The sequence below is a fragment of the Brevibacterium sp. Mu109 genome, assembly GCF_900169375.1.
GTDB classification, from domain to species: domain Bacteria; phylum Actinomycetota; class Actinomycetes; order Actinomycetales; family Brevibacteriaceae; genus Brevibacterium; species Brevibacterium yomogidense_A.
This window is the reverse complement of sequence record NZ_FXZF01000015.1, coordinates 1-57,551: the sequence shown is the minus strand read 5'-3', so window position 1 is coordinate 57,551 and position 57,551 is coordinate 1. Positions and strand designations below refer to the sequence as shown.

Below are 57,551 nucleotides of genomic sequence, written 5' to 3'. Positions count from 1 at the left end.
GTCGATGACGATACGGCGCTCGCGGAGATGATCGGAATCGTCCTCAAGAGTGAGGGCTTCGAACCGGAGTTCTGCGCAACGGGCGACGGCGCCATCGAGGCGTTCCGCGCGATGCGGCCCGACCTCGTCCTGCTTGACCTCATGCTGCCCGGGAAGGACGGCCTGGAGGTCTGCCGTGAGATCCGTGCCGAAGCCGGCACGCCCATCATCATGCTCACGGCGAAGTCCGATACCGTCGACGTCGTCGCGGGGCTCGAGGCGGGGGCCGACGACTACGTCCCCAAGCCCTTCAAGCCGAAGGAGCTCATCGCCCGCGTCCGCGCCCGCCTGCGCCTGACGGAGCCCGCGGCCCCGGAGGTCCTCCAGGTCGCCGATGTGACGATCGACGTCGCCGGGCACCAGGTCACCCGAGCCGGCGAGCCGATCTCGCTGACACCGCTCGAGTTCGATCTGCTCGTCGCGCTCGCGCGCAAGCCGTGGCAGGTGTTCTCGCGCGAGATCCTCCTCGAAGAGGTGTGGGGATACCGCCACGCAGCGGACACGAGGCTCGTCAACGTGCACGTCCAGCGGCTGCGGTCGAAGATCGAGAAGGACCCGGAGAACCCGGAGATCGTCGTGACGGTCCGCGGCGTCGGCTACAAGGCGGGACAATCGGCGTGAGTCCCGACTGGAGTGCGCTCGGATGAGCCGGGCCCCGGCGGTCGCGGGGGTCCTCGCTGCGACCGGCCGCGGCATCGCGGACCTCACGCGCTGGCTCGTCTCGCTCTTCTCGCGGTCCCTGCAGGTCCGCATCGTCGTGCTCACGGTCGTGCTCACGCTGGTGGCCATCTTCGGCGTCGGCACCTACATGACGCAGGTGATCGCCCGCGGACTGTTCGAGTCGAAGCTGTCCGTCGTCTCCGACCAGACGAACACCTACGTCGCACAGATCGAGTCCGTGGCATCCGAGGAGGATCTGGGGGAGGCGCTCACGGTCCAGCTCCAGAGCATGTTCTCGCGCTCGCCGTCACCGCTGCGGTCGATCAGCCTCGAACCGCGCGATGCGAACAGCAGCGTGCTGCCGGTCACCGTGCTCGACACCGTGCAGGGCTCCCCCCGCGTCGAGGAGCTGCCGGAGGACTTCCGACAGCAGGTCTCGGATTCCGTCGCGGATCAGCAGCGCTACACCTCGATCAACCTCGCGGAGAGCGGTGAGATACCAGGACTGGTGGTCGCGCAGCCGCTGTCGGTGCCCGGCGCCGGTCAGTTCGACCTCTATGTCATCGCCGACCTGTCGGAGGAGCAGGCGACGCTCGACTTCGTGACCCGCGCCGCCGCCGTCGCCGGCGTCGTGCTCGTCGTGCTCGTGGGTGCGGTCGGTCTGCTCGTGTCCCGACTCGTGGTGACCCCTGTGAGGACGGGTTCCGAGGTCGCCCGCGAGATCGCCGACGGGGACCTGGACCGCCGCATGCCGGTGACCGGTCGCGACGAGCTGTCCCAGCTGGCGCAGAGCTTCAACGACATGGCGGACAGCATGCAGGAGCAGATCCTGCGGATGGAGCGGCTGTCCGTCCTCCAGCGGCAGTTCGTCTCCGACGTGTCGCACGAGCTGCGCACACCGCTGACGACGATCCACATCGCCTCCGACATGCTGTACGAGTCGCGCGACGAGTTCGATGCGTCGGCCCGACGCAGTGCAGAGCTGCTGAACTCCCAGGTCGACCGGTTCGAGCAGCTGCTGGGCGACCTGCTGGAGATCTCCCGCTACGACGCCGGCGCCGCCGAGCTCGTCGTGCATCCGCACGATCTGCGGGAGATCGTCACCGGTGTCGTCGAGACGGTGATGGTCGTGGCGGACCGGTCGGGATCGCAGGTCCGGGTGCATGCGCCCACGGCTCCCGTGATGGCCGAGCTCGACCGCGTCAGGATCACCCGCGTCGTGAGGAACCTCGTGGTCAACGCCATCGAGCACGGCGACGGGCGCCCGATCGACGTGCACCTCGGATCGAACGCAGAGGCTGCGGCGGTGAGCGTCCGCGACCACGGGATCGGCATGAGCACCGAGCACGTCGAGCACGTCTTCGACAGGTTCTGGCGTGCCGATCCATCCCGCAAGCGCACTCTGGGGGGATCCGGCCTGGGGTTGGCGATCGCGCTCGAGGACGCGCACCTGCACGGCGGCTGGCTGCAGGCGTGGGGCGAGCTGGGGGAGGGGTCGTGCTTCCGACTCACGATCCCGCGTCGCGACGGCCAGGCGATCACGACCTCGCCGCTGCCGCTCCCGCCTGCGGACGCCGCGCCCCGCGCCGCGCTCGTGGCAGGGCCGACGAGCTCCGACGGGTCGGTGCGCATCCAGACCGGCAGCATCCCGATCGTCGTCGAGGCGAGTGCGGATGAGCAGGGAGAGGGAGCACGAACGGGGGACGAGCACGATGTGTGAGAAGCGGGGGCCGCTGGCAGCACTGGTGGCGACGCTGCTCGTCCTGAGCGGCTGCGCGTCGATTCCGAGCTCCGGCGAATCGGGCGTGATCGACGTCCAGGACCGTCCGGAGCGGGTCCAGTCGGAGGTCGAGCCCGAGGGCCCTGTCGAGGGCGCCGACCCGAACACCATCGTCCGCGGGTTCCTGGCGGCCGGTGCGGGCTACTCCGACGACTTCGCGGTGGCGCGGTCGTTCCTCACGGACGACTTCGCGAATGAGTGGGACCCGCAGTCGAACGTGGTCATCATGCCGCCGGGCGACGACTTCGACACGGTCACGGCAGAGGTGTCCTCAGACCAGCAGAGCATCTCCATGAGCGTCCCCGTCGCCGCGTCGCTCGACAGCCAGCGCGTCTACCGCGAGGAGCGCGGCGGCTCCGAGGCCGACCGCGAGTTCTCGCTGCGGCAGGTGAACGGCGAATGGCGGATCTCCTCCGCTCCCCAGGGGCTGGTCCTCACCTCCTCGTCGTTCACGACCGTCTACGATTCCTACCCGCTGTACTTCTACGCGCCAGGCTTCGACTACCTCGTCGCCGACCCCCGGTGGTTCGTGCGGTCCCCGGCGGCCGCGACCGAGGTGATGACGGAGCTCCTCGCCGGCCCCGCCGATTACCTGGGCGGGTCGGTCATCTCCGCTCTGCCCGACGGGACCCGGCTCGAGCCGCACTCCGTCACGGTGTCCGGGGGCATCGCCCAGGTCGGACTCGACGAGACGGCGCAGGGACTCGACGAGGAGACGGATGCCCGCATCCTCGGCCAGGTGTCCGCAACGCTTCGCGGCCTGTCCTCGACGAACGCGATCGAGGTGACGACGCCGGCGGGCAGCCTGGACGCCCCGCCCGGCGACAGCGCGCCCATCGGCGTGCCGATCGATGCGCGCCCGGTGCTGATCGCGGACGGAACCCTGGCCCGTCTGGACGAGACGCGGGTCGAGCCCATCCCGGACCTCCCGGAACTGGGCGACGACCCCACCGACCCCGCCGTCTCGATCGACGATTCGACCTTCGCGTACCTCGCGGACGAGGGCCGCGAGCTGCACCGCATCCTTCCCGGCGGTGACGGCGACGCGATCGTCCTGACCGATGACGACGGTCTCACCGGCCCGAGCTTCGACCGCTACGGGGGCGTCTGGACGGCCTCCCGTGAGCAGGGGGACTCCGGTCACGTCACCGTGGTCCTCGCATCGGGCGACGCCGTCGACGTCTCCGTCCAGTGGTTGGCGAATCGCACCGTGGAGGCGCTGCGGGTGTCCCGCGACGGGACCCAGATCGCGGTGCTGTCCCGGAACGGGACCGGCGCACCTAGCATCGACGTGATCGGCATCAACCGCACCGCCGAGGGCATTCCCACCGGTGTCGTCCCGTCTGCGCCGCTTCGGGTGGGCGCGGGCTTCGAGAACATCGTGGACCTGTCCTGGGCGGGGTCCGCGCAGCTGGCGGTCCTCGCGGCGGACGCAGCCGGTGAGGAGCCGCAGCCCTACCTGGCTCCGGTCTCCGGTCCCGCCCAGTCGCTGGGCGACGTGCGGGGCGGATCCTCGATCACCGCGAGCTCCGATGCGCGCTCGATCCGGGTGAGCACCGAGGACGGCGAGCTGTTCTCCTTTGGAGCGGACACCTGGCAGAAGGTCGTCGACCTCGTCGTCCACGATCCCGCCTACCCGGGCTGATCGTGGACGGGGCACCGCGTCGACCGCGGTTCGTCCGCAGACTTGGGGCCGTCGGTCACGAACTGCTCGACCTCGCCCTGCCGCGGACCTGTGCGGGCTGCGGGGTGGAGACCGTGAGTCTCTGCGGCCCGTGCCTCACGCACCTGGCGCCTGCGACGCGCACGGTCGTGCCGCGCTACGGGCTGCTGCCCGTCGCCGGGGCGGGGGAGTACACCGGCACGCTGCGCAGCGTCATCGTCGCGCTCAAGGCGCGGCGGCGGACGGACGTCGTCCCGGTGGTCGGCATCCTGCTGGCGGCGGCGATCGCGCATGCCCTCGAGGAGTCCGGCTACGCGGGCGGCGACGTGGCCGTCGTCCCCGTCCCGGCCTCGGCGGCGGCGCTGCGCGAGCGCGGACGCGACCTCGTCGGCGACCTCACGGCCCACGCCTGCGGACTGCTCGCCGAGGACGGGCTGGACATCCGGCCGGCGCACGTGCTGACGGTCGTGCGCCACCGCGACCAGGTGGGGTCCGGCGCGCGGGAGAGGCGGCGCAACGTCGCCGGCACGCACGCGCCGCGCCGCGACCGGGGTGGTGGCGGAGGATGGGAGCGGGTGAGGTCCGCCGCGCACGTGGTGATCGTGGACGACGTGCTCACGACCGGGTCGACACTCGCGGAGGCGACGAGGGCCCTGAACGAAGGGGGAGCGCAGGCGGTGGTGTGCGCGGTCATCGCGGTGACCGAGGACGGGCGCGCCGGGCACGACGAGGGGGCTGCCGGCTCCGTCTGAGACGTATGACGCGCCAGTGTGATCTGGACTTCATTCGGCGTTCACGATGGTGTTCAATGGAGTGTACCCATCCACCGAATGGGTACGGAGCGATCCGTGAAGCGATTCGCCAAGGAGAGACACCATGAACGTCGTAGTGAAGGGCCGCCACCAGGCCGTTTCGGACAGCTTTCAGGCCCACGCCGCGGAAAAGGTCTCAAAGGTCGAACAGCTCTCTCCCCGTGCGCAGGCCGTCGAGGTCCAGCTCAGGCACGAGAACACGAAGAACCGCGAAGAAGAGCAGCGCGTCGAGATCACCGTCTTCCAGAAGGGCCCGGTGCTCCGTGCGGAAGCCGCAGCGGATGACAAGTACGCGGCACTCGACCTCGCATGGGCCAAGCTGCTCGAGCGACTGCGCCGGACGAAGGACCGGAACAAGGTCGCGCGGTCCGGGCACCGCCGCAAGAGCTCCACGGGTGAAGCACTCGCAGCGATGCCGGTCATCGATCCGCTCGTCCCGGAGGACGGCTCTGTCGCAGAGCCCCACGACGGATCCGCGAACGGGGTCCCGGACGCGTCCGACCAGACGAACGGCCGCATCAGGGCCGAAGGCGATTCGCCGGTCGTCCTGCGTGAGAAGCGCTTCCCGGCGCAGCCGATCGGCATCGAGGAGGCCCTGAACCGCATGGAGATGGTCGGGCACGACTTCTACCTCTTCATCGACGAGGAGAATGAGCAGCCGTCCGTCGTGTACCGCCGGAAGGGCTGGAGCTACGGCGTCATCGCCCTGGACGAGACGATGTCTCCCGACAGCGCAGAGGTCCCGTCCTGACGACGACCACGAGGGGTCGCACGCCGACCCTGTCGACGGAGGCGGCGAAGCGCATCGCGCTCGCCGCCTCCGGCTTCGACCGGCCGCGTCCCCGGGCCCCGCACGCGGGCCACCTGCGCCGGGTGTTCGATCGGCTGTCCGTGGTCCAGATCGATTCAGTCCAGGCGGTCACCCGGTCCCACTACCTCCCCTTCTTCTCCCGCCTGGGCCCCTATCCGCGCTCACGTCTCGACTCCCTTCTCCATGAGGCGCCGCGCATGGGCGTCGAGTACTGGGCGCACGAAGCGGCCTACGTGGCGCCTGCGACGGTGCACGCGTTCCACCGCCGCCGGGCGGAGTGGTTCATCCGGGACTACGGGCAGCGGGATCCCGAGCACGGAGCGGACTTCGTCGCACTCATGGAGGCGCTCGTCGTCGAGCTGGCGGAGGGGCCCGGCACCGCGCGCGCACTGGCGGACCGCGTGCCGCACTCGCTGCCCGAGCACGACCGGGATCACTGGGGATGGAACCCGTCGCGCACGAAGTCCGCGCTCGAGGCGCTGTTCCGCGCGGGGAGGATCGCGTGCTCGGGGAGGACGCCCCAGTTCGAGCGCGTCTACGCGCTGTCCGCTCACACGCACCCGGAGCTCCCCGCCCCCGACCTGGTGTGGGGGACGGCGGATGATCCGGACCTGGGCATCCGGCCGGGACCGGGGCGGATCCGCCCCGGGGTGACGGGGCTCGAGGACGATGCCGTGTCGCTCGTGCGACTGGCCGGACCGGCTCTGGGGATCGGCACCGTCGACTGCTTCGCGGACTACTTCCGCCTGCCCCAGGCGACGACGCGCCGGGCCATCGAGGCGCTCACGCAGTCGGGCGAGCTCCAGGAGGTGTCCGTCGACGGGGTCCGCGCCTGGCGCTGGCACGAGGCGGTCGCGCCGCGGGCCGTGCGGGCGACGGCGCTGCTGGCGCCCTTCGATCCGCTGGTCTTCAACCGCCGGCGCATCCGCTGGCTGTTCGGCTTCGACTACCGCATCGAGATCTACACCCCTGCCGACTGGCGGAGGTACGGCTACTACGTCATGCCGTTCCTCCACGACGAGGCGCTGCGCGCACGGGTCGATGTGCGGGCCGTGCGCGATGAGGGGACGCTGCGGGCGGCGGTGCATATGGAGCCCGGCGAGGACTGCGGAGCGGCCGTCCAGCAGGAACTGCGGGAACTCGCAGGGTGGTTGGGGCTATCTGAAGTCGAGGTCCTGCCGCCCGGGCAGATATGCTGAGAGGCGGATTTCAGACTGTGGACCGCGTGGGAGCATGCGGGGCGAAGGAGAATCGTGGCGAACCTGCTCGAGAAGCTGTTGAGGACCGGCGAGGGCCGCACGCTCAAGAGGCTGCGCACCTATACGGCCGCGATCAACAACCTGTCCGAGGAGTTCGAGGCGCTGTCGGACACAGAGCTCCGCGAGGAGACCGACCGCTTCAAGAAGCGCTACCAGGACGGCGAGACGCTCGACATGCTGCTGCCGGAGGCATTCGCCGCCGTGCGCGAAGCCTCGGCCCGCACCGTGGGCCTGCGCCACTTCGACGTGCAGCTGATGGGCGGAGCCGCCCTGCACCTGGGCAATATCGCAGAGATGAAGACGGGTGAGGGCAAGACGCTCGTCGCCACGCTCCCCGCCTATCTCAACGCGCTCACCGGCAAGGGCGTGCACATCATCACGGTGAACGACTTCCTCGCCGACTACCAGTCGAACCTCATGGGCCGCGTCTTCCGCTTCCTCGGCATGGAGACCGGCTGCATCAAGGCGCAGATGAGCAATGACGACCGCCGCAAGCAGTACGCCGCGGACATCACCTACGGCACCAACAACGAGTTCGGCTTCGACTACCTCCGCGACAACATGGCGTGGTCCGTCGACGAGATGGTGCAGCGCGGGCACAACTTCGTCATCGTCGACGAGGTGGACTCGATCCTCATCGACGAGTCCCGCACACCGCTCATCATCTCCGGACCGTCGGAGGGCGACGCGGACCGCTGGTACGGCGAGTTCTCACGGGTCGTCAAGCGGCTGAAGGCCGAACGGGACTACGAGGTCGACGAGAAGAAGAAGACGATCGGCATCCTGGAGTCCGGCATCGACAAGGTCGAGGACTACCTGGGCATCGGCAACCTCTACGACTCGGACAACACCCCGCTCATCAGCTTCCTCAACAACGCCATCAAGGCGAAGGAACTCTTCACCAAGGACAAGGACTACGTCGTCATGGACGGCGAAGTGCTCATCGTCGACGAGCACACGGGCCGCATCCTCAAGGGGCGCCGCTACAACGAGGGCCTCCACCAGTCGATCGAGGCGAAGGAGGGCGTCGAGGTCAAGGCGGAGAACCAGACGCTCGCGACCATCACCCTGCAGAACTACTTCCGCCTGTACGACAAGCTCTCCGGCATGACGGGCACCGCGGAGACCGAGGCCGCCGAATTCATGGCGACCTATCAGCTGGGTGTCGTGCCGATCCCCACGAACCGGCCGATGCAGCGCGTCGACCACTCGGACGTCGTGTACAAGCACGAGAAGGCGAAGTTCAACGCGATCGTCGACGACATCGCCGAGGCCCACGAGGGCGGGCAGCCCGTGCTGGTCGGCACGACCAGCGTCGACAAGAGCGAGTACCTCTCCAAGCTGCTGGGGAAGCGCGGCATCCGGCACGAGGTCCTGAACGCGAAGAACCACGCGCGGGAGGCCGCGATCGTCGCGATGGCGGGCCGCCGGGGTGCCGTCACTGTCGCGACGAACATGGCCGGCCGCGGTACGGACATCATGCTGGGCGGCAACGCCGAGTTCCTCGCCGTGGCGAAGATGGAGGCCAAGGGCCTCGACCCCCGGGAGGACCCGGAGGCGTACGAGGCGGCATGGCCGGATGTCCTCGCAGAGGTCGAGAAGGACGCGAAGAAGGAGGCCGAGGAGGTCCGCGAAGCGGGCGGCCTCTACGTGCTCGGCACGGAGCGCCACGAATCGCGTCGCATCGACAACCAGCTGATGGGCCGTTCCGGGCGTCAGGGCGACCCCGGCGACAGCCGGTTCTACCTGTCGCTCACGGACGACCTCATGCGGCTCTTCGGATCGGGCGCGGCGGAGCGGATCATGTCGATCGCGAACGTTCCGGACGATGTGCCGCTCGAGGCGAAGATGGTGTCCCGCGCCATCCAGTCCGCGCAGAACCAGGTCGAGGAGCGCAACGCGGAGCAGCGGAAGAACGTGCTCAAGTACGACGATGTCCTGAATCGCCAGCGCAAGGTGATCTACCAGGAGCGTCGTCGCGTGCTCGAAGGAGCGGACCTCGCCGAGCAGATCCAGAAGTTCCGCGATGAGGTGCTCGATGAGTACGTCACCGCGGCGACGGCCGGACCGCCGGACGCCTGGAAGATCGACGAGCTGTTCGAGGCCCTGGAGAGGCTCTACAGCCCGTCGTTCACGGCAGAGGAGCTCATCGAGGACGCGAACGGCACCACGGGACTCACGCGTGAGAAGATCCGCTCCGAGGTCCAGTCGGACGCGGACCTCTTCTACGATCGCCGTGAGGAGCAGCTGGGTGAGGAGGCGACCCGTGAACTCGAGCGTCGCGTCACCCTCTCCGTCATGGACAAGCGCTGGCGCGAGCACCTGTACGAGATGGACTACCTGAAGAACGGGATCGGGCTGCGCGCGATGGCGCAGCGAGACCCGCTCGTCGAGTACCAGCGCGAGGGCTTCGAGATGTTCACCGCGATGCAGGAGGGCATCAAGGAGGACGTCGTGCGTCTGGCGAACACGCTCGAGGTGAAGGTGAAGAGGCCGACCGCGGCTGTGGGCGCGAAGGGCTCCGGCGCTCAGCTGGGCGCCGGGGCGTCGAACGGCGAGGCCGGCGGGGGAGTCTCCGTGGAGGCCGAGGAGCTCAAGCCGAAGAAGCCGCATCTGCACCTCAGCGCTCCGGATGAGTCAGGCGGTGTGAACGAGAGCGACGACGAGGCGGCGGCCGGTGACGCTCCGACGAACCGTGCCGAGCGTCGGAAGCGCAAGCGCGGCGCCTGACAGGAGCAGGCCGGCCCTGGGCATGGGCGCAGGGTGCAGAGGGCTCAGATGCTGAGGAACTCGCTGAGTCGCCAGCGCGACCTCCGTCGCTCCATCCGCAGTGCGAGAGCTCGCGGGCGCCTGGTCGTCCGTACGACGAGGGAGATCTCCACGATGGAGTCGGCCACCTCGCAGAGCCGTGCGACGGAGACCCCGATGGGCCGATCGGCGTGGGGGTTGCCCTGCGCCAGCGCGCTGCGGACCCGGGTGTGCTCGACGATCCGCTCGTAGAGGGATCCTTCGACCCATCGTTCGACGGACTGGGCCGCGCGTGCGCCTACGAGCACCTCGACCAGTGCGGTCGCCAGCGCCGGTGCCATGGATGTCAGCAGCGCGCGATCCTCGGCGGCCAGCGGGCTGTCCGAAGCGGGCACGGCCCCGGCAGTGGTCGTGACTGTGCGAGGTTCCGCGGAGGCCGGTCGCGCTGCCACAGGGTGCGGGTGCGCACGCGGCCTCACGAGACTGAGCACGGGAGCGTCCTCCTCGGCCGGTGGGGAAGCAGGTGGGGCGCCCACGGCGGAACGCACTTGGTGGTCGGTGTGGGGTGCGGCGCTCATGGCAGCACCAGGCGCTGGCCGGGGAGGAGCAGGTTCGCGTCGTCGCCGATCGTCGCTCTGTTCGCGGCATGGATCTCCTCGACCCGATCCGTCAGCTGCGGCGCCGCAGCTGACGGCAGGTCGTCGGCGACGATCTGCCACAGGGTGTCCCCGGAGGAGACGATGTGGAACTGGCCCTCGTCGTCGGCGTGACCACCATGACCACCAGCGTCTTCACCGGAGTCTTCCCCCGCATCCGCACCGTCTGAGAGCGGCCACGCGGGGTCCTGCGCTCCCTCCGCTCCCGGCCCGGGTGTCAGGGGCCAGGCCGGCGATGACGATGCAGGCGGCGACTGCTGCGCAGCCGGTGACGACGGTGCGGCCGCCGCCGCCGGCGAGGATGATGCGGCCAGTGACGGCGCTGTGAGCCCGACGACGGAGAGGGACCCGCCCACGGCTGCGGCGACGATCGAGCGGATCGCCAGGGGAGCGGCACGCAGCGCGGCCGCACGGAGGGGGACAGCGGCCAGGCCGCATGCTCGGCACAGGCGCCAGGCGAGGACGAGATGCACGGAGAGTGCAGTCCGCGTGCCCGCGAGGACGGCCGCACCTCCGGCGATCAGCAGCAGAGCGGCTCCGGCATCCCCGGACAGCGCTTCTGCGCCGAGTTCCCGGACCGAGGCCAGGAGCAGGATCGTGCCCGCAGCGTGGGCGAGGGCGAAAGCGGTCAGACGGCGCAGTCCCATGTGCACTCCTTCGTGGTGGATGCTCAACGATAGCAAAGAGCATCAAATGCATCAATAGATCAAACAGAGCCTCGATGTGCGTGCACTGCTCCCTAAAGAGGAGCAGAAGAGTGCAGGCGGTGTGATCCCCGTGGCATACTGCGGATATGGGAAGACGAGTGGGCGTCGCCGATGACGCCGATGACAGATTCCTCCGCCTCTTCGAGGACCTGGAGGCGCAGGCGTCGGGCCGCGATCTGCATGAGCGTCTGGGCGAGTTCTCCGACCTCGTCGCGGGCGAGGCGGCGGACCACGCGCTCGCGGACCGCCTGGCGGGTGCGGTGGGACACCGCATCGTCGTCTCGACCGCCGGAGTCCGCTTCGCCGGCCGGCTGGAGACCGCGGCGCAGACCTGGGTCCTCGTCGCGCTCGACGGGGGCGGGGAGGTGCTCGTCTCTGCGGCGCACATCGACGATGTGCGGGTCGAGTCCTGTTCCCATGCGCAGCCGCAGGAGAAGCTGTCGATCGCGTCGCCGCTGCGCCGGTGGCGGGCGGAGCAGATCCCGTGCGCGGTCGCCACCACCAGTGCGGCCGGGGGTGTCCGGACGGTCGTGGGTCGGCTGGACCTGGTGGCCGAGGACTACGTCGAGATCACCGAGTCATCGGGACGTGACTCCGCCCGGAGCCCCGTGGGTGCTCCGGGCGGAGGTCTGCTCGTGCCGATCCCGGCGATCGCGTACGTGCGACCGGAGAAGAGGATGCTGTGACGGCGGGTGCCGCGTCAGTCCGCGGTGCCCGCGTCGACGTCCGCGCGGACCTCTGCGTACATCCGCTGGATGTAGTCCTCGAGCTCCGTCTTCTCCACGCGCCACTGACCGCGACCGCCCACCTTGATGGCGCGGAGGTCGCCGGACCGCACGAGTGCACGGGCCTGTGCGACGGACACGTTGAGGACCTCGGCGACATCGGTGAGCGGCAGGAAGCGGGTTTCAACAGCCATGAGGAGTCCTTTCGCGTCATGAGCACGCTGATTGGTGCCGGTGACGGCCAAATAATATCACTTGATGCAATTACATGCACTGACGTGCGAACAGCTGGAGGCGCGAGATGAGCCATTCGTCCACCCCCGCGGCAGCGCCGCGAGCACGCCGACTCACGCGTCCCCGGTGGCGCGATCCGCGGCTGCTCATCGGCGCGGTCCTCGTGCTGGTGTCGCTCGTGGCGACGACGACACTCGTGCGGGCGGTCGCGGAGACGACGCGGGTGTGGGCCGCTGCGGAGAATCTGGTCCCCGGCGGTGAGCTCACCGCGGACTCGTTCGTGCCGATCGAGGTGAAGCTCCCTGCATCGGAGGGCGAGTACATCTCCGCGGACTCGCACATCGAGCCCGGCACGACGGTCCGCGCAGTCGTGGGTGCCGGAGAGCTCATCCCCGTCTCCTCGCTCGTCGCGCTGTCCGACATGTCGGGACGCGTCGTCTCCGTCGACGTGTCCTCCGCGCTGCCCGCGGCAGTGGCATCCGGCAGCCGCGTCGACGTGTGGGCGACCGACGCGCGCGCCGCCGAGGTCGAGGCCCCGGACGCGATCCTCGAGGGCGTCGACGTTCTGTCGGTGGATCGCGGCGGCGGGGACTTCACGTCCCCCGGCGCAGCCCGCATCGAGGTCTACGTGCCCGACGGACGGATCGGGGAGGTCGTCCGCGCCCTGGCGACCGGTCATCACATCTCCGTGGTCGTGGTCCCCGATGGGCGCTCCGCCGACGGTGCGGATGCGGAGCCGACGGAGGTCGCCCCGTGATCGATGTGGTCGTCGCCGTGGACGTCGAGTACGAATCGAGCGTCGTGGCCGCAGTCTCGTCACTGCCGGACGCGCAGGTGGTGCGCCGCCCGGCGGACGAGGTCGAGCTCCTGGCGCTGGTGGCGGGAGGGACCGGCCACGTCGTCGTCCTGTCCCGCTGGTTCCCGGGCATCGACGCGGACGTCGTGGCGCGCATGCTCGAGGCCGGAGCTCGGATCGTCGGCTTCGGCCAGGACGAGGCGCTCTTCGCACGGTGGGGGATCGTCCACACGCTGGCGCCCGGTGCGGCACCGCAGGAGACCGGAGCCGTCCTGCGCGACTGCGCCGATGCGGTCCAGGCGCCGCCCCGGCCGACCGCCCCGCCGGTGCCGGACGGGCCGGCGACCCCCGAGGGCTCCGTGACAGCGGTGTGGGGGACCGGTTCGTCTCCGGGCCGCTCGACGATCGCTCTGGTCACCGCGCACCTCCTGGCGCGCACGGTCGGCCGCACGACGCTCGTCGATGCGGACACGGTGTCGTCGTCGCTCACCCCGGCACTGGGCCTGCTGGATGATGCCCCGCAGCTCGCGGCCCTGTGCCGCCTGGTGGTCAGCGGCGCCGCCCATGACGCGCCGGCGATCGCAGAGCGGCTGGTGGAGGTCGAGCCCGGGTTCGAGGTCGTCACCGGACTCAGTCGTGCCGACCGGTGGCCGGAGATCCGGGCGGGAGTGCTGGCCGACGTCCTCGATCGCCTGGCGGCCCGCGCGGAGCACGTGATCGTCGATGTCTCCGACCGGATCGACCCCGACGACCCCTACGCGGACCCCCACTACGACCGCCATCAGGCGACCCGGGCGGTGCTCGACCGGGCAGACCACATCGTGCTCGTCGCCTCCGCTGACCCGATCGGCCTCCAGCGTCTGGTCCGCCTGCTCGAATCGGACCGAGCCGCCCGTCATGCCGATCACCTGACCGTCCTCGTCAACCGTGTGAGGGCCTCCGCCGTGGGCCCGGACCCGGAGACCCGGATCCGCTCCGTGCTCCGGCGCTTCGCCGGGGTCGAGGAGATCGTGCTCGTCCCCGATGACCGGACCACGGTGGACGCGGCCGTGCTCGCGGGACGGTCACCGCTGGAGGTGACGCGGCGATCGCCCCTCGTCACGACCCTGGACGCGGACCTGCTGCCGCGACTGCCCGGGCACACGGCCCGCCGGACGCGCACCCGCCGTCGTCCCGGCCGGTCGCGCACGCGGGTCGCGAAGCCGGTGCGACAATGAGGCCATGATCCGTGCGTATGCCCCCTTCACCGGCCAGACGTTCGCTGCGACCTGGCCGATCGGCGACCCCGTGACCGTGTTCGCTCCCGGCCCCCAGGAGCGGCGGCTGACAGGTGACGACCTGGAGCTCGGAGAGTACCGAGCGATGTCCGCGGCCGCGGCGAGCGTGTCCGACGAGGCGCTGCGAGCCGGTTCTCCGCGGGCCGTCGTCGCCGTCGACCTGCCGGAGGACGCACTGTCCGACGCCGCCGAGGTCGTGGCCGGCGTGGTCATGGGCACGGCGACGATCGATCCCCTGCGGACGGCCAGCGTCCACATCGACGACCCGGAGGGCTTCGCCGCACTGCCGGAGGACCGGGACGCCGCGCTCGCCGCGCTCGCCGATTCGGACCTCCTCTGGTTCGACTCAGCGGAGATCGGCCAGCTGGTCGAACTTCTCCGACAGCTGGGAGCGGACGACGGGCTCGAGCGCTGACTCGACCATCGGGCCGAAGAGCGGGACGGACGATTCGACCTCCGTGCGAGCACTGAGGGTCGACCCGGCGCCCTCTGCGGCACGCGTCGACGCCGGCTCGGCCACGTCAGCGCTGTCCGTCGGGTCCGCAGCAGCGGCAGTCGGATCCGCGGCCGGCGCAGTCGGGTGGGCGGTCAGCTCGACCCGCACCATGACGGGTGCCCCCGGGACCGTCACCGTGAGGTGGGCGGACTGCGGGGAGCCGGCCGGGGCCTCGGCGGCGGTGTGCACCTCCATCCGCAGGACGGCGTCCGCAGGGACGAAGCGGGACAGGGAATCGGGTATCGACTGCGCTCCGAGCGGGAACGACACGGTGAGCGCGTCGTCCGCAGTCGACTCGATGACGCCGTCCTGGCCGCGCCACGTCGTGGGGTCGAGCAGACCCGTGCGCAGCCGTGCGGGTGACAGTGCCGAAGCGCCCGTGAGGGTGAAGGACTTCATGGACGTCAAGTCTGCCTCATGGGCATAGAGTGGGCCACGTGCTCACCGTCGAGCACGCCGCACCGCTACAGCACATGAGGTGAGACTGACGTGACCGAGGTCGACCTGGCCGGAATCGCACACGCGTGGAACGAGCTTCGGGGGCAGACCCCGCCGGAGCACCTCCTCGCCGAGTACTACCCGCGACTCAGCAGTGCGGAGATGCGACGTGCGGGGCCCGAGGCCCTGGCGGCACTCGCCGCAGCCCACGTGTCGCTGGCCGAGCCCTATGAGGGCGGCCCCGCGCGCATCAGCATCCGCAACCCTGAGCACGACGCCCGTGATTACACCGGGAATCGCACGCTCATCGACATCGTGGTCGAGGACATCCGCTATGCGGTCGCGAGCGTCGTCGCAGAGCTCAACCGACAGGGACGGGCCATCCGCGAGGTCCACCACCCGATCATGGCGGTCCGACGCACCGACGAGGGTCTGAGCATCGTCCCGGATGCAGAGCTCACGCACACCGCCACAGAGACGTCCGCGCTGCCGGTCATCGGCCCGGACGGCCTGGTGACGGGCGAGATCGGCCTCGAGGGGGTCCGCTCGGAATCGTGGATCCACCTGGAGGTGGACCGCGTGCCCGAGGAGGGCTTCGCGGACGTCGAATCAGGTCTGGCCGATGTGCTCGCCTTCGCGGCGGCAGCGGATCACGACCGCAGCCGGCTGCGTCAGCGCGCCCGCGACATCGCGGCCGGACTGCGCGCACAGGCGCCCCGACCGGAGCTCACGGCGGAGGCGGCGGAGGCCGCAGAGCTGCTCGACTGGATGGACCACGGCTTCGTGTTCCTGGGCTACCGCGAGTACGCGCTGTCCGTCGACGACGACGGGAAGCGCCTGGACCCGGTGCGCGGCACCGCGCTGGGCATCTCCACGCTGCGCGAAGCGCGCTCCTCGCACCTGTCTCGGACGGTCGCCGCGAAGGCGGAGGAGCCCCACGTCCTCGTCCTCACCGAGGCGAACTCGCGGTCGCGGGTCATGCGCCGCGGCTACATGGACTACGTGGGCGTGAAGACCTACGACGAGCAGGGGAGGATCGTCGGCGAGCGCCGCTTCGTCGGACTGTGGACTCCTCGGCTGGACACCACCTCCGCACTGGAGGTCCCCGTCATCCGGACGAAGGTGCGGAACATCCTCCGGCGTTCGGGGCTGGGCCGTGACACCCACGCGGGCGACGAGCTGCTGGGCGCCCTCGAGTCCTATCCGCGCGACGACCTCTTCCACGCGTCCACGGACGAGATCTTCAGCACCGTCATGCAGGTGATCGACCTGCAGGAGAAGCACGAGCCGCGCGTCTTCATCCGCCGTGACCCGTATGAGCGGTACGTGTCGGTCCTCATCTACCTGCCGCGCGACCTCTACGACACATCGGCGCGCCAGCGGGTCCAGGAGGTCCTGCGCGAGCACTACGACGCGCACACCGTCGACTTCGACGTGCTGCTGGGCGACTCCGCTCTGGCCCGCCTGCACTTCACGGCCCGTGTGCCGGGGGAGCAGGAGCTGCCGGCGACCGATTCCGGTGAGGTCGAGGCGCGCATCGTCCGCGCTCTGCGGTCGTGGGGCGAGGACCTCTGGGAGATCCTCGCGCCGGCTGCGGAGAAGAACCCCGCGGATTCGTCCGAGCGCGCCCGCCGCTGGACGGACGCGTTCCCGCCGTCCTACACGTCGCTGCACACCCCGGCGCGGGCGGTCGAGGACGTGGCGCGCATCGAGCGGGCGGGCCGGGACTCCGGTCCCGTCGTGGCCGTGCACCGCCGCAGCGCCACCGAAGCGCTCCTGGCCTTCTACCGCCGGGAGCCCGTCACCCTCACCCAGGTGCTGCCGTACCTCGCGAACCTGGGTGCCGAGGTCGTCGACGAGCGCCCGTTCGAGCTGCGCCCCGTGGGCGGGGGCCAGGCCTGGATCTACGAGTTCGGCCTGGCGTTCGACGAGGACCTGAGCGACGAGGACCTCGAGACGATCCAGGACGGCTTCACGGCGGCATGGGCGGGGGAGCGGGACTCCGACGACCTCGACCGGCTGCTGCTCAAGGGGATCGCCTGGCAGCGGGTGAGCATCGTCCAGTCGTTCGCGAAGTACCTGCGGCAGGCCGGATTCACCTACTCCGACGCGTCACTCGCCCACGCCTTCACCTCCAACCCCGCGCTGACGGCGAAGATCGTCGAGGCCTTCGAGGTGAAGTTCGACCCGGATCGTGAGTTCGCGTCGCTCGACGAGCGCGCGGAGGCGGCAGACGCACTCCTCGCCGACATCGAGGCGGGCTTCGCGGAGGTCGCCACCCTCGAAGCCGATCGCGTCCTGCGGGCCACCGTCGACATCATCCGCTCCGTCGCGCGGACCAACGCATTCGTGAGCGCGGACGGATCGCAGCCGGATGCGATCGTCATGAAGATCCGCGCAGAGGAGCTGGACTTCCTCCCGAAGCCGCGGCCGGCGCTCGAATCGTGGGTGTATTCGCCCGCGGTCGAAGGCGTCCACCTGCGGTTCGGCAGGGTGGCGCGCGGCGGACTGCGCTGGTCCGACCGCCGCGATGACTTCCGCACCGAGGTGCTGGGGCTCGTGAAGGCGCAGATGGTGAAGAACGCCCTCATCGTCCCGACCGGTGCGAAGGGCGGGTTCTTCCCCAAGCAGCTGCCGGACCCCGCGGTCGACCGGGATGCGTGGGCTGCGGCGGGCCAGGAGGCGTACGAGACGTTCATCGGCGCTCTGCTGGATATCGCGGACAACCTCGAGTACACGGACGAGGGATCCACGGTGCTGCGCCCGGAACGCGTCATCGCGCACGATGCGGACGACTACTACCTCGTGGTCGCGGCGGACAAGGGCACCGCGCGCTTCTCCGACGTGGCGAACCGGATCGCGGCCTCCCGCGACTTCTGGCTGGACGACGCGTTCGCGTCCGGAGGATCGACAGGCTACGACCACAAGGCCATGGGGATCACCTCCCGGGGCGCGTGGAAGTCGGTCGAGAGGCACCTGCGGGAACTGGGAGTCGATCCGGCCAGCGAATCCTTCCGCGTCGCGGGCATCGGCGACATGAGCGGCGACGTGTTCGGCAACGGCATGCGCCGGTCGGAGCACATCCGCCTGGTCGCGGCGTTCGACCACCGCGACATCTTCCTGGACCCGGTGCCGGATGCGCCAGTCGGGTTCGCAGAGCGCGAGCGCCTCTACCACCTGCCGCGCAGCTCGTGGCAGGACTACGACCGGTCGCTCATCTCCCACGGCGGCGGTGTGCACTCGCGCAGCGCGAAGTCCATCGAGGTGACTCCTGAGGTCGCCGAGGCCCTGGGCACTTCGCCCGGCCGCATGACTCCCGATGAACTCATCACCGCGATCCTGACGGCGCCCGTGGACCTGCTCTACAACGGCGGGATCGGGACGTACCTGAAGTCGTCCGACGAATCCCACGCGTCCGTGGGCGATCGCGCCAATGACGCCATCCGCGTCAACGGTGAGGACATCCGCGCCCGAGTCGTCGGCGAGGGCGGCAACCTGGGCGCCACGCAGCTGGGCCGCATCGAGGCGGCGCTGGCCGGCGTCCGCATCAACACGGACGCGGTCGACAACTCCGCCGGTGTGGACTCCTCCGACCAGGAGGTCAACATCAAGCTCCTCCTCGCGGCGCTGATCCGCCGCGGTGCGTTCGCCCCGGAGGAGCGGGGCGAGGTGCTCGCATCGATGACGGACGAGGTCGCCGATCGGGTGCTGGCGAACAACTACACGCAGAACATGGCGATGGGGGAGGCCCGCTACGGCGCGCTGGCGATGACGGAGACCCTGCTGAGGCTCATGCGGTACCTGGAGCGCGAGGCGGAGCTCGACCGTGCTGTCGAGGACCTTCCCGAGGCCGGTGCGCTGCGCAAGCGCGCACAGGCCGGCACGGGGATGACCTCGCCCGAACTGGCGGTGCTGCTGGCGTACGTGAAGATGGACGCCGCGGAGAAGATGCTGGAATCGCCGGTGCCGGACGAGGACTGGATGGCAGGGCCTCTGCGGGACTACTTCCCGCCGAGCCTGCTGACGTACGAGGAGCACTACGCGGATCACCCTCTGCGCCGGGAGATCGCGACGGCGAAGATCGTGAACTCCGTCGTGGACCGCGGTGGGATCACCTACCTCTACCGGCTGCAGGAGGAGACGGGCGCTGAGCTCCCGCACCTCGTGCGCATCTTCACCGTCGTGTGCGAGGTCTTCGGACTCGACGGGCTCATCGATGAGATCTGCGCGCTCGACGGACTCGTGCCGGCGGAGGTGCAGATGGAGCTCCTGCACGCGCACGGCCGTCTGCTCGACCGCGCCTCGCGGTGGTTCGTCCATCAGAGTCCGGAAGCGCTCGACGTCATGGCGAACATCGACACGTACCGCGATGTGGTCACCCGGCTGCGGACGGACCTCGCCGACTACCTGCAGGGCGACGACCTCGTGCAGTACCAGTCGGAGCGGCAGCGCCTGCTGGATCGGGGCGTCCCGGAGGCGCTGGCCGCGCGCGCCGCGGGTCTGCTCGACGAGTTCGCGCTGCTGGACGTGGTCCAGGCGAGCGTCCGCACCGGCATGCAGCCGGAGGAGACGGCCGGCGTGTACTACTCGGTGACGGAGATGGTGAGCGGCAGCTCGCTGCTCGACATGATTCGGAGCCTGGACCGCTCCAGCCGCTGGACCGCTCTAGCACGCGGTGCGATGCGGGATGACTTCTACCAGGCGATGCTGTCCCTCACCGATGCGGTCCTCAGGCATACGGGCGGAGTCTCGGAGGACGTCGACGACATGATCCCCGCCGATGGCGCCCGCGGCGCCGACCGCGGTCGGCGCCGGTTCGCGGCGTGGTTGGAGGCCAACCGGAGTGCTCTGGAGAAGGTGCTGGACATGGTGTCGGAGCTGCGGGAGCTGGACACGGTGGATCAGGCCCCGGTGTCGGTCGTGCTGCGCCAGCTGCGCGGCGTCGTGCGCTCAGCCGACTGGGCGAGTGAGACCGCATGAGCATCCTGGCGGAGCTCCGAGCCCACGACAGCGGCTTCTCGGAGGACGACCTCGATTGGCTCCACGTCCTGGTGGGCGACTGGCAGCTCATCGCCGACCTGTCCTTCGCGGACCTCGTCCTCTGGGTTCCGAAGCCGCGCGAGGACGACGTCGACTACGTCGTCGCGGCGCAGTGCCGTCCGACGACGGGGCTCACGGTCTTCCCCACGGATGCAGTGGGGGACCGTCCTGCTCCCCGTCACCGTGCACTGATCGATCGCGCGTATCGGACCGGGGCCACGGTGATCGCCGATGACGACGGCACGCGGTTCTCCCGCGCCGATGTCGTGCCGGTCGTCCGCTCCGGTCGCGTGATCGCGGTGCTCACACGACACACGGAGGAGTCGAAGCGAACGGGCGCGTCACGGCTGGAGCGCAACTACCGCAGCAGCGCGTCGGCGCTGCTCGACATGATCGGCGAGGGATCGTTCCCGCACGCGGAGGCCTCATCCCGCTCGCGTCGCGGAGAGCCCCGCGTGGGCGACGGGCTCATCCTGCTCAACCGGGAGGGCCGGATCAGGTACGCGTCGCCGAACGGCGTGTCCGTGCTCTACCGCCTGGGGTCGGAGGGAGACATCGAGGGCCGGTACCTCGCCGACCTCGTCGCGGACCTCGTCGATCAGCACGGGACCGTCGACGAATCGCTGCCGCTGGTGCTGACGGGCCGCACTCCGTGGCGATCGGAGATCGAGTCCGGACGGGTCACCATCTCCCTGCGGTCCATCCCCCTCAAGCGCGACGGGAACCGCACGGGAGCTGTCGTCCTGGGCCGTGATGTCTCAGAGATCCGCCGGCGCGAACGGGAGCTGATGAGCCGCGACGCCCTGATCCGCGAGATGCACCACAGGGTGAAGAACAACCTGCAGACGGTGTCCGCGCTGCTGCGCCTGCAGGCTCGCCGCGCGTCGTCCTCGGAGGCGAAGTCCGCGATCGAGGAGGCGATGCGGCGGGTGTCCGTGATCGCCGTCGTCCACGATTCGCTCAGCCAGTCATTGGACGAGTCGATCGACTTCGACGACATCATGGACAAGGGGCTGCGTCTCGCCCCGGACCTGTCGTCGCCCCTGGTCCAGGTGACGCCGCGACGGGTGGGCAGCTTCGGCAAGATCGCGACGGAGGACGCATCCGCCCTGCTGCTCGCGATCACCGAACTGGTGACCAACGCGGTGGAGCACGGCTTCCCGTTCGAGCTGGACGACCCCGATCAGGAGCCCGTGTGCGGCATCATCGAGGTGCGGCCGGAGCGCGACGGGAACTTCCTGCGCCTGCGGGTCACCGACGACGGGGTCGGCCTGACTGACGATCGGGGTCCCGGCGACGGTCTGGGCACTCAGATCGTCCGCACCCTCATCACCGCAGATCTGCGCGGCACGATCGACTGGCGACGTCGTGAGGAAGGCGGAACCGAGGTGGTCGTCGAGGTGCCTCTGCGCGCGCCGGAGTGAGGCGGCAGCGCCGGTGACTCAGCGCCAGTGACTCAGCGCCTGTGACACAGTGCCAGTGACACAGTGCCAGTGACACAGAGAGGAAGGCCCGGACCCTGTGCGGGGTCCGGGCCTTCCTCTGTACTCACGGTGTGCGAGTCTCCGTACTCACTGTGTGCGAGTCGCTGTGCTCGCAGTGTGCGAGCCGTGGTGTTCAGCGTGTGCGGGCGATCAGCCCGCGCGGCGGGCGCGTGCGGCGCGGCGCTTGAGTGCGCGGCGCTCGTCTTCGCTCATCCCGCCCCAGACACCGGCGTCCTGTCCGGATTCCAGAGCCCACTGCAGGCAGGTCTCGACGACCTCGCAGCGGCGGCAGACCCGCTTGGCCTCCTCGATCTGAAGAAGCGCAGGTCCGGTGTTCCCGATGGGGAAGAACAGCTCAGGATCCTCGTTCAGACACGCAGCACGATGGCGCCAGTCCATGGGTTCCTCTCAGGTGGGGTGACAGTCCCGTCGTGGCAGACCGGCAGCGGTACGCAGTCGGCACGGTCGTCGCGGCGTGATCCGCCGCTGGCGCTCTGACGGGCGCGGAAACGGTGATAATCAAGGGTCCCACGCAACCGAGCACACCCACAAGACCTCAGCTGTGTGAAGTCTCTGACAGACAATCATGCGCGAGACGCGTGCGGAAGTGCAAATCGTGTGCTAGGGCATGTCCGGCAGGCGGTCAGTCGTTGCCGTGGTCCGCGTCCTCTGCTTGCATGGTGGGCATGAGTGAGCAGCGAAGCCCCGGGAACCTGTCCGACGTCCGACTCATCGAGGTCGATGGAAAGGCGCCGCAGGTCCATGAGACTGCCTTCATCGCACCCGGCGTCACCCTCATCGGCGATGTGACGGTCGGGGCGCGGTCCTCGATCTTCTACGGCTCGGTGCTGCGCGCCGAACGGGCCTCGATCGTCATCGGTGAGGACACCAACGTGCAGGACAACACGGTCATGCACTGCGATCCCGGCTTCGACGTGTCCGTCGGCAGTCGCGTGTCGATCGGTCACGCTGCGATGATCCACGGCTGCACGATCGAGGACGACTGCCTCATCGGGATGTCCACCACCCTGCTCAACGGAGCAGTCGTGGGCTCGTACACTCTGGTCGCTGCGAAGGCGCTCGTGCTCGAGGGCGCGTCGATCCCCGCCGGGTCCCTGGTCGCCGGGGTCCCCGGCAAGGTGCGCCGCGAGCTCGACGAGGAGGGCCGTGCGCACATCGATCGCAACTGGCAGTCCTACCGCGAGCTCGCGCAGGTCCACACGCAGAAGTCCCGCATCCTGTGACCTCGTCACTCCTCTGACAGAATGAGGAGTGTGAAGAACGTACTGGATCGCTCGCAGAATCGTGTCGTCATCATCGGCGGCGGCCCCGGAGGGTATGAGGCCGCGCTGATCGGTGCCCAGCTGGGTGCTGACGTGATGCTCATCGAGCGGGACCGCTGCGGCGGCTCCGCGGTGCTCACGGACGTCGTGCCGTCGAAGTCCCTCATCGCCACCGCGGAGGTGATGGGGACGATCCACGATGCCGGCACCTTCGGCCTTCGGGTGCGCGGAGGAGAGTCGGAGACGCCCGTCGTGCCCGATCTCGCCGCGATGAACGAGAGGATCCTCGGCCTCGCGGACGCGCAGGCGAGCGACATCCACTCCGGCCTGGTCCGCGCCGGCGTCAAGGTCATCAAGGGGACGGCATCGCTCGTGGACCGCGGCACCGTCCACGTGGCGGAGGCCGGCGGCACGGAGTACGACCTCACCGCGGACACCGTGCTCATCTCCGTCGGCGCGCACCCCCGCGAACTGCCGACCGCGGTTCCCGACGGAGAGCGGATCCTCTCCTGGACGCAGCTCTACGCGCTCGACGAGCTCCCGCCGCACCTCGTGGTGGTGGGCTCCGGCGTCACCGGTGCGGAATTCGCATCGGCCTACCGCGCTCTGGGCAGCGAGGTCACTCTCGTGTCCTCCCGCGACCGCGTCCTGCCGGGCGAGGATGAGGACGCTGCCGAGGTGCTCGAGGAGGTCTTCCGCTCCCGGGGGATGAATGTCCTGTCGCGTTCGCGTGCGGAGTCCGTGGAGCGCGACGGCGAGGGTGTCGTGGTCACACTGGCCGACGGTCGGATCGTGCGCGCCTCCCACTGCCTCATGGCGGTCGGATCGATCCCCAACACGGAGGGGGTCGGCCTCGAGGAGGCCGGAGTGGCGGTCCAGGAATCGGGCCACGTCGTCGTCGACGGAGTCTCGCGCACGTCGGTGCCCGGCGTCTACGCGTCCGGCGACTGCACCGCGGTCCTGCCGCTGGCGTCGGTCGCCGCCATGCAGGGTCGCATCGCGATGTTCCACGCCCTGGGCGACGCCGTGGTCCCGCTGCGCCTGCGGAACGTCGCATCGAACGTCTTCACGTCACCGGAGATCGCGACGGTGGGGTTCACCCAGTCGGACTTCCGGGAGAACGCCTTCGAGGTCGAGACGGTGACCCAGCCCCTGCACACGAACGCGCGGGCGAAGATGCTGGGGATCACGGAGGGCTTCGTCAAGATCTTCTGCCGCCGCGGTTCCGGTTCCGTCATGGGCGGTGTGGTGGTGGGGCCGCGGGCCAGCGACCTGATCCTCCCGATCACGATGGCGGTGGAGAACCGGCTCACCGTCGACCAGTTGGCGCAGTCGTTCGTGGTCTACCCGTCACTGACGGGATCGCTCACGGAGGCGGCGCGTAAGCTGCACCACCACCAGGCCTGACGCCCCCAGCCCGGACCGGGGCGGCGGGTATCGGACAGGGGCGGTGGGTATCCGACATGAGCATGGCGAAGGGCCTGTGACGCGGACAGCGTCACAGGCCCTTCGCCATGCTGTGGGTCAGGCCTCGAACTCGACTCAGGCCTCGAACTCGACGAGGACGTCGCCGGAGCGGACGCCGGCCCCCGGTCCGACCACGACGGAGCGGACGACTGCGTCGTGCGCCGCGGTGAGCGGCTGCTCCATCTTCATCGCCTCGATGACGGCGAGGCGGTCGCCCGCGGACACCTGGTCGCCGGGGGAGACGTCCACGGCGACGATCGTCCCCTGCATCGGCGCGGTCAGGGTGCCCGACGCGACGGCGGACTTCGAGGTGCGCCTGGTGACGCGGCGGCTGCGTGACGAGGGGCGCGCGCTCGGGGCGGCCAGCGACGCGGGCACGCTGACGACCAGCCGGTGCCCGTCGACCTCGACGACCACGTCGACCTGCTCTGCGGGCGCCTCCGCATCCTCCGTCGGCTGGGGCAGTCGTTCGGCGGACCACGCCGGCATGAAGTCCTCCTCCAGCCAGCGCGTGGAGACCTGCAGATCCTGCCCCCGGAACTCCGGTGCGTCCGTGAGGCTGCGGTGCAGCGGCAGCAGGGTGGCGAGGCCCTCGAGTGCGAACTCGTCGATGGCCCGCCGACTGCGTGCGAGCGCCGTCTCCCGGTCGGGTCCCCACACGATGAGCTTCGCGAGCATCGGGTCGAAGTCCGAGCCGACGACCGTGCCTGCAGCGACGCCGGAGTCCATGCGGACTCCGGGGCCGGACGGTTCGCGGTAGCGGATGATCGTGCCGCAGACGGGGACGAACCCGTGAGCGGGATCCTCCGCGTTGATGCGGAACTGGAAGGCGTGGCCGCGCGGCGCGGGGAAGGAGTCCGGCAGTGCCGCGCCCGCTGCGATGCGCAGCTGCCACGCGACGAGATCGATGCCGGCGACCTCCTCCGTGATGGTGTGCTCGACCTGGATGCGCGCGTTCGCCTCCATGAACGTGATGCGGCCGTCCGCGCCGACGAGGAACTCGCAGGTCGCCGCGCCCACGTATCCGACGTGGCGCAGGATGTTCACCGATGCGTCTGCGAGCAGGCGCTCCTGCTCGTCCGTGAGGCCGGGGACTGGGGCCTCCTCGAGCACCTTCTGGTTGCGGCGCTGAAGCGTGCAGTCGCGGGTGGAGACCACGAGGACCCGACCGTGCGCGTCCGCGAGGCACTGGGTCTCGACGTGACGAGGGCGGATGATCTGCTGCTCGATGAGGCACTCGCCGCGGCCGAAAGCGGCCTTGGCCTCACGGGACGCTGCTTCGAACGCGGCGGGGAGCGCCTGCGCATCGGCGGCCGTGCGGAATCCGCGCCCGCCACCGCCGTGCACGGCCTTGATCGCGACGGGGTACCCGATCTCCTCTGCGACGTCCAGCGCCCCGCGGATCGATTCGACGGGTCCGGGGGAGCCCTGCGGGACCGGTGCGCCGACGGCCTGGGCGACGGCGCGCGCCCCTGCCTTGTCCCCGAGCGCGTCGATCGCCGAGGCCGTAGGGCCCACCCAGGTGAGTCCGGCCTCGGTGACGGCGGTGGCGAACTCGCCGCTCTCCGCGAGGTATCCGTAGCCGGGGTGGACGGCGTCCGCTCCGGCTCGCTTCGCGAGGTCGATCATCGTCGGGATGCTCAGGTAGGTCTCTGCCGCACCGCTGCCGTCGAGCCTGTACGCATCATCCGCGAGCGAGACGAACAGAGCGTCGGCGTCCGCGGCCGTGTACGCGGCGACGCTGGCGATGCCCAGGTCACGGCATGCGCGGACGATGCGCAGGGCGATCTCGCCGCGGTTCGCGATGAGGACCCGTCGGACGGGCCGGGGATCGGCGGCGATCAGATCGGTCTGCGACGCTGCGGGTGCTGCGGTCATCGGGTCTCCTCACCGGCGGGTGCGCGTGCGGGCTGCACGAACGGGAACAGCACCGCTGAATATAGGGAAGTCCATCGCGTGATTGTGGGCATCTGACAAAAGGGTGCGGCTCGATTCTCGTCCGCGAGGATGCAGCTCCGGGCGTGTCGCACGGCGCGGCCGATCACCGGGCCACGAGCACGGGCCCCGGCCACGGGTACCCCGGTCGCGGCGACGTCGATCACTGGGGGCGATCGCTGGGGGCGATCACTGGGGAAGGCGGTTCCAGATGTCGGTCCAGAGGATGCCCATCTCTGCGAGCAGAGTGCGGAGGAGAGGGAGGCTCAGTCCGATCACGTTGTGGTGATCTCCCTCGATGCCGGTGACGAAGGCGCCTCCCAGCCCGTCGATCGTGAGGGCGCCCGCGACCTCGAACGGCTCCGTGGTCGCGATGTACGCCTCGAGCTCCGCGGAGGTCGGGGAGGCGAGGTGGACGGTCGTCTCCCCGGCAGCAGCGCGGTGTGCCCGCACCTTCCAGGGGCCTCGGGCGTGGGGGTCCTCCGGTGTGGTCCGGGTGAGGACCCCCACCCAGTGCGCGCTCCAGAGGATCGGGGACGCCCCCGCCATGTCCTGCCAGAGGGCACGGGTCCTCTCTGCGGTGTGCGGCTTGCCCACGGCGACCCCGTCCAGCTCCAGCACGGAGTCGCAGGCGACGAGGACCAGGTCGCCGTCCACGTCGTCGAGTCCGGGGACGGCGGAGGAGTCCGCGGTGAGTCGGTCGACGACGGCCTCCGCCTTCGCCTGTGCGAGGAGGGTGACCAGTGTGCGCACGTCCGCGTGCGGGTGTGCGGCCTCGAGCGCGTCCTCGTCGACATCCGGCACGGCGACGAGCGGTTCGACTCCCGCCTCCCGCAGTGTGCGCAGGCGGGAGGGGGACCCGGAGGCGAGCAGCAGGCGGGTCATGCGTCGTCCCCCGCGCGGCTGTACTGCGGCAGTGCGTAGCGCTGTGCGATCTCGTGCAGGATCGCGGCGGCCAGCTGTCGGCGGCCCAGTGGGCTGGGTCGCTGACCGGACGGATCGACGAGGCCCCCGTGCGAGGTGCCGGACAGGATGCTGGTGACCGACAGCGGGAGGGCACCGGCGGCGAGCGCGGCGAGCCATTGCGAACCGGCGAGGACGCGCGACGAGCGCCGCAGCACGGTCCGCAGAGGGTCCCTGAGTCCCGGCAGGCTGCTGAGGTTGGGGCAGCAGAGGACGACGACCGCGAAGCCGTCCCGGTTCAGGCGAGTGAGTGCCGAGGACAGGACCCCCAGCGTGATCGAGCCGGTGACCGGGAAGACGATGTCCGCCGTGCCCATCGAGACGACGGCGATCCGCGGTCCGCCGCTGGTGCGCAGGTGCGGATCCGCGAGGGTGCGGTCGACCTGGGTGATGAGGGCCTCGGCCCGCGCGGACGGCTCTGCGAACGCGGACAGGTGCACGCGGGTGCCGAGGAGCGAGGCGAGACCGCGGCTGAGCAGCCGGGCCGGGTCGCCGGGAGCGGATCCCGCGACCCAGGAGTCCCCGAGCACGGCGAGGGCCGCGGCGGGGGCCTCGCCGGCACGGGATGGGTCGGTGGGGGAGGCGTCGTCAGCAGAGGAAGCCCCGGTGGGGGAGGCACCGGTGGAGGAGGCCCCGCTGAGCGAGCCGTCTGCCGAGGCGGTGATGAACGCGGGCGGTTCGGAGACCATGCGGGTCCCCGGGGCGTCCGATGCGTCCGCCGCCGCGGTGAACGCGCGGCGCAGCCGACCCGCCTGGAGCCGGAGGAGGCCCGATGCGGCACCGGCCAGGACGGTGGGCGCCGCGACGGTGCACAGCAGGCCGACGGCCGTCTTACGCCGCATGGGCACGCTCCTCGATCTGATCACCCGGGTGGGCGGTGGACACACGTCGTGCGGCCTCCGCTGGGTCAGCCTATCGGTCCGGCGGAACCATGCCGGATGACATCCCGATCGCGGTGATTCCGGCATATAGCATGGCGCTATGGCGAACGACAGGCGACCTGATCTCACGAAGCGGATCCGCGGTGCATGGGAGGGCTTCAGGAACCTCCGTGAAGGTGCCGCGCAGAATCCCGGCGGAGTGCTCCTGGGCGCACCGCCCACCGGACCCATGACGTTCGCAGAACCCACTGCCGACGAACGGGGCCGGGGCGCGTACGAACCGTACGTCTCTCCGCCGTTCCGGCTGGCGGCGGCCTGGAGCTGGCGGTCGCTCGTCATCGCCATCGCTCTGGGCGCACTGTTCTGGCTGATGTCGACGGTCTCGCTGGTGCTGATGCCCGCACTCATCGCCCTGCTCCTGGCTGCACTGCTCACCCCGATCCATGCCTTCCTGGTGCGGCACCGGTGGCCGCGGGCCCTGTCCGCCGGAGTCGTCTTCGTCGGCTTCCTCGTGCTCGTCGTGGGCACCATCGCATTGGTGGGACAGCAGATCGTCGCGGGCTTCGGAGAGCTGTCGGGACAGGTCATCGCGGGCTTCGTGACGATCAGCGATTGGCTGAACTCGAACCCCTTCGGCATCGACTCGTCGGTGATCTCCGGCTACATCGATGAGGGCCTCGCGCAGGGCATCGCCTACCTCGAGCAGAACGCCTCGAACCTGGTCGGCGGCGCGGCGGGTGCGGTGTCGTCGGTGGGCACCTTCGCCACGGGCCTCCTCCTCACGCTCTTCACCGCGTTCTTCTTCCTCTACGACGGACGCCGGATGTTCACGTGGGCTGTCCGACTCATGCCCAAGCCCGCACGTGCGAAGACGGAGGGCGCGGCACTGCGGGGCTGGCAGACGCTCGTCCAGTACGTGCGCGTGCAGATCATCGTCGCCGGCGTCGATGCGATCGGCATCGGCCTCGGTGCACTGCTGCTGGGCATCCCGCTGGCGATCCCGCTGACGGTGCTCGTGTTCCTGGCGTCGTTCGTCCCGATCGTCGGCGCGGTCGCCACCGGCATCATCGCCGTCGTCGTCGCGCTGGTGTCGCAGGGGTTCGTGTCCGCTCTCATCATGCTGGGCGTGGTCCTGGTGGTGCAGCAGATCGAGGGCAACGTCCTCCAGCCGTTCATCATGGGCAAGGCGGTGAGCGTGCATCCGCTCGCGGTCGTCCTGGCCGTGGCGGCCGGTGCATTCCTGTTCGGCATCATGGGTGCGCTGTTCGCGGTGCCGGTCATCGCCGTCGCGAACACCATCGTGCGCTTCCTCGCCGGCGACGACATGTTCGCCGAGCAGAAGGAGAAGGACATACCGGACGACGATCAGCCGCCTCGACACGATCCGGAGGCTGCGGACCGCCGAGGCCGGACGGCAGTCCCGGCCGGCGCAGGCGCGTCCGTCCCCGAGCAGGAGGCGCACACGACGCCTGGCTCAGCCCGTGCCACGTTCGCGGACGAGTCCACGCAGGCTCGCTCTGCGAGGTCCGGCGCCGACGACGGTGCGACAGCCGAGGCCCACGCCGCCGGGGAGCATGGCCCGGCGAGCGGGCGCGGAACGGCCGGCGGACGTGCGGCGGCGGACGAACCGCGATCGGCCGATCACAGCAGTGCGCGGCATGACGCGGATCAGGGGGACGTTCCCGAGGACGTTGCAGATGGCGAGTCCGACCACGGGTATGGGCGCCGCTGACACGAGTGGAGCATGTCACCTGCGCGCGATGACGAGTCCGCGCTGAGCATGCAGGAGGCCCGCACGGAGTGTTTCCGTGCGGGCCTCCTGCATGCTCCGAGCCGCGAGAGCGGCTCACGTGCTCAAGCGAGCGGACCTGCTCAGCTGTAGGCGTCGACCTTGTCGACCGTCACAGAGATCGACTTGCCGTTCGGCGCCTCGTAGGACGTCGAATCGCCGACCTTCGTGCCGTTGACGGCCGCTCCCAGCGGTGACGCCTCGGAGAAGACGTCGATGTCCGTGTTCGCGCCTGCGATCTCACGCGAGCCCAGCAGGAAGCGCATCTCACGGCCGGCGACGGTCGCGGTGATGACGGTGCCGGGAGAGGCGACGCTCAGGTCCGAGCTCGCCTCGCCGACCGTCGCATGCCGCAGGAGGTGCTCCAGCTGGCGGATGCGGGCCTCGATCTTGCCCTGCTCCTCACGCGCTGCGTGATAGCCGCCGTTCTCCTTGAGGTCGCCCTCTTCGCGGGCGGAGTCGATCTTCTCCGCGATCTCCGCGCGTCCGGGGCCCTGCAGGGTCTCGAGCTCCTTGGAGAGGCGGTCGAAGGCCTCCTGGCTCAGCCAGGTCTCTTCGCCGATGACCTCTTCCGTCATTGGTCCTCCTCGTGTGCGAGAGGCCCGCAGGGGCTGCGGGCCTCGGTCTGCGGACCCGATGGTCCGCGTACGGCAGTGAATGATCCCGGTAGGCGGGACGCCATCCGGGATCGTTCCTGAAAACGCGATTCTACCGTGTCATGTCGCCGGTCACAAGGTCACCTGCATCGTCGCAGCGTGCGCCGAGCCGCATCGGGGTGCTCAGATCTGCGGATCGTCGGCGTACCAGCACGATTCGTGATGACCGGACGCGGCCAGCTGGGTGGTCGCGATGTCCGTGGTCACGACCTGCGGCGTCGAGGAATCGGCTGCGGGATCCGCCGGGATGTTGATCTCCGTGAACCCCACCACGGCGTCGTGGGCGTTGACGGCACGGACCGCGCAGACGATGTCGCGCGAGTCGTCGGGCTGGACCGAGAAGGTGGCGCGGGTGAGCGTCGAGTCGACGATCTCGTAGCCGACGTCCTTCGTGCCGTCCGGCGTGGGGTTGGGGGCCAGCCCATACCATGCGGCCACTCCGCTCGCGGCGGCCAGGCCGACGACGGTGGCGATGATCGCAGGGCGGGACATCCGACGGCGTCCCGACGGCGGGGGACTGACATGGGACGGGCGTCCCCCGTAGCGGGAGCTGAGATCGGCAGTGGCTGTCACGTCCTCCATTGTTCCAGACCCGCCTGGGAACGGGACGTGCGAGACGGGACCGCGGCACGGTGTGGGGCGACGAACACCGCTCCGATTGGGTGGGCGGCCAGTGCGGCGACTACCCTGGAGGGGTCTCTGCGCGCGGGCCCGCGCGCGGGCAGTCGAGCATCATGCGCCACCGTGCGCCGACCGGAGGTCATCCGTCCATGCGGGATCGTTCCCACACCACCACCCCCTACGAGGGCCTCAGGCTCCTGGCGATCCACGCGCACCCCGACGACGAGGCGTCGAAGGGCGCCGCGACCAGTGCGAAGTACGCCGCGCTGGGGGCTCGCGTGATGGTGGTGACGATGACCGGCGGTGAGGCCGGTGACATCCTCAACCCCGCGCTGGAGGGTTCGCCCGCCGCGATCCGCGACATCGCGGGCCTGCGTCGCGAGGAGATGGCGAAGGCCGCACGGACGCTGGGCGTCGAGCACGTGTGGGCAGGCTACGTCGATTCGGGACTGCCGGACGGTGATCCCGACGAGCTCACGCCCCGCGGCAGCTTCTACCGCGTGCCGATCGAGGTGTCCGCGCGGACGCTCGTGTCCGTCATCCGCAGGTTCCGCCCGCACGTGGTGACGACCTATGACGAACGGGGCGGCTATCCCCACCCCGATCACATCCGCACGCACGACGTGTCGATGGTGGCACTGGAGCATGCGGCGCAGAGCGGGTCGAACCCGGAGCTGGGCGATCCGTGGCGCGTGCAGAAGGTGTACTTCAACCAGGACCTGTCCGCTCGGAAGTTCCTCGAGATCCATCGACTCATCGAGGCTGAGGGAGGGGAATCGCCCTTCGCGGAACAGCTGGAGTGGTTCGCCAAGCGCGACGAGGAGCGGCACACGTGGCTGACGGCGCGCGTGCACAGCGGGGAGTTCTTCTCCGTGCGGGATCAGGCCCTCATCGCCCATGCGACCCAGATCGACCCGAACGGCGGATTCTTCTCCGGCGGCCGTGCAGCGGCTCGGAAGCACTGGCTCACCGAGGAGTTCGAGCTCGCCCACGACAGCACCGGACGTCCCCCGCTGGACCGCTCGCAGGACTTCATCGAGTCCGACCTCTTCGCCGGGGTGACGGACGATGACGGAGACGTCGTGCCGGATGACCTCCTGCCCGATGCCGTCGATCCCACCGTCCTGGAGGAGGACCGATGATCGATCTCATCGTCGCAGCCGCGACTGAACCGCCTGCTGACGGCGGCTACCCCGATGCCGAACTGGTGACGCCCGGGACGATCGGGTTCCTCGCGACGTTCTTCCTCGCGACCGCCGTCGTCCTGCTGGCCCGCAGCCTCCTCAAGCGCCAGCGCAGGATGCGGGCGCGGGCGGGCGTGGTCCGCTACCATCCGATCCCGATCGAGCGCGGCCCCAGGACGGGCCCCCAGAACACGGGGACCCTGGATGGGAGCGATGCGCAGGCGTCCGTGGACGATGTTCCTGCGGGGACGCCGGCGGCGGGCGACGAACCGCGTCAGTAGGCGTGTGACGCGGCGACGAGCAGCGCCGCGAGGTGGCAGCCGTAGCCCAGCACCGTGAAGGTGTGGAAGATCTCGTGGAAGCCGAACACGGTGGGCGCGGGATTGGGCCGCTTGAGGCCGTAGACGACCGCACCGATGATGTAGAGGGCGCCGCCGGTGACGACGAGGATCCCGACGGGCAGGCTCTCCATCCAGATGCCGGGGACATAGCCCACGCCTGCGAGTCCGATCCCCACGTAGACGGGCACGAAGAGCCAGCGGGGGGCCGTCGTCCAGAGGATGCGGAAGAGGACTCCCACGATCGCGGCCGACCACATGGTGACCAGGAGGGCGGTCTGCGCGGTCCCCTCGAGGCAGAGGACGGCAAGCGGTGTGTAGGTGCCCGCGATGATGAGGAAGATGTTCGCGTGGTCGAAGCGCCTCAGCATCAGGCGGATCCGCATCCTCCAGCGTCCCGCGTGGTAGACGGCGGATGTGCCGAACAGGAGCATGCCGGTCACGGTGAAGATGGCGGCGGCGATCCGCGACGCGATCGTCGGGGAGACGATGATGAGGGCCAGCCCGCCGAGCAGGCTCACGGGGAACGCCCCGGCGTGGATCCACCCGCGCCAGCTGGGACGGATCTGTCCCGCGAGCTTCGTGAGCTCATGGCGCAGCGCGGTGCGCTTGCGAGCCCCGCGGGCTGGCTTCGCCGCAGGGCTGTCGCTGAGCGCGGTGTCGCCCGCGGACGCGGACGAGGCGTCGTTCGGGTGCTCCAGAAGGTCCATACTCCGATAGTAGGGTGAATGGCTGGGAAGCACCTCACCCCCAAGGAGAGAATCTATGCCGACGTCGCCGCGCTCGTGGCTGTACCGGCTCTACAACCGGCGCATCGCCGCGGGGCTCGAACCCTCCGGTCGTCTGCCGCGCCATGTGGGGGTCATCACCGACGGGAACCGTCGGTGGGCCAAGGAGTTCGGCACCACGACGGAGGACGGGCACCGTGCCGGCGCGAAGCGGATCGTCGAGTTCATCGGCTGGTGCGATGAGCTGAGCATCGAGGTCGTCACCCTGTACGTGCTGTCGAAGGAGAACCTCCAGCGGTCGGACGAAGAGGTCGAGGCGCTCGGGACGATCATCGCGGACATGGTCGACGACATCGCGCAGCGCGACGGCATCGAGGTGAACCTCGTCGGTGACCTGGCGCTGCTGCCTCCGGCTCTGCGCGACCGTCTCGAGGGCGCGGTGGAGGCGTCCACCGACCACGCCCGCGCGCGCGTCAGGGTGAACATCGCAGCGGGGTACGGCGGCCGGCAGGAGATCGTCGCCGCGGTCCGGGAACTGCTGCGGGAGAGTCTGGACGAGGGGCGGTCCCTCGAGGACGCGATCGAGTCCGTCACCGAGGACGGGATCTCCGAGCACCTCTACACCAAGGGCCAGCCGGACCCGGACCTGATCATCCGGTCCTCCGGCGAGCAGCGGCTGTCCGGCTTCCTCATCTGGCAGAGCGCATACACCGAGTTCTACTTCTGCGAGGCGTACTGGCCGGCCTTCCGGCGCACGGACTTCCTGCGCGCGCTGCGTGCGTACGCGGAGCGCAACCGCCGCTACGGCAAGTAGCGTGCGCGGCCGGCGCACCCGGGCGGCCGCGGGGATCGGGCAACCGCGGGCATCGAGTGACCGGGAGGACTGAGTGACCGCGAGGATCGGGTGACTGCGAGGACCGGGTGACTGCGACGACCGGGTGACCGGGACCTCGGCGGCGGTTCAGCGGTCGTTCACCCGATGGCCATGGGACTCGCCCGCCGCGTCCGAACGCGGGGGCGCGGACGGGGCTAGCGTGGAGGTGTCGGCAGGAAGCCGGCTCCGGGGCTGGGCCCCGTCGGGGAAGGACAGGGACGCAGCCTCGGACTTCGAAGCTTGAAGGGGAGCTCGGCCGTGAGCGCACTCGTCACCTACGTCCTCGATACCTCAGTCCTCCTGTCGGACCCGCGCGCGATGCTGCGGTTCGCGGAGCACGAGGTCGTCATCCCACTGGTGGTCGTCTCTGAGCTGGAGGGCAAGAGACACCATCCGGAGCTCGGCTACACCGCGCGCCGCGCGCTCGCGATCCTCGATGAGATGCGGGAGGAGCACGGCAGACTCGACCGTCCGTTCCAGGTCGGTCAGGACGGTGGATCCCTGCGTGTGGAGATCAACCACGTCGACACGACCCAGCTGCCGCGCACGTTCGACCGCGCGGAGAACGACACGCGGATCCTCGCGGTGGCTCGCAATCTGCAGGCGGAGGGGTCCACCGTCGTCGTCGTGACGAAGGACGTGCCGATGCGTGTGAAGGCGGCGTCGCTGGGTCTCGCCGCCCAGCAGTACCTCAACGAGCAGGCCGGAGATTCGAGCTTCACCGGCATGTCATCGCTGGGCCTCGACGAGGAGGAGATGTCGACCCTGTTCGACGAGGGCTGGCTGCAGACCGACGCCGTGGCGCACGAATCGATCAACACGGGCCTCGTGCTGACGAGTCCCCGCGGCTCCGGGCTCGCGCGCGTCGTCGGGAACGATCGGATCCGAATGGTCCGCGGCGATCAGGGGGTGTTCGGCGTCAATGGACGATCGGCGGAGCAGCGCATCGCGATCGACGCGCTCACCGACGAGTCCGTGGGCATCGTGAGCCTGGGCGGGCGGGCAGGCACCGGCAAGTCCGCGCTGGCGCTCATGGCCGGGCTGCAGGCCGTGCTCGAGGACCACAGCCACCAGTCCATCAAGGTCTTCCGACCGCTGTACGCGGTGGGCGGTCAGAACCTGGGATACCTGCCCGGCTCCGAGGGGGACAAGATGAACCCCTGGGCGGAGGCGGTGTTCGACACCCTGGGGGCGCTCGTGAGCCAGAATGTCATCGACGAAGTCGTCCACCGGGGGCTCCTCGAAGTCCTTCCGCTCACGCACATCCGCGGCAGGTCGCTGCATGACTCCTTCGTCATCGTCGACGAGGCGCAGTCACTGGAGCGGACCGTCCTGCTCACGGTGCTGTCGCGGCTGGGGGAGAACTCCCGCGTCATCCTCACCCACGACGTCGCGCAGCGCGACAATCTGCGGGTGGGACGGCACGACGGCATCACCGCCGTCATCGACCGGCTGACAGGGCATCCGCTGTTCGCGCACTACACGCTGGTCCGCTCCGAGAGGTCCGCGATCGCCGCGCTCGTGACCGAGGTGCTGGAGGAGGCCGAGCTGGTGTGAGTGAGGCCGGCTGAGGCGTCGTGACGTCGTTTCCGCACGTCGAGACGTCACTGTGGCACGTGGAAGCGGCGATTCGTGTGCAGAAGCGACGGCTCGATCGCCTGGATCCGGCTGAGAGCACATGACACCCCCGGGAGGAATCCTTCCGGGGGTGTCATGTGCTCTGGATCGAGGCGCGGCGTGTGCGCCTCAGCAGAACATGCTCAGCGAGCCGTGCTCAGCGGTACTCGCCGATCATCGTCGTGACGTCGAGGGCCGCGTCGAGCTGCTCCTCCGTGAGGGAGCCGTCCTCGACGAAGCCCAGCGCGATCGTCGCTTCCTTGACCGTGACCTTCTCCGCCACGGCGTACTTGGCGATCTTCGCGGCCGATTCGTAGCCGATCACCTTGTTGAGCGGCGTGACGATCGAGGGCGAGGCCTCCGCGAGGAAGCGTGCGCGCTCCTCATTCGCGGTGAGCCCGTCGATCATCTTCTCCGCCATGACCCGCGAGGTGTTGGCGAGCAGGCGAACCGATTCGAGCAGGTTCGCGGCCATGACCGGGATTCCCACGTTGAGTTCGAAGGCGCCGTTGGTCGAGGAGAGCGACACGGTGGTGTCGTTGCCGATGACCTGGGCGGCGGCCTGGATGGCTGCCTCGCAGATGACGGGGTTGACCTTGCCCGGCATGATCGACGAGCCCGGCTGCAGGTCGGGGATCTGGAGTTCTCCCAGACCCGTGTTGGGGCCCGAACCCATCCAGCGCAGGTCGTTGTTGATCTTCATGAAGCCGTACGCGATGGTGCGCAGCTGGCCGGAGACCTCGACGAGTCCGTCGCGGTTCGCCTGTGCCTCGAAGTGATTGCGCGCCTCCGTGATGGGCAGGCCGGTCTGCTCGGCGAGGAGCTCGACGACCCGGGCGGAGAAGCCTGCGGGGGTGTTGATGCCCGTGCCGACCGCTGTGCCGCCCTGCGGGACCTCCGTGACGCGGGGGAGCGAGGCGTCGATGCGCTCGATGCCGTAGCGGACCTGTGCGGCGTAGCCGCCGAATTCCTGCCCGAGCGTCACCGGCGTGGCATCCATGAGGTGCGTGCGACCGGACTTCACGATGTCGCGGAACTCCTCCGCCTTCTTCTCCAGCGAGGTCGCGAGCACGTCGAGTGCCGGCTGCAGGTCCTTCACCAGTGCGTTCGCGACGGCGACGTGGACGGAGGTCGGGAACACGTCGTTCGACGACTGCGAGGCGTTGACGTGGTCGTTCGGATGCACCTGGACGTCGGTGCCCTCGAGCTCGCGGTTCGCGAGCGTCGAGAGGACTTCGTTGGTGTTCATGTTGGACGAGGTGCCCGAACCGGTCTGGAAGACATCGATCGGGAAGTGGGCGTCGTAGTCGCCGGCGATCACCTTGTCCGCCGCGGTGCGGATCGCCGCGGCGCGCTGGGCGTCGAGGACGTCCAGTTCCTCGTTCGCGGAGGCGGCGGCCTTCTTCACCTGGGCGAGTGCGGCGATGTGCTCGCTCTCGAGCGTCTTGCCGGAGATCGGGAAGTTCTCCACCGCACGCTGTGTCTGTGCGCTGTACAGGGCGTCAGCGGGGACCTTCACTTCGCCCATCGTGTCGTGCTCGATGCGGTATTCCTGCGTCATTCTTTCCTTCACTCCTCGAAGTCACGGGGTGCGGTATCTGGTGGGTGCGTGCAGCGCGTCTGCGGCCGGGGGCCGTCGGTGCGCTGGAGGGTCGGGTCAGGTTCGGGTGAGGAGATCGACCGGAATGCCGTTGGCGTCCACGATCGGTCCGAGGTGCGACACGGTGTTCACGCGACCGTCGTCCAGCCGGTAGGTGAGGCCCACGATCTCCAGACGGCCTTCGCGCAGGGCCCGCTTGATGAGCGGAGAGCGCTGGGGGATGCGGTGGACGGTGTCGATCGTGTTCTGCGTGACGGCGCCGGGGATGCCCTCGCGGCCCTGTGCGCGGGCGTGGGCGACGGACGGCATGATGCGGGCGACGAGATCGTCGATGTACCCGCCCGGCGTCTCTCCGGAGTCGAACGAATCGTGTGCGGCGGTCACCGCCCCGCAGCTGTCGTGACCGAGCACCACCAGGAGCGGGGTGCTGAGGAGGTCGACGGCGTACTCCAGGGTGCCCAGCACGACGCCGTCCGTGACCTGGCCCGCAGTCCGGATGACGAACATCTCGCCGAGGCCCACGTCGAAGATCATCTCTGCTGCGACGCGGGAGTCGGAGCAGCCGAAGAGCGAGACGAACGGCTCCTGCGTGTTCGCGAGCGCGTTGCGACGGTCTGCCCCCTGGTTCGGGTGCAGGGGCGTGCCGGAGACGAACCGTTCGTTCCCGTCGAGGACGGCCCGGAGCGCGTCCGTGGGCGTCATGAAGCGACGTGCGGGATTCGTGCGCTCGATGCGCCTGTCCGCGGAGGCCTCCGGCTGCGCCTCCGTCGACTCTGCGGCCTCGGAACCCGTCGTCGGCTGTGTCGTGTCCGCCATCAGACGAGGCCCCGCCGTGCGGCTTCGCGCGCGGCTTCCTCGTAGGAGTGCGTCTTGTCCGGACGGTGCTCGGCGTAGACGTTGCGGACCGTTCCCGACTTCGATCGCATGACGAGCGAGTGGGTGTGGACCCGGTCGCCCTCGTACCGGACGCCGTCCAACAGGTCGCCGGCGCTGATGCCCGTCGCGACGAAGTAGGTGTTGTCGCCGCTGACCAGATCATCCGTCGAGAGCACGGTGTCGAGGTCGAGTCCGTGCTCGACGGCGTTCTGGCGCTCTTCGTCGGACTGCGGCCACAGGCGTCCCTGGATCACGCCGCCGAGCGCCTTGATCGCGCACGCGGTGATGATGCCCTCCGGCGTTCCGCCGATGCCCAGCAGCATGTCGATGCCCGTGCCGGGGCGCACGGCCGCGATGGCACCCGCGACGTCGCCGTCGGTGATGAGGCGGATGCGGGCGCCGGCTTCGCGGACCTGGTCGATCATCGCTTCGTGGCGCGGGCGGTCCAGGATCGTGACCGTGACGTTCTTGGTGTCCGTGCCCTTCGCCTTGGCGGCGCGGCGGATGTTCTCGCCGACCGGCAGCCGCAGGTCGACGACATCGGCGATCTCCGCACCGGCCACGAGCTTCTCCATGTAGAAGACGGCTGACGGGTCGAGCATCGCGCCGGCCTCTGCGACCGCCATGACGGAGATCGCGCCGGGCATCCCACGGGCGGTGAGCGTCGTGCCCTCGACGGGGTCGACTGCCACGTCGACCTGGGCGCCGGAGCCGTCGCCCACGCGTTCGCCGTTGAAGAGCATCGGGGCTTCGTCCTTCTCGCCCTCACCGATGACGACGGTGCCGTCCATGCTCACGCTCGACAGCACGTTGCGCATGGCTGCGACCGCTGCGCCGTCTGCTGCGAGCTTGTCGCCGCGGCCCACCCACGGTCCGGCGGCGATGGCCGCCGCCTCCGTGACGCGCACGAGTTCGAGCGCGAGGTTGCGATCGGGAGAGCCCTCCTGGATGCGCAGGCGCTCGGACCACGAATCCGTCACGGTGACCGGGGGCGCGTCCGGATCGCCGCGTCCTCCGGCGTGGTGAGCCTTGACGGGGGCGTCGTCGCCGGGGGACGTGGGCGCGGAGTTGTCTGCCATGCCACTCATTGTGCCACTTGCCCGGGCTGGACCCGACGCTGGATCGTCGCGGCGGGACGGCGATTGGTCGTCGTGCGGTGAGACGGGGGACAATGCAGGTGTGAACGACCAGCAGCATGCCACCCCGCCGCCCCTCCCGTCGTCGACCGCGCGCTACGGCGGCCTCGCCGGACCGGAGCGGCCGCACGAGGAACCGGAGCTGTTCCCCGGCGAGAAGGCGCTGGCGCGCACGAAGGCGGGCTCGCGCGAAGAGATGCGTGTGATCCGGCGGCACTACAACTGGGTGAACATGGCGATCGCGCTGCTGGCGTGCTTGGTGCTGGTGCTGGCCGCGCTTGCGCTCGCGCCGCGTCCTGAGGGCGACATCACCCGCGAGGTCGACTACGGCGCCGTGGCCCAGAACGTGCAGCCGGAGGCAGGATTCGACCTGGCGGTGCCGGGGATGCCTGAGGGATGGCATGCGAACGCCGCGTCGTTCGGTGAGGGCGGGACCCCTCCCGTGGAGACCTGGTACGTGTCCTGGGTCGACGGGGACGACGGGTGGGCGTCGCTGCGTCAGACGGATGCAGAGGAGACCCCCGATGCGTGGGCGGAGTCGTACCTCGAGGAATTCGCGGAGACGGGGGAGTCCGACCTGGGCGGCACCTCGTTCACCCGGTTCGAAGGGACCGATTCCACCGACAAGGCGCTTCTGGGGGAGGCCGAAGGAACGGTGCTCCTGCTGGTGGGCGCCGACGAATGGGGTCCGCTGGAGGAGTACGCGGCCGATTCCGTGCAGTCCATCGGAGCCGTGGCGACCGACGACTGATCAGGACGACTGATCAGCACCAGGGCCGCCCAGCGGCCGATGGGTGATCAGCCCTGCGCCGCTCCGTCCTGCTCGTCACGGGCGGCACGGGCCTTCTCCAAGCGGTCCTTCGCCCCGTCCAGCCAGTTCTGGCAGCGATCGGCGAGTGCCTCGCCCCGCTCCCAGAGGCGCAGCGATTCCTCCAGGGTGAGGCTGCCGGCCTCGAGGGTGCGCACCGTCGTCACGAGCTCTTCGCGAGCCTGTTCGTAGCTGAGCGCGTCTATCCCGTCCGTCGCTCCGCCGGGAACGGTCGTCGTGCTGTTCTGCTCATCTGCCATGGTCACTCCTTGGAAGTGCTGTCGTCGGTGTTCTGCCGGGGACCATCGCCGAGGTCCCGTGACTGGGGGTCCGGCGAGGAGTCATCGACCTGCGCTGTCAGGCGCCCGGAGGCGAGCTTGATCGAGATGCGGTCACCCGCATCCACCTGCTCGTGGCTGCGCACGGCGGCACCGTCCTCCGTCTGGACGACGGCGTAGCCGCGGGCCAGGGTGTTCAGGGGGGAGAGGCTGCGCACCTGAGTGCGGAGGTGCTCGATCTCTGCCGCAGCGCGGCCCACCAGTCCCGCCTGCGCCTGCCAGGATCTGGCACGCAGCGTCGACACGTCCTGTTCCCGTCCGGTGATCATCGTTTCCGGCTGGGCCAGCACGGGACGGCCGCGGACGTCGGCCAGGGCCCTGGCCTCACTCTGCAGCAGCCGGTCGAGTGCGCCGTTGAGCGAGGCGCGGGCCTGGAGGATGCCCATCTGCTCCTCTGCCACGTCCGGGACGATCCGCTTCGCCGCATCCGTGGGAGTCGAGGCGCGCATGTCTGCGACGTCGTCCAGCAGCGGACGGTCCGCCTCATGGCCGATCGCGGAGACGACCGGAGTGCTTGCTGCGTGGACTGCGCGGACCAGTGCCTCGTTCGAGAAGGGCAGCAGGTCCTCGAGGCTGCCGCCGCCGCGGGCGATGACGATGACATCGACGTCCGGGTGCGCGTCGAGCTCCTCCAGCGCCGCCATGACCTGCGGGACGGCGTTCGTCCCCTGCGTCGCGGCGTTGCGGACCTCGAACGCCACGGCCGGCCAGCGCAGAGTCGCGTTGCGGAGGACGTCCTTCATCGCGTCGGAATCATGGCCGGTGATGAGGCCGACGCGGGAGGGGAGGAACGGCAGGGGCTTCTTGTGCGCGGGGTCGAAGAGCCCTTCAGCCCCCAGCATCTGCTTGAGCTGCTCGAGACGTGCGAGCAGTTCGCCCAGTCCCACGGCGCGGACGTCGTACGCCTGCATCGTGAGGCGGCCCTTCGCGAGCCAGTAGTTCGCCTTCGCCTGGACGACGACGCGGGAGCCCTCCGTGAGCTGCGCGTCCAGACGGTCCCGGACATTGCGCCAGATCTGCACGGGGAGCGAGATGTCCTCCGTGGTGTCGTGGAGGGTGAGATAGCTGGCGTTCGCCCGGTTCGACAGTTCGATGATCTGGCCCTCGACCCACACCGTCGACATGCGATCGATGTAGGCCTTCATCTTGTGGGCGAGCAGGCTGACCGGCCAGGGGTTGTCCGCGGAGGTGTCCGCCGCCGTCGCCGCGGCGGGTGGGCGTTCCGGCTGATCGCCCAGGGTCCCGGGGGTCCCGGAGATGCGCTGCGCCACGGTCCGCTCCTCTTCTCATCGTGTGCGGGGTGTCCCCGATCCTAGACGAGGCGACGGACACGGGTCGGTGGGGTGACGGACGACTCCCCGGTGCCCAGCCCCTTCTGAGGAGTGCCGCGTAGAATCATCCGCATGACTGCGACTGTGACTGTGCCCGTCCCCGCGATGCCGCGCCGCCGCAAGGACCCCTCGGAGATCCGTCAGCCGGAGAGCGGTGAGAAGAACGTCCTCCTCGCCGCCCCGCGCGGATACTGCGCAGGGGTGGACCGCGCGGTCATCGCCGTCGAACGCGCGCTGGAGCACTACGGCGCGCCCATCTACGTCCGCAAGGAGATCGTCCACAACCGCCACGTGGTCGACACGCTCTCCGAGCGCGGTGCGATCTTCGTCGACGACACGCACGAAGTGCCGGAAGGCGCCCGCGTGGTCTTCTCCGCCCACGGGGTGTCGCCGGCGGTCCACGAGGAGGCCGCAGCGCGCAGCCTCGACACGATCGACGCGACGTGCCCGCTCGTGACGAAGGTGCACCGTGAAGCGGTGCGGTTCGAGAAGCAGGGCTACTCGATCGTCCTCGTCGGCCACGAGGGCCACGAAGAGGTCGAGGGGACGATGGGCGAGGCGCCGGACTCGATCACCCTCATCCAGAATCCGGAGGAGGCCCGCACCGTCGAGCTGCCGGAGACGGACAAGCTCGTGTGGCTCTCGCAGACGACTCTGAGCGTCGACGAGACGATGGAGACGGTCGACATCCTCAAGCAGCGGTTCCCCCACCTCGAGGCTCCGCCGAGCGACGACATCTGCTATGCCACCCAGAACCGCCAGGTCGCGGTCAAGAAGATCGCTCCGGGCGCAGACCTCGTGCTGGTCGTGGGGTCGTCGAACTCGTCGAACTCGGTGCGCCTGGTCGAGGTGGCGCTGGAGCACGGCGCGAAGGACGCCCATCGGATCGACTTCGCCCGCGAGGTCGATGAGGAGTGGTTCCACGGCGTCTCGACGATCGGCGTGACGAGCGGTGCGAGCGTCCCGGACCTGCTGGTCCACGATCTGCTGCGACTGCTTGCCGACTACGGCTACGGCGACGTCGAAGAGGTGCGCACGGCGGACGAGGACGTGATCTTCTCCCTGCCCCGCGAACTGCGGAAGGACCTCAAGGCGGCGGGCCTCGAGACCTCGAACAAGAAGAACGGCGCGGACCGGAACCACGAACTGCGCTGAGCGCGGTTCGCCTCTGCCGGCCCCTGCTGCCCCCTGCTCGCCGCGAGGCGGCCGCGCAGATCCTGATCATTCGCTTAGTGTGGTGCTGTCACAGGGCGGTTCGTCGCGGACGAGACCGCTTAAACACGAAGCGACAAGGATGATTCGATGTCGGCGAACCGCAGGGTGCGCAGAGGGGCGGCGGTTCTGTCTGCCGCAGTGCTGGTCGGGGTGGCGGGATGCTCGAACGGTGGCGGTGATGACGCCGACGAGGTCGAGCTCACCGAATACGAGAGCACGGACCTCACAGCTCCACCGATCGATCTGGACAGCACCGACGATGATCGGTCCGACGAGTACTTCTTCGTCGGGCCGAAGTCGCAGGAGACCGGTCTGTGGTCCGGGAAGCTGATCGTCGACGAGGACGGGGAGCCGGTGTGGATCCAGGAGGACGAGGAGTCCGACGGCTCCTCGGAGCCCACGGCCGGCTGGGACATGCGCGTCCAGGAGTACGAGGGCGAGAAGGTCCTCACCTGGTGGGAGGGCATCGTCGACACGCCCCTGGCCGAGGGCGAGGTCGTCGTCGTCGACGACTCCTACGAGGAGATCGCGCGGGTCGGCATGGGCAATGATCTGCCGCACCGGATGGTCGACCTCCACGAGACGACGATCACCGACGAGGGCACGATGCTGCTGATGGCCTACGTCCCGAAGCAGGCGGACCTCACGGAGATCGGTGGGGAGTCCGACGGCTGGGTCTGGGACGGGGTCGTCCAGGAGGTCGATATCGAGACGGGCGAGGTCCTGCTCGACTGGAGCTCGCTCGACCACATCCCGGTCACGGACTCCGAGCGTGAGTTCGAGGATGACGCGGGGACCGAGGACAAGCCCTACGACTACTTCCACGGCAACTCCGTCTCTGTCGACGACGACGGTTCGCTGCTGGTGGACGCGCGCAACACCCATGCCTTCTACAACGTCGACCGCGAGTCGGGTGGCGTGAACTGGACGCTGGGCGGGAAGTCGTCGGACTTCGAAGCCGACGACGACCTGTACTTCGCGTGGCAGCACGATGTCGAGCGCTCGCCCGACGGCACGATCACGCTGTTCGACAATCAGTCGTCGCCCACGCTGGGCGATTCGTCCCGCGGCATGAAGATCGACGTGGACACCGACGAGATGACAGCGGAGCTCGTCCAGGAGTTCCTGCCTCCCGTTCCCCGCATCGCCGCGAACCAGGGCAGCTACCAGGAGCTCGAGGACGGACGCGTCGTGATCGGCTGGGGAGCCTTGCCGTCGTTCACGGAGTACTTCGCCGACGGTGAGGTCCTGCGCGACGGGACGGTGGGTGCGGACTCGAACTACCGCGCGTACCTCTCCGAGTGGGAGGCGACACCGACCGAGCCGCCCGCGGCGGACAAGAAGACCGAGGACGACCAGACCACCGTCTACGCCTCGTGGAACGGCGCGACGGAGGTCGCGCAGTGGCGCGTGCTCGGCGGCCCCGACGCTGGTGCGCGCACCGAGCTCGCGACGGCGGAGCGTGCGGGCTTCGAGACGCCGATCCCGCTGCCCGAGGACGCGGACAGCGTCGTCGTCGAAGCGCTCGACGAGGACGGCGAGGTGCTGGGCAGCGCGACTGCCGACTGACGGCGAACACCCGGTGAACCCGGGTGAACCCCGGGAGGCTCAGCGGCGCATGAGATGAAGAGTCCATGAACGGCAACGGCTCTTGCAGGAATCCGCTGTCCTGCAAGAGCCGTTGCCGTTAGTGTTCAGGGCATGACCCTCCACGAGCGCATCGAGACACAGCGCGGTCGCCTCACCAGGACCGACCGGGCACTCGTCGACGTCCTCCTGTCCTCGCCTGAGGACGCCGTGCACTGGAGCGGGGACGACTTGGCGGGTCATGCCGGCTCCCACCCCGCCGCGGCGACGCGCCTGGCCCAGAAGCTGGGCTTCGAGGGCTACCCGCACCTGCGGGAGGAGCTGCGGCAGGAGCGGCGCGAAGCTCAGAAGCCGCTGCGCGGGGCCGGCGACCGTATGCGCGCAGAACTGGCGGAGCATCACACGGGCACGGTGCTCGACACGTTCCTGCGCGCGGAGGTCGAATCATTGGCCGCCGTCGCGGAATGCGTCGACCAGGCACATCTGGACCAGATCGCCGACGCCATCGCCGCGGCGGACACCGTGCACGTGTTCGCCCGCGGCAACGCGAACGTCCTCACGGAGCTGGTCGAACGCAGACTCCGGCGCTTCGGCACCCGCGTCGTCGTGCTGGACGGGGATGGGCGCGAGCTCGCAGAGCGTCTCACAGCACTCACCGAACATGATCTGGTCCTGGCGTTCGCCTTCCGCCGACCGCCGAGGCTGCTGACACGGCTGCTCGCGCACGCCGCGGCAGTCGGCGCACGATCCGTGCTCGTGACCGACACCCTCCACACCCTCGATCCCGCTCCGGATGTGCTCGTGGCCGCGCGTCGCAGCGACCGCGACGGATTCTCCTCCCTGACCGTTCCCATGGCAGTGGCGAACGCACTCGTCCTCACGCTCGCCCACAGACATCCCGACCGGACCCTGCCTGCTCTCGACAGGCTCGATTCGCTGCTGCGCACGTTCGAGTGACACCACCGGGCTCCGCCCGGACACCGCGCCCGAGGTCCCCGAGCCCGGGTCTCACCACCTTCCGCACCCACTGACCTTCGTCGACCCTGCCCACTCACCGCCACGTCCTCGTCTCGTGACACCCACACTCGTGCCTCCCACGGATCCCTGAAGGAGTCCTCATGCTCAAGCGTCGCCTCGCCCTTGCCGTCGCCGTTCCCCTGACCCTCGGCCTCGCCGCCTGCGGTGGCGGATCGCCGGAGACGGAGCCGGCCTCGGCCTCCGATGCCTCTGCCGCCCACGAATACGACTCGTTCAGCCATGACGAGCTCGTCGCCGCTGCCGAGGAGGAGGGCGAGGTGACCGTCTACTCGTTCACCTCACGCATCGCCGCGGTCGAGGAGGCGTTCGAAGCGGAGTACCCCGGCATCGACCTCATCGGCCACGACATCTCGTCGACCGAGCAGATCACCCGTCTGTCCTCCGAGGCGGAGGCGGGCGCTCCCTCTGCCGATGTCGCCTACATCTCCGACGCCCCGGTCGTCCTCTCCGAGCTCGTGGAGACGGGGATCCTCACCGGCTACGTGCCCGAGCGCGTCGCGGACACCGTGCCGCAGGAGTACCAGGAGCCGCTGCTGGCCAATCGCCTGTCGACGAAGATCCTCATGTACAACGAGGAGGCCCACCCCGACGGCAGCCCGATCGAGAACCTCTGGGAGCTCACGGAGGAGGAGTGGAACGGGAAGGTCGTCATGGTCGATCCGAACGTCCGCGGCGACTACCTCGACCTCATGACGGAGATCGTCCTCCAGTCCGATGCGATGGCGGAGGCCTACGAATCCCACACGGGCGAGGCCATCGAGCTCGACGGCACCCAGAACGCCGGCGAGGAGTTCCTCAAGCGCCTCTACGCGAACGGCCTGGTGCTGGTCGACGATACGGACAACGTGAATGCGGCCGTCGGCGCCACGGACCAGGATGATCCTCCGGTGGGCATCACGTCCTACTCGGACCGCCGTGACAACGAGGAGGAGGGCTGGGCGCTCCAGGCCTCCCTGGACACCGAACCGGCTCTGGGCATCACCTTCCCCGCCTCCATCGGCATGGTCCAGGATTCGGCGAACCCCGCGGGTGCCCGCCTCGTCGCCGACTTCCTCATGGGGGACGACTCGGCCACCGGCGGTGCCGGGTACGAGCCGTTCTACGTCCCCGGCGACTACCCGGTCCGCACGGACGTGGACGCGCCGGAGGATGCCGCTCCCCTCGAGGAGCTGGGCGCCTGGGACATCGACCCGGCCGCCACCGCGGAGTCCCGCGGTGAGGTGTCCGACTTCCTCCTGTCCCTGTCCTGATCCCCGCCCCGCCGCCGAGGTGCCGGTCACCGCACGGATGACCGGCACCTCGGCGGCGGGCCCGACGTCGGAAGGCGGCGCATGACGCACGCACCTCCCGCACCGGCCCGCACGCGGACGACGCCGTCGTCCCCGACCGGTGCACGACCGCCGAGGCGCCGGCCCCTCGCGATGCCCGGTCCCACCGTCGTCCTCGCGTGGGGGACGCTGGCGGTCCTCGCCGTACTGGTCATCGCACCCCTGGTCGGACTGCTCAACACGACGTTCGCGGCCGACGGCAGAGACGCCTGGGGAGACGTCTTCGCCAGCCGGATCTCCGAGAACCTGCTCTGGCGCCCGCTGGGCAACTCCCTGCTGATGGGGGTGGCGACGGCGCTGCTGTCGACGATCGTAGGCGGCTTCCTCGCCTGGGTCGTCGTGATGACCGACCTGCCCGGTCGGAAGATCCTGGGTGTGCTCGCGACGATCCCGTTCGCGCTGCCGAGCTTCGCGCTGGCGCTCGCGTGGGAGTCGGTCTTCCGCAACGACCTCGTCGGTGGGTCCGTGGGCGTGCTCGCGGCGTGGGGCCTCGCGGTGCCCGACTGGCTGGCGTGGGGGCCGGTGCCGGTGGCGCTCACGCTGACCGCGCACTACTTCTCGCTGTCCTTCATGCTCATCGCCGCATCGCTGGCCAGTGTGAACGGGGACATCCTCGAAGCGGCGGAGATGACGGGAGCGTCACGGTTCGCCGTCGCGAAGGACATCGCGCTGCCGGTCGTCACACCGGCGATCATCTCCGGTGCACTGCTGGCGTTCGCAGAAGGAGTCTCGAACTTCGTCACCCCCGCCCTCCTGGGACTGCCGGTGCGGTTCCACACCCTGTCCACGCGGCTCTACGGCTCGATCACGACGGGTGACACGTCACGCGGATACGTCCTGTCGATCGTCCTCATCGTCGTCGCGGCGATGGTCATGTACGCCTCGACGCGGGTGACCGGTCGCGGCAGTCGGTTCGAGACGATCAGCGGCAAGGGCGGTCGCCGCCGGACCACGCGGATGGGCCCGTGGGCGTGGCCGGTGGCTGCGATCGCGTGGGCCATCGCGGCCTGCACGACGGTGCTTCCGGGACTGGTGCTCGTCGCCTCGTCGCTCACCCGGCGGACGAATGACTTCGCGTCCGGCCTGACCCTCCACTACTGGCTGGGCGAGTCGGATCCCGCGCTCGCCCAGGGGCAGCGGGGTGTCCTGCGCAACCCGCAGATCCTCGATGCGGCGTGGAACACCGTGCTGCTGGGAGTCGCCGTCGCGGTGTGCGCCGGCATCCTGGGGCTGCTCATCGCCTACGTCCTCACACGATCGTCGGGCCCACGCTGGCTCACCGGGACGCTGAGCGTCGTGAGCTTCGTGCCGTTCCTCATCCCGGGCATCGCGCTGGGTGCCGCCTTCATCGCACAGTTCGGCGCATCGTGGGGACCGTTCCCCAGCCTGTACGGGACGTTCGCGATCCTGGTGCTGGCAGGCGTCGCGGCGACGATCCCCTTCGCAGTGCGCTCCGGGACCGCGGCGATGAGCCAGGTGTCCCGCGACGTCGAGGATTCGGCGGTCATGGCGGGGGCCGGCCTGTTCCGCCGCCTGCGGTCGATCGTCGCACCGCTCACCGCACGCGGACTGCTGACCGGGGGAGTGCTGGTGTTCGTGCAGATGGTGCGCGACCTGAGCCTCGTGGTGCTGCTGGCGACACCGGCCATGCCCGTCCTCGCGGTGCTGACCTACCAGTACTCGTCGGAGAACTTCACCCAGCTGGCGAACGCGGTCACCGTCCTCATCGCGGTGATCTCCGTGGGCGCGACGCTCCTGGTCAGACGCTTCGAGAAGGCCTCACAGCCCTGGAGCGATGACGGATGACGGCGCACCCTTCCCGGACGCACGACGACAAGCCCCGCGACGACAAGACCCGCGACAATCTGACCCCGAGAAGTGAACGGAGCACGACGATGCAGATGGATGCGCCGACGACGGCGGTCGACGACAGAGCGGATCCTGATGGGGTCGCTTCCGATGCCGCGGGTGGTGGACGCGCAGCATCGCTCACGCTCGAGGGGCTCACGAAGCGGTTCGGCGGCGCTGCGGCCGTCGACGGCATATCGCTGCACGTGCCCGCCGGATCCTTCCTCGTCCTGCTGGGACCGTCCGGATGCGGGAAGTCGACGACTCTGCGCATGCTCGCCGGCCTCGAGGACCCGTCCGCCGGCGAGATCATGTTCGGCGAGAGACTGATCGCCCGCGGTTCCGGTGCATCGGTGCCGGCGAGCAAGCGCAATGCCGGTCTCGTGTTCCAGTCGTACGCGCTGTGGCCGCACAAGACGGTCGCCCAGAACGTGGAGTGGCCGCTGACAGTGGCGAAGGTGCCGCGCACGCGCCGGGACGAGAGAGTGGCCCAGGTGCTGGAGCTCCTGGGCATCGAGGCGCTCGCCTCTCGCTACCCCGGGGAGATCAGCGGCGGGCAGCAGCAGCGCACCGCGATCGCACGGATGATCGCGCCGGAACCGGAGATGCTGCTGTTCGACGAGCCGCTGTCCAACCTGGACGCGAAGCTGCGGGTGGAGACGCGCAGCGAACTCATGCGCATCCACCGGGCGACCGGTGCGACGAGCGTCTACGTCACGCACGACCAGGTCGAGGCGATGACGATGGCCACGCACATCGCGCTGATGCGCGACGGCCGGATCGAGCAGTTCGGGACGCCGCGCGAACTCATCGAGGAGCCGGCGACGGCCTTCGCCGCGACGTTCATGGGCACTCCGCCCGCGAACGTGATCGACGGCGTCGTGCGGGATGGCCGACTGCTGCTGGCGGGAGTGGACGTCGGACAGGCGCCGGAGGGTGTCAGCGGTACTGTGCGAGCCCTCTACCGATCGGGATCTCTGACGCTCGCGGAACCGGGAGAGGCCGGCGCGGTGCTGGAGGGCACGCTGGTCGATCAGGTGCCGATGGCCGAGCGCTGGGTCGTGGGCATCGATGTGGCTGAGGGCACGCGCGTGCATGTGACGGCCGATGCCCCGAGCGGTGCAGTGACCGGTGGGCCCGTGGGGGTGCGGCTTCCGGCTGCGCCCGAGGCGTGCTTCGACGAGCACGGGGAACGGTTCCCCAACAGGCACCGTGACCCGTCGGATGTGGAGAGTGGCCGATGATCCGCGTGGCGTTGATCCGTCATGGGGAGACGGCGTGGAACGGCGAACGACGGCTGCAGGGGCAGAAGGACATCGCCCTGTCCGCTGCGGGTCGGGGCCAGGCGCGCAGTCTGGCGGCTGCGATCGCAGCGGTGGCACCCGACAGAGTCGTCGTCTCCGGTCTGAGGAGGACCGCGGAGACTGCGCAGGAACTGGGTCTCGAGCCGGACGCGTGCGACAGCAGGTTGGACGAGGCGTCGCTGGGAGAGTGGGAAGGACGGTACTCGGCTGATATCCGTGCCGACAGTCCGGAGGCGTACGCGGCGTGGCGCGCCGGCAGGCTCACACCACCGGGCGGGGAATCGTTCGAGCAGCTCACGAGCCGCGTGACGGCGGGGCTGCTCGGGGCGGCAGCAGACTGTGCGGAGGCGGGCGGCGAGGCGCTGGTGATCGTCACGCACGGCGGCCCGGTCCGCGCGATGCTCGCGGAGCTGGTCGGTCTTGATCCTGCGCGTGCGGTCCACAGCCATCCTGCAGGTCTCAGCCTGCTGGACGTGGATTTGCACACGCAGGATGTGAAGCTGCGGCTCTACAACTACTCACCGGTGGTGCTGGATCCGGATCCAGCGGACTGAATGCGCCGCGGCCCGTGCACTCCCAGTGGGGGAGTGCACGGGCCGCGGCACATCGGGTGGAGAACCGTCAACTGGAGAACAGACGGATGGGGACCCGACAGACGTTCTCAGTGACGGGCGGAACGACGTGGACCTGCAGGAGGGGTGTCACCGTCCGTCGTGCGGAGGAACCACTCATTGGCCTTCGGCAACCAGAAGAACGCGACCATGAGGAGCGACAGGATGTTGGTCACGACGCTGCCCGCGCCCCCGGATTCGAGCCCGGCGGCCGTGAGGATGATCGAGTAGACGATGCTCGCAAGCGTGATGGCGGTGAGTGCGAGGCGTGCCCATTCCGCGCCTTCTCGGAGCTTGAGCGTCATGAAGAGCTGAACGACCATCATGACGAGCACGAACACCATGGTCGCGACGAAGAGCAGGACCATTCCCCAGCGGACACCGCCGAAGATGCCGACCATGCCGGTCGCGACGAGCGTGAACGGGTTGATGAGCACGCCGAATGCGATGACCGCGATGGAGAAGAACCACATCACGATCGCCAGGACGGTTCCGACGAGCCAGACCCAGTAGCCGATCCGTGCGTCCATCGGCATATGTGCCGTCTGGAAGATGCTGCCGAAGCCCTGACGGAACGACGGCTTCGCTGCGGCGACGGTCTTCGGCCATGCAGTGGGCATGCGGAAGCGGTAGTCCGTGAAATCGAAGTACTCGTTCTTCGGTGCTGTGCCGGCGGAGTTCCCGGTGTCGGGACCCTGCTCGTACGGCGGCTGATGACCGTGGGGTGCCTGGCTGTACCCGGGCTGCTGACCGTACCCGGACTGCTGGGAGTAGCCGGGCTGCTGGGTGTAACCGGGGTGCTGGGCATAGCCCGACTGCGGGTGGGCCTGGCCTGAGTGGGGCGGGCTGTTGTAGCCGGGTGCCTGGACGTAGGGCGCCTGTGGCTGCTGGTGCTGCGGGTATCCAGGCTGTGGGTGCTGGGCCTCGCTGTGAAGCGGCTGGGCTGGATTCTGCTGGCCGTATGCGGGGGCTTGCGGCGGCAGAGTGCCGCGATGCTGTGAGTCGCCGGCGGAGGACGGATCGGTGGTCACGTTCGACTGCCTTCTGAGGTCGGAAGCATGGGGTGGCGGCTGATGTGGGAGAACACGAGACATCCCGGCGCCACCCAGGACGCTATCAGCGAACGTGCAAGGCTCTTACAGGTGGGGCTTGGGGTGAGCGCCATCGGCCGGGCTGAACTCCCGTGCGGTGAGTCCGCGCGTGCGGGTGGAGAGTTCTTCAGGGTCGGCGAGCGGTGTGTCGGAGACCCCCGTTGCAGACAGCTTCCGTGCAGTGGGGAGGAACCGCGACTCGAAGGAGCCGACCAGGCGGTTGTAGTCTTCGACGCTCCTGTCCAGGCTGGAGCCCATCCGCGTGAGGTGCTCAGTGAGCGTCACGACACGGTTGTGGAGATCGCGGCCCAGGTCCAGGATCTGGTGGGCGCTGCGGCTGAGATCGGCCTGCTGCCAGTTGAGCGCGACGGTCTTCAGCAGCCCCAGCAGGGTCGAAGGAGACGCGAGGACCACGCCTGCCGACAGGGCGTCGTCGATCAGTGAAGGATCTTCCTGGCCTGCTGCCGCGAGGAGTCCGTCGGAGGGGATGAAGCACACGACGAAGCGAGGAGCGGGGGTGAATGCCTGCCAGTACGACTTCTTCGACAGAGCCGTGACGTGCCTCCTGACGGCACGGGCTTGTGCACCCGCCACAGCAGTGCCGTCCGCGTCGGTCTCCAGACCGCTGAGAGGTGCCTTCGCGTCAATGACGATGTGCGCATCCCCGGGAAGATCGATGACCATGTCCGGACGGATGCGTCCGGCATCGGTGGTGGCAGTGACCTCCACGTTGAAATCGATGTGCTCCGTCATCCCCGAGAGCTCCACGATGCGCCGCAGCTGGACCTCGCCCCAATCTCCGCGACTGCCGCCGGCCGACAGTGCTGTGAGCAGGCCGTGCGTGGAGGTCTGGAGCTGCTGGTTCTGGACAGCCAGCTGGCGCAGCTGCTCATCGAGTCCTGCAAGTCGTGCCGTCTGCTGACGGTCCTGTCCTGCCACGTGCTGGGAGAGGGCGCGGACGTCGGAGGTGAGGGGGCCGACCGCGGCGGTGAGCTCACCGGCGACCTGGGCGTCGGCCTCGAGCGCCTCCGTCCGTTCCGACAGGATCTGCGCAGTCGTCTCCGCACGGACCAGTCGGTCCTGGGTCTGTGCATGCGCACGCGTTCGGCCCAGCCACCAGCCGATGGCGATGCCGACGGCGAGGACGAGCACGAGAGCCACGGAGAGGGTGATCGCTTCCATGGTGACCATGCAAGCACGAGCCGCGGACATGACCGACTAGACTCTCCTCCTGTGGCTCTTACTATCGGAATCGTCGGACTGCCCAACGTCGGCAAGTCGACCATGTTCAATGCACTGACCAAGAATCAGGTTCTCGCCGCGAACTACCCGTTCGCGACGATCGAGCCGAACGTGGGCGTGGTCCCGCTGCCCGACCCCAGGCTGGGTCGGCTCGCGGAGATCTACGGGTCGGAGAAGATCCTCCCGGCGACCGTGAGCTTCGTGGACATCGCCGGCATCGTCCGCGGCGCCTCGGAGGGGGAGGGCCTGGGCAACCAGTTCCTCGCGAACATCCGTGAGGCGGAGGCCATCTGCCAGGTCATCCGTGCGTTCTCGGACGAGGACGTCGTGCACGTCGACGGCAAGATCTCGCCCTCGGACGACATCGACACGATCAACACCGAGCTTGTGCTCGCCGACCTCCAGACGCTCGAGAAGGCGCAGCCGCGCATCGAGAAGGAGGTCAAGCAGAAGAAGACCGATCCAGCAGTCCTCGAAGCGATGACCGCAGCGCAGGCGATCCTCGAGGAGGGGCGCACGCTGTTCCAGGCGATGGGCGACGGGTTCGACGTCGGGCCGCTGGAAGATCTGCAGCTCATGACGACGAAGCCGTTCCTCTACGTCTTCAACGTCGATGACGACATCCTGGCCGACGATGCGAAGAAGGACGAGCTGCGTGCGCTCGTCGCGCCGATCGAGGCGATCTTCCTCGACGCGAAGTTCGAGGCGGAGCTCGCTGAGCTGGACGAGGACGAGGCTGCGGAGATGCTCGAGATGAGCGGCCAGGATGAGGCCGGCCTGGATCAGCTCGCCCGGGTGGGCTTCGACACGCTGGGACTGCAGACGTACCTCACCGCCGGTCCGAAGGAGTCCCGCGCGTGGACGATCGGGAAGGGCTGGACTGCTCCGCAGGCTGCCGGTGTCATCCATACGGACTTCCAGAAGGGCTTCATCAAGGCCGAGGTCGTGTCCTTCGCGGACCTGGACTCATTGGGTTCGATGGCCGATGCGAAGGCGGCAGGCAAGGTCCGCATGGAAGGCAAGGACTACGTCATGGCGGACGGCGACGTGGTCGAATTTAGATTTAATGTCTAATAAGGGTCTCTGACCAGGGATTTTATCTTCTCGGCCTCCGGTTGGGTTCGATGGACAGGTTCCGCTTTACCATCAGGTGCTAAGCGTTTGTCCCGCTGACCTGGGACTTTGATCGGTCTCTGCGGAGCTCTCGCAGAGGCCGATTCTCGTTGTCGCGTTGCGGTAGCGTCTCTGGCGAGTGGCTTCGGCTGGGCAGTTCTGCGGCGGGTTCAAGTTGTTCGACCCGCGATCTCGCGGAAGGTGCGCTGACTCAAAAATCTGTCTGACTCATAAGTCGGTTATCCAACAACGCTTTGGTTCACTGGGGCAGGTCTCGTTCCGCCAGAGTGCGAGTGATTTCGTCCCGCTAGCAGCTCGCTCCCATGAGCCGCTGGTGGGGGCGTGAGGAAGGAACTGGTGACAACTGATCGTTAGTGCCGGGAGGCGCTGGCGGGGAGGATGTCATCATGCCCGGTCCCTATCCCAGAGAGTTCCGCGAGGACGTCGTTGCGGTTGCTCGCAGCCGCGAAAGCGGCGTCACCATCAAGCAGATCGCCGTCGACTTCGGTATCAGCGAAGCGACGTTGCAGAACTGGCTCCGCCAAGCAGACGTCGAGGACGGCAACCGTCCCGGTCAGACGGCTGCGGACGCTGCCGAGGCTCGCGAGTTGAAGAAGCGGATCCGGTTGCTCGAGCAGGAGAACGAGGTTCTCCGGCGGGCGGCAGCGTATCTGTCGCAGGCGAACCTGCGGCTTGGTGGCTCCCCAAAATGACGTACCCGCTCGTATCTGAGCTCGCCGACGCGGGGATCCCCGTGACGGTGTCGTGCCGGGTTCTCAAGCTCGCCCGCCAGCCCTACTACCGGTGGCGCAACGACCCCGTCCGGGACGCGGACGTGCTCCGCGCATATCGGATCAACGCGCTGCACGACGCGCACCACGAGGACCCGACGTTCGGCTACCGATACCTCGCCGACGAGGCCCGCCGAGCGGGGTGGCGGATGAGCCGCCGGACGGCGTGGAAGCTGTGCTCGCAGGCGGGGATTCTCTCGTCCGCGCAACGCCGGCGACGCGGGAAGGGGAAGAAGGCCGGGCCGCCCGTGTTCGACGACCACGTCCAGCGCGTGTTCCGCGCCGATGCACCGAACCGGCTCTGGCTCACGGACATCACGGAGCACTGGACGAGCGAAGGCAAGCTCTACTGCTGCGCGATCAAGGACGTGTTCTCCAACCGAATCGTCGGGTACTCGATCTCAGATCGGATGACCGCGAAACTCGCCGTAGACGCCGTCCGAAACGCTGTCGCGCGCCGCGGTGAGGTCGCCGGCTGCATCCTGCACGCCGACAGGGGCAGCCAGTTCCGCAGCCGAGCCATGGCCCGCGAGTTGCGCCGCCACGACATCGTCGGATCGATGGGAAGAGTCGGCGCTACGGGGGACAACGCGGCCATGGAGTCGTTCTGGTCACTGCTGCAAACGAACGTCCTCAACCAGCAGCGGTGGGCGACCCGGCAGGAGCTGCGACTCGCCATCGTCGTTTGGATCGAGCGGAAGTATCACCGCCAGCGCGCCCAGGACACCCTCGGCGGCTTGACGCCCATCGAGTTCGAAGCCAAGCTAGCCGAGCCGCTCACACTCGCGGCCTAAACCGAACCTGTCACCAGTTCCTTCCTCACGCCCAGCTCAGCGATGCCGGCATCACAGTCCCCGTGGTGTGCATCGCTGGCTTTGGTTGATCCAGCAGCGCCCGGTATTGGCTCACCTGACAATGTTAGGGGTTTCGGATCGCGTCGAGATTGCTTGATAAGGTGGTTCGATGTCTGACGTGAAAGTGCGATCGGTGCAAGCTGTATCAACGCTTTCTCTAGCGTTGGCGGGAGTGCTGTTGCTGCCAGGGTGCTCGACGGCAAGTTCGTTCGAGGCCGAGCTTGAGGATATCTCTTCGAAAAGTAGAACGTTTAATTTGCCTTCGAGTGTCGGTGGCGACATGGCTTGGGATGAGTTGCTCATCGTCTGTCCTTACGCCGAGCCGAAGGGCGATGTTCATCCAGTGCTTGCCGCTGCAGCTTCTGAAGTAGATGCCGACAGCTCTGACGACTTGCAGTGGCTAATATTCCGCAGCAACGAGGACGTCAGCACTCTCGAACTGTCCCGCATCGACTTTGATTTCTGCTCACGTTCCTTCTCTGCTGAAGAGACGTTCAAGCCGGAGGCCCAGTGGGAAATGATCGAAGATGACGGGGCTTCCGTGATCGTACCCGCGGAGTAACGCGTTTTAGCGGCTCTTCCGGTTTCAGAGTGCGTTGACTCGGTTCGATAGCTGTCCGGAGTGGAGCAGGCAGCGTAGTACGTAGTGCCCGAAGTTCCTGAAACCCAGGCCGATACCTCGCAGATGCTCGAGGCGTCCGTTGATCGCCTCGACCGGACCGTTCGATGCGCCTCCACGTTCGAAGAACGCCAGCACCTGCGCCCGTTTCCGCCACAGCGTCCTGCCTAGTTGAGCAAGCTCTTCAAGTCCGTGCGGCAGGCCCCTGCGCAATTGGTCGATCACCGTCTGCATGAGCCGCCTGCCGGTCTTCCGGTCGGGATGCTGATAGGCATCGATGACGTCCTGGTAGACCAGATACGTCACCTCCAAAGCGATGTGATCGTCGTGCTCGGCCCACAGCCGCTCCAGCCGATCTGTGCCCCTCTTCTTCAGCAGAGATCTCCTCGTCAGCAGAGTCCGTCGCCCCTGATAGAGGAGGTCTTTCTTCCGGCCGCGATGTCCATGGATCTGCTGCTGCAAGCGTTGTCTGCAGGCGGTGAGCTTCTGCCCGGCGAGTTGGACGACGTGGAAGGGATCCATCACCGGCACGGACTCCGGCAACGACTCTGTAGTCGCGCTGTGGTAGCCGGCGAACCCGTCCATCGTGACGACCTTGACCCCGTCGCGGAATGCTGGGGAACGCTCCTGCAGCCAGGTGGTCACGACTCTGGCGGAACGTCCCGCTTTGACATCGAGCAGACGCGCCCGGCCGGTGCCGTCGATGAGTGGAGTCAGGTCCACGAAGATCGTCGCGAAGGAATCTTTGCCCTGTCCGCGTACGTGCTTCCAGCAGTGCTCATCGATCCCGAGGACCCGGACTCCCGCCAGATGGTCAGGATGGGCGTAGATCAGCGATTTCGCTGCGTTGGTGGCCAGGT

49 protein-coding genes and 1 pseudogene (1 of these 50 running past the window's edge) are annotated in these 57,551 nt (G+C 69.0%); 31 read left to right on the top strand and 19 right to left on the bottom strand.

Features of this window, described 5'->3' with window-relative positions; translation table 11 throughout:
- From mtrA to secA, 7 genes are all read left to right on the top strand, one after another.
- Nucleotides 1-660, top strand: the 3' portion of a protein-coding gene (gene mtrA, locus BSP109_RS10460; protein WP_101600527.1) for an MtrAB system response regulator MtrA. The gene continues 21 nt to the left of window position 1, outside the view; 660 of the gene's 681 nt are visible here — the last part of the coding sequence; its start codon lies off the left edge, out of view; the stop codon is at nucleotides 658-660.
- A gap of 22 nt (nucleotides 661-682) precedes the next feature.
- The gene (gene mtrB, locus BSP109_RS10455; RefSeq protein ID WP_101600473.1) at nucleotides 683-2,419 is read left to right on the top strand and encodes an MtrAB system histidine kinase MtrB; all 1,737 of its coding nucleotides are present in this window, start codon (nucleotides 683-685) and stop codon (nucleotides 2,417-2,419) included.
- A complete protein-coding gene (locus BSP109_RS10450; protein ID WP_087004898.1) occupies nucleotides 2,373-4,124 on the top strand; it encodes an LpqB family beta-propeller domain-containing protein in 1,752 nt (583 codons plus the stop codon). The genes mtrB and BSP109_RS10450 overlap by 47 nt, the downstream gene beginning before the upstream one ends.
- Before the next feature lie 2 nt (nucleotides 4,125-4,126).
- Complete coding sequence (locus tag BSP109_RS10445) at nucleotides 4,127-4,894, top strand: ComF family protein (RefSeq protein WP_101600469.1); 768 nt, start codon at nucleotides 4,127-4,129, stop codon at nucleotides 4,892-4,894.
- A gap of 124 nt (nucleotides 4,895-5,018) precedes the next feature.
- Nucleotides 5,019-5,705 (top strand): ribosome hibernation-promoting factor, HPF/YfiA family, encoded by a 687-nt coding sequence (gene hpf, locus BSP109_RS10440; RefSeq protein ID WP_101600468.1) that lies wholly within the window; start codon nucleotides 5,019-5,021, stop codon nucleotides 5,703-5,705.
- Nucleotides 5,706-5,845: 140 nt separating this feature from the next.
- Nucleotides 5,846-6,964 (top strand): winged helix-turn-helix domain-containing protein, encoded by a 1,119-nt coding sequence (locus tag BSP109_RS10435; protein ID WP_257944652.1) that lies wholly within the window; start codon nucleotides 5,846-5,848, stop codon nucleotides 6,962-6,964.
- 54 nt (nucleotides 6,965-7,018) lie between these two features.
- Nucleotides 7,019-9,754, top strand: coding sequence for a preprotein translocase subunit SecA (gene secA, locus BSP109_RS10430; protein WP_101600466.1), 2,736 nt, complete (start codon nucleotides 7,019-7,021; stop codon nucleotides 9,752-9,754).
- A 44-nt stretch (nucleotides 9,755-9,798) separates the two neighbouring features.
- On the opposite strand, the gene BSP109_RS10425 is transcribed toward secA, so the two are convergent.
- The gene (locus tag BSP109_RS10425) at nucleotides 9,799-10,167 is read right to left on the bottom strand and encodes an Rv3235 family protein (protein WP_143275810.1); all 369 of its coding nucleotides are present in this window, start codon (nucleotides 10,165-10,167) and stop codon (nucleotides 9,799-9,801) included.
- Nucleotides 10,168-10,346: 179 nt separating this feature from the next.
- Nucleotides 10,347-11,075 (bottom strand): LysM peptidoglycan-binding domain-containing protein, encoded by a 729-nt coding sequence (locus tag BSP109_RS10420; protein WP_101600465.1) that lies wholly within the window; start codon nucleotides 11,073-11,075, stop codon nucleotides 10,347-10,349.
- 146 nt (nucleotides 11,076-11,221) lie between these two features.
- Here BSP109_RS10420 and BSP109_RS10415 point away from each other — a divergent pair, with 146 nt between their 5' ends.
- The gene (locus BSP109_RS10415) at nucleotides 11,222-11,821 is read left to right on the top strand and encodes a hypothetical protein (protein WP_146001127.1); all 600 of its coding nucleotides are present in this window, start codon (nucleotides 11,222-11,224) and stop codon (nucleotides 11,819-11,821) included.
- A gap of 14 nt (nucleotides 11,822-11,835) precedes the next feature.
- Here BSP109_RS10415 and BSP109_RS10410 read toward each other — a convergent pair whose 3' ends face one another.
- Complete coding sequence (locus tag BSP109_RS10410) at nucleotides 11,836-12,054, bottom strand: helix-turn-helix domain-containing protein (RefSeq protein ID WP_087004873.1); 219 nt, start codon at nucleotides 12,052-12,054, stop codon at nucleotides 11,836-11,838.
- Nucleotides 12,055-12,161: 107 nt separating this feature from the next.
- On the opposite strand from BSP109_RS10410, the gene BSP109_RS10405 reads away from it, so the two are divergent.
- From BSP109_RS10405 to BSP109_RS10395, 3 genes are read left to right on the top strand one after another with little or no spacing between them, the layout of a single operon-like run.
- Nucleotides 12,162-12,851: a hypothetical protein gene (locus tag BSP109_RS10405; protein ID WP_101600462.1), complete on the top strand. Its 690-nt coding sequence runs from the start codon at nucleotides 12,162-12,164 to the stop codon at nucleotides 12,849-12,851.
- A complete protein-coding gene (locus BSP109_RS10400) occupies nucleotides 12,848-14,107 on the top strand; it encodes a chromosome partitioning protein (RefSeq protein ID WP_101600460.1) in 1,260 nt (419 codons plus the stop codon). The genes BSP109_RS10405 and BSP109_RS10400 overlap by 4 nt, the downstream gene beginning before the upstream one ends.
- 4 nt (nucleotides 14,108-14,111) lie before the next feature.
- Complete coding sequence (locus BSP109_RS10395) at nucleotides 14,112-14,582, top strand: hypothetical protein (RefSeq protein WP_087004864.1); 471 nt, start codon at nucleotides 14,112-14,114, stop codon at nucleotides 14,580-14,582.
- On the opposite strand, the gene BSP109_RS10390 is transcribed toward BSP109_RS10395, so the two are convergent.
- Nucleotides 14,514-15,062 carry a DUF2505 family protein gene (locus tag BSP109_RS10390; protein ID WP_087004861.1) on the bottom strand — a complete coding sequence of 183 codons (549 nt, stop codon included), beginning with the start codon at nucleotides 15,060-15,062 and terminating at the stop codon, nucleotides 14,514-14,516. The genes BSP109_RS10395 and BSP109_RS10390 overlap by 69 nt on opposite strands.
- Before the next feature lie 90 nt (nucleotides 15,063-15,152).
- Here BSP109_RS10390 and BSP109_RS10385 point away from each other — a divergent pair, with 90 nt between their 5' ends.
- Both BSP109_RS10385 and BSP109_RS10380 read left to right on the top strand, forming a co-directional pair.
- Entirely contained in the window at nucleotides 15,153-20,081 is a 4,929-nt protein-coding gene (locus tag BSP109_RS10385; protein ID WP_180959698.1) for an NAD-glutamate dehydrogenase, read from the top strand.
- A complete protein-coding gene (locus BSP109_RS10380; protein WP_101600457.1) occupies nucleotides 20,078-21,565 on the top strand; it encodes a sensor histidine kinase in 1,488 nt (495 codons plus the stop codon). Before BSP109_RS10385 ends, BSP109_RS10380 begins: the two co-directional genes overlap by 4 nt.
- A 210-nt stretch (nucleotides 21,566-21,775) precedes the next feature.
- Here the strand turns inward: BSP109_RS10380 and BSP109_RS10375 are convergent, their stop codons facing one another.
- Nucleotides 21,776-22,024 carry a WhiB family transcriptional regulator gene (locus BSP109_RS10375; protein WP_087004855.1) on the bottom strand — a complete coding sequence of 83 codons (249 nt, stop codon included), beginning with the start codon at nucleotides 22,022-22,024 and terminating at the stop codon, nucleotides 21,776-21,778.
- 287 nt (nucleotides 22,025-22,311) lie between these two features.
- Between BSP109_RS10375 and BSP109_RS10370 the strand changes: the two genes are divergently transcribed.
- The gene (locus BSP109_RS10370) at nucleotides 22,312-22,869 is read left to right on the top strand and encodes a gamma carbonic anhydrase family protein (RefSeq protein ID WP_087004852.1); all 558 of its coding nucleotides are present in this window, start codon (nucleotides 22,312-22,314) and stop codon (nucleotides 22,867-22,869) included.
- A gap of 30 nt (nucleotides 22,870-22,899) precedes the next feature.
- Nucleotides 22,900-24,315 carry an NAD(P)H-quinone dehydrogenase gene (locus BSP109_RS10365; RefSeq protein WP_256970200.1) on the top strand — a complete coding sequence of 472 codons (1,416 nt, stop codon included), beginning with the start codon at nucleotides 22,900-22,902 and terminating at the stop codon, nucleotides 24,313-24,315.
- A 135-nt stretch (nucleotides 24,316-24,450) separates the two neighbouring features.
- On the opposite strand, the gene BSP109_RS10360 is transcribed toward BSP109_RS10365, so the two are convergent.
- The 3 genes from BSP109_RS10360 to BSP109_RS10350 all read right to left on the bottom strand — a co-directional run bounded on the left by BSP109_RS10360 (nucleotide 24,451) and on the right by BSP109_RS10350 (nucleotide 28,115).
- Nucleotides 24,451-26,253, bottom strand: coding sequence for a biotin carboxylase N-terminal domain-containing protein (locus tag BSP109_RS10360; RefSeq protein ID WP_101600455.1), 1,803 nt, complete (start codon nucleotides 26,251-26,253; stop codon nucleotides 24,451-24,453).
- Nucleotides 26,254-26,499: 246 nt separating this feature from the next.
- Nucleotides 26,500-27,195, bottom strand: coding sequence for a nucleoside triphosphate pyrophosphatase (locus BSP109_RS10355; RefSeq protein ID WP_101600453.1), 696 nt, complete (start codon nucleotides 27,193-27,195; stop codon nucleotides 26,500-26,502).
- On the bottom strand, nucleotides 27,192-28,115 hold the full coding sequence (locus tag BSP109_RS10350) for a G-D-S-L family lipolytic protein (protein WP_101600452.1): 924 nt from the start codon (nucleotides 28,113-28,115) through the stop codon (nucleotides 27,192-27,194). Before BSP109_RS10350 ends, BSP109_RS10355 begins: the two co-directional genes overlap by 4 nt.
- 139 nt (nucleotides 28,116-28,254) lie before the next feature.
- On the opposite strand from BSP109_RS10350, the gene BSP109_RS10345 reads away from it, so the two are divergent.
- Nucleotides 28,255-29,886, top strand: coding sequence for an AI-2E family transporter (locus tag BSP109_RS10345; RefSeq protein WP_101600450.1), 1,632 nt, complete (start codon nucleotides 28,255-28,257; stop codon nucleotides 29,884-29,886).
- A 140-nt stretch (nucleotides 29,887-30,026) separates the two neighbouring features.
- Here BSP109_RS10345 and greA read toward each other — a convergent pair whose 3' ends face one another.
- On the bottom strand, nucleotides 30,027-30,521 hold the full coding sequence (gene greA / locus BSP109_RS10340) for a transcription elongation factor GreA (protein WP_087004833.1): 495 nt from the start codon (nucleotides 30,519-30,521) through the stop codon (nucleotides 30,027-30,029).
- A gap of 201 nt (nucleotides 30,522-30,722) precedes the next feature.
- Nucleotides 30,723-31,172: a DUF4307 domain-containing protein gene (locus BSP109_RS10335; RefSeq protein WP_180959697.1), complete on the bottom strand. Its 450-nt coding sequence runs from the start codon at nucleotides 31,170-31,172 to the stop codon at nucleotides 30,723-30,725.
- Between the two features lie 197 nt (nucleotides 31,173-31,369).
- On the opposite strand from BSP109_RS10335, the gene mca reads away from it, so the two are divergent.
- Both mca and BSP109_RS10325 read left to right on the top strand, forming a co-directional pair.
- Nucleotides 31,370-32,362, top strand: coding sequence for a mycothiol conjugate amidase Mca (mca, locus tag BSP109_RS10330; RefSeq protein ID WP_087004827.1), 993 nt, complete (start codon nucleotides 31,370-31,372; stop codon nucleotides 32,360-32,362).
- Nucleotides 32,359-32,685, top strand: a complete 327-nt coding sequence (locus BSP109_RS10325; protein WP_087004824.1) for a hypothetical protein — start codon at nucleotides 32,359-32,361, stop codon at nucleotides 32,683-32,685. The genes mca and BSP109_RS10325 overlap by 4 nt, the downstream gene beginning before the upstream one ends.
- On the opposite strand, the gene BSP109_RS10320 is transcribed toward BSP109_RS10325, so the two are convergent.
- Entirely contained in the window at nucleotides 32,679-33,452 is a 774-nt protein-coding gene (locus BSP109_RS10320) for a hemolysin III family protein (RefSeq protein ID WP_087004821.1), read from the bottom strand. The two genes, BSP109_RS10325 and BSP109_RS10320, sit on opposite strands and share 7 nt — an antisense overlap.
- A 55-nt stretch (nucleotides 33,453-33,507) precedes the next feature.
- Here BSP109_RS10320 and BSP109_RS10315 point away from each other — a divergent pair, with 55 nt between their 5' ends.
- Both BSP109_RS10315 and BSP109_RS10310 read left to right on the top strand, forming a co-directional pair.
- Nucleotides 33,508-34,284: an isoprenyl transferase gene (locus BSP109_RS10315; RefSeq protein WP_087004819.1), complete on the top strand. Its 777-nt coding sequence runs from the start codon at nucleotides 33,508-33,510 to the stop codon at nucleotides 34,282-34,284.
- Between the two features lie 318 nt (nucleotides 34,285-34,602).
- The gene (locus BSP109_RS10310) at nucleotides 34,603-35,901 is read left to right on the top strand and encodes a PhoH family protein (protein WP_087004816.1); all 1,299 of its coding nucleotides are present in this window, start codon (nucleotides 34,603-34,605) and stop codon (nucleotides 35,899-35,901) included.
- Between the two features lie 217 nt (nucleotides 35,902-36,118).
- On the opposite strand, the gene BSP109_RS10305 is transcribed toward BSP109_RS10310, so the two are convergent.
- The 3 genes from BSP109_RS10305 to glpX all read right to left on the bottom strand — a co-directional run bounded on the left by BSP109_RS10305 (nucleotide 36,119) and on the right by glpX (nucleotide 39,516).
- A complete protein-coding gene (locus BSP109_RS10305) occupies nucleotides 36,119-37,522 on the bottom strand; it encodes a class II fumarate hydratase (RefSeq protein ID WP_101589291.1) in 1,404 nt (467 codons plus the stop codon).
- 96 nt (nucleotides 37,523-37,618) lie between these two features.
- Nucleotides 37,619-38,380 (bottom strand): carbonic anhydrase, encoded by a 762-nt coding sequence (locus BSP109_RS10300; RefSeq protein WP_374700156.1) that lies wholly within the window; start codon nucleotides 38,378-38,380, stop codon nucleotides 37,619-37,621.
- Complete coding sequence (gene glpX, locus BSP109_RS10295; RefSeq protein WP_087004810.1) at nucleotides 38,377-39,516, bottom strand: class II fructose-bisphosphatase; 1,140 nt, start codon at nucleotides 39,514-39,516, stop codon at nucleotides 38,377-38,379. Before glpX ends, BSP109_RS10300 begins: the two co-directional genes overlap by 4 nt.
- 100 nt (nucleotides 39,517-39,616) lie before the next feature.
- On the opposite strand from glpX, the gene BSP109_RS10290 reads away from it, so the two are divergent.
- On the top strand, nucleotides 39,617-40,324 hold the full coding sequence (locus BSP109_RS10290; protein WP_180959696.1) for a DUF4245 domain-containing protein: 708 nt from the start codon (nucleotides 39,617-39,619) through the stop codon (nucleotides 40,322-40,324).
- Between the two features lie 47 nt (nucleotides 40,325-40,371).
- Here the strand turns inward: BSP109_RS10290 and BSP109_RS10285 are convergent, their stop codons facing one another.
- Together BSP109_RS10285 and xseA are read right to left on the bottom strand one after the other, a co-directional pair.
- On the bottom strand, nucleotides 40,372-40,641 hold the full coding sequence (locus BSP109_RS10285; RefSeq protein ID WP_087004804.1) for an exodeoxyribonuclease VII small subunit: 270 nt from the start codon (nucleotides 40,639-40,641) through the stop codon (nucleotides 40,372-40,374).
- Nucleotides 40,642-40,643: 2 nt separating this feature from the next.
- The gene (xseA, locus tag BSP109_RS10280; RefSeq protein WP_101600445.1) at nucleotides 40,644-41,990 is read right to left on the bottom strand and encodes an exodeoxyribonuclease VII large subunit; all 1,347 of its coding nucleotides are present in this window, start codon (nucleotides 41,988-41,990) and stop codon (nucleotides 40,644-40,646) included.
- 132 nt (nucleotides 41,991-42,122) lie between these two features.
- Here xseA and BSP109_RS10275 point away from each other — a divergent pair, with 132 nt between their 5' ends.
- The 7 genes from BSP109_RS10275 (at nucleotide 42,123) to BSP109_RS10245 (ending at nucleotide 50,924) form a co-directional block, all read left to right on the top strand.
- Nucleotides 42,123-43,205 (top strand): 4-hydroxy-3-methylbut-2-enyl diphosphate reductase, encoded by a 1,083-nt coding sequence (locus BSP109_RS10275; protein WP_101600443.1) that lies wholly within the window; start codon nucleotides 42,123-42,125, stop codon nucleotides 43,203-43,205.
- A gap of 147 nt (nucleotides 43,206-43,352) precedes the next feature.
- Complete coding sequence (locus BSP109_RS10270) at nucleotides 43,353-44,834, top strand: arylsulfotransferase family protein (protein ID WP_101600441.1); 1,482 nt, start codon at nucleotides 43,353-43,355, stop codon at nucleotides 44,832-44,834.
- 132 nt (nucleotides 44,835-44,966) lie between these two features.
- Entirely contained in the window at nucleotides 44,967-45,809 is an 843-nt protein-coding gene (locus BSP109_RS10265; RefSeq protein WP_101600440.1) for a MurR/RpiR family transcriptional regulator, read from the top strand.
- 161 nt (nucleotides 45,810-45,970) lie between these two features.
- On the top strand, nucleotides 45,971-47,140 hold the full coding sequence (locus BSP109_RS10260) for an ABC transporter substrate-binding protein (protein WP_101600438.1): 1,170 nt from the start codon (nucleotides 45,971-45,973) through the stop codon (nucleotides 47,138-47,140).
- A gap of 81 nt (nucleotides 47,141-47,221) precedes the next feature.
- Nucleotides 47,222-49,024 (top strand): iron ABC transporter permease, encoded by a 1,803-nt coding sequence (locus BSP109_RS10255; protein WP_101600436.1) that lies wholly within the window; start codon nucleotides 47,222-47,224, stop codon nucleotides 49,022-49,024.
- Nucleotides 49,021-50,310, top strand: a complete 1,290-nt coding sequence (locus BSP109_RS10250) for an ABC transporter ATP-binding protein (RefSeq protein WP_257944651.1) — start codon at nucleotides 49,021-49,023, stop codon at nucleotides 50,308-50,310. Before BSP109_RS10255 ends, BSP109_RS10250 begins: the two co-directional genes overlap by 4 nt.
- On the top strand, nucleotides 50,307-50,924 hold the full coding sequence (locus tag BSP109_RS10245; RefSeq protein ID WP_101600434.1) for a histidine phosphatase family protein: 618 nt from the start codon (nucleotides 50,307-50,309) through the stop codon (nucleotides 50,922-50,924). The genes BSP109_RS10250 and BSP109_RS10245 overlap by 4 nt, the downstream gene beginning before the upstream one ends.
- A gap of 107 nt (nucleotides 50,925-51,031) precedes the next feature.
- Here the strand turns inward: BSP109_RS10245 and BSP109_RS17500 are convergent, their stop codons facing one another.
- Nucleotides 51,032-52,012, bottom strand: coding sequence for a hypothetical protein (locus BSP109_RS17500; RefSeq protein WP_219618526.1), 981 nt, complete (start codon nucleotides 52,010-52,012; stop codon nucleotides 51,032-51,034).
- Between the two features lie 105 nt (nucleotides 52,013-52,117).
- Nucleotides 52,118-53,254, bottom strand: a complete 1,137-nt coding sequence (locus BSP109_RS10235; protein ID WP_101600519.1) for a DNA recombination protein RmuC — start codon at nucleotides 53,252-53,254, stop codon at nucleotides 52,118-52,120.
- Nucleotides 53,255-53,305: 51 nt separating this feature from the next.
- Here BSP109_RS10235 and ychF point away from each other — a divergent pair, with 51 nt between their 5' ends.
- From ychF to BSP109_RS16935, 3 genes and pseudogenes are all read left to right on the top strand, one after another.
- On the top strand, nucleotides 53,306-54,388 hold the full coding sequence (gene ychF / locus BSP109_RS10230; RefSeq protein ID WP_101600432.1) for a redox-regulated ATPase YchF: 1,083 nt from the start codon (nucleotides 53,306-53,308) through the stop codon (nucleotides 54,386-54,388).
- Nucleotides 54,389-54,834: 446 nt separating this feature from the next.
- A pseudogene (locus BSP109_RS10225) lies at nucleotides 54,835-56,012 on the top strand (IS3 family transposase).
- 169 nt (nucleotides 56,013-56,181) lie between these two features.
- Nucleotides 56,182-56,634: a hypothetical protein gene (locus tag BSP109_RS16935; protein WP_096146704.1), complete on the top strand. Its 453-nt coding sequence runs from the start codon at nucleotides 56,182-56,184 to the stop codon at nucleotides 56,632-56,634.
- Nucleotides 56,635-56,658: 24 nt separating this feature from the next.
- Here BSP109_RS16935 and BSP109_RS10215 read toward each other — a convergent pair.
- The coding region (locus BSP109_RS10215; RefSeq protein ID WP_180959695.1) for an ISL3 family transposase at nucleotides 56,659-57,551 on the bottom strand (893 nt) is incomplete at its 5' end.

Coding starts and splice junctions, on each gene's coding strand:
- mtrB (WP_101600473.1), top strand. CDS start 683: ATGAGCCGGGCCCCGGCGGTCGCGGGGGTCCTCGCTGCGACCGGCCGC.
- BSP109_RS10450 (WP_087004898.1), top strand. CDS start 2,373: ATGAGCAGGGAGAGGGAGCACGAACGGGGGACGAGCACGATGTGTGAG.
- hpf (WP_101600468.1), top strand. CDS start 5,019: ATGAACGTCGTAGTGAAGGGCCGCCACCAGGCCGTTTCGGACAGCTTT.
- BSP109_RS10420 (WP_101600465.1), bottom strand. CDS start 11,075: ATGGGACTGCGCCGTCTGACCGCTTTCGCCCTCGCCCACGCTGCGGGC.
- BSP109_RS10415 (WP_146001127.1), top strand. CDS start 11,222: ATGGGAAGACGAGTGGGCGTCGCCGATGACGCCGATGACAGATTCCTC.
- BSP109_RS10410 (WP_087004873.1), bottom strand. CDS start 12,054: ATGGCTGTTGAAACCCGCTTCCTGCCGCTCACCGATGTCGCCGAGGTC.
- BSP109_RS10405 (WP_101600462.1), top strand. CDS start 12,162: ATGAGCCATTCGTCCACCCCCGCGGCAGCGCCGCGAGCACGCCGACTC.
- BSP109_RS10395 (WP_087004864.1), top strand. CDS start 14,112: ATGATCCGTGCGTATGCCCCCTTCACCGGCCAGACGTTCGCTGCGACC.
- BSP109_RS10390 (WP_087004861.1), bottom strand. CDS start 15,062: ATGAAGTCCTTCACCCTCACGGGCGCTTCGGCACTGTCACCCGCACGG.
- BSP109_RS10380 (WP_101600457.1), top strand. CDS start 20,078: ATGAGCATCCTGGCGGAGCTCCGAGCCCACGACAGCGGCTTCTCGGAG.
- BSP109_RS10375 (WP_087004855.1), bottom strand. CDS start 22,024: ATGGACTGGCGCCATCGTGCTGCGTGTCTGAACGAGGATCCTGAGCTG.
- BSP109_RS10370 (WP_087004852.1), top strand. CDS start 22,312: ATGAGTGAGCAGCGAAGCCCCGGGAACCTGTCCGACGTCCGACTCATC.
- BSP109_RS10360 (WP_101600455.1), bottom strand. CDS start 26,253: ATGACCGCAGCACCCGCAGCGTCGCAGACCGATCTGATCGCCGCCGAT.
- BSP109_RS10355 (WP_101600453.1), bottom strand. CDS start 27,195: ATGACCCGCCTGCTGCTCGCCTCCGGGTCCCCCTCCCGCCTGCGCACA.
- BSP109_RS10350 (WP_101600452.1), bottom strand. CDS start 28,115: ATGCGGCGTAAGACGGCCGTCGGCCTGCTGTGCACCGTCGCGGCGCCC.
- BSP109_RS10345 (WP_101600450.1), top strand. CDS start 28,255: ATGGCGAACGACAGGCGACCTGATCTCACGAAGCGGATCCGCGGTGCA.
- greA (WP_087004833.1), bottom strand. CDS start 30,521: ATGACGGAAGAGGTCATCGGCGAAGAGACCTGGCTGAGCCAGGAGGCC.
- mca (WP_087004827.1), top strand. CDS start 31,370: ATGCGGGATCGTTCCCACACCACCACCCCCTACGAGGGCCTCAGGCTC.
- BSP109_RS10325 (WP_087004824.1), top strand. CDS start 32,359: ATGATCGATCTCATCGTCGCAGCCGCGACTGAACCGCCTGCTGACGGC.
- BSP109_RS10320 (WP_087004821.1), bottom strand. CDS start 33,452: ATGGACCTTCTGGAGCACCCGAACGACGCCTCGTCCGCGTCCGCGGGC.
- BSP109_RS10315 (WP_087004819.1), top strand. CDS start 33,508: ATGCCGACGTCGCCGCGCTCGTGGCTGTACCGGCTCTACAACCGGCGC.
- BSP109_RS10305 (WP_101589291.1), bottom strand. CDS start 37,522: ATGACGCAGGAATACCGCATCGAGCACGACACGATGGGCGAAGTGAAG.
- glpX (WP_087004810.1), bottom strand. CDS start 39,516: ATGGCAGACAACTCCGCGCCCACGTCCCCCGGCGACGACGCCCCCGTC.
- BSP109_RS10285 (WP_087004804.1), bottom strand. CDS start 40,641: ATGGCAGATGAGCAGAACAGCACGACGACCGTTCCCGGCGGAGCGACG.
- BSP109_RS10275 (WP_101600443.1), top strand. CDS start 42,123: ATGACTGCGACTGTGACTGTGCCCGTCCCCGCGATGCCGCGCCGCCGC.
- BSP109_RS10270 (WP_101600441.1), top strand. CDS start 43,353: ATGTCGGCGAACCGCAGGGTGCGCAGAGGGGCGGCGGTTCTGTCTGCC.
- BSP109_RS10265 (WP_101600440.1), top strand. CDS start 44,967: ATGACCCTCCACGAGCGCATCGAGACACAGCGCGGTCGCCTCACCAGG.
- BSP109_RS10260 (WP_101600438.1), top strand. CDS start 45,971: ATGCTCAAGCGTCGCCTCGCCCTTGCCGTCGCCGTTCCCCTGACCCTC.
- BSP109_RS10255 (WP_101600436.1), top strand. CDS start 47,222: ATGACGCACGCACCTCCCGCACCGGCCCGCACGCGGACGACGCCGTCG.
- BSP109_RS10250 (WP_257944651.1), top strand. CDS start 49,021: ATGACGGCGCACCCTTCCCGGACGCACGACGACAAGCCCCGCGACGAC.
- BSP109_RS10245 (WP_101600434.1), top strand. CDS start 50,307: ATGATCCGCGTGGCGTTGATCCGTCATGGGGAGACGGCGTGGAACGGC.
- BSP109_RS10235 (WP_101600519.1), bottom strand. CDS start 53,254: ATGGAAGCGATCACCCTCTCCGTGGCTCTCGTGCTCGTCCTCGCCGTC.
- BSP109_RS16935 (WP_096146704.1), top strand. CDS start 56,182: ATGTCTGACGTGAAAGTGCGATCGGTGCAAGCTGTATCAACGCTTTCT.